Source organism: Nonomuraea roseoviolacea subsp. carminata, from assembly GCF_024172185.1.
Taxonomy (GTDB): domain Bacteria; phylum Actinomycetota; class Actinomycetes; order Streptosporangiales; family Streptosporangiaceae; genus Nonomuraea; species Nonomuraea roseoviolacea.
The window spans coordinates 8,551,620-8,607,392 of the sequence record NZ_JAMZEC010000001.1; the positions used below are offsets into that span (position 1 = coordinate 8,551,620).

General features: G+C 71.5%; 56 protein-coding genes and 1 pseudogene (2 of these 57 running past the window's edge). 30 read left to right on the forward strand and 27 right to left on the reverse strand.

What is annotated here, in order from left to right; translation table 11 throughout:
- The 4 genes in view from HD595_RS39680 to HD595_RS39695 are tightly spaced (at most 36 nt apart) and all read right to left on the reverse strand, a layout consistent with a single transcriptional unit that may run on beyond the window.
- A protein-coding gene (locus HD595_RS39680) for a histidine phosphatase family protein (protein ID WP_253778478.1) crosses the window boundary here: on the reverse strand, nt 1-465 show its 5' portion. 174 nt of this gene lie to the left of the window's left edge; the window shows 465 of its 639 coding nt (coding positions 1-465); it begins with the start codon at nt 463-465; its stop codon lies off the left edge, out of view.
- A gap of 4 nt (nt 466-469) precedes the next feature.
- Nucleotides 470-1,888: a hypothetical protein gene (locus tag HD595_RS39685; RefSeq protein ID WP_253778483.1), complete on the reverse strand. Its 1,419-nt coding sequence runs from the start codon at nt 1,886-1,888 to the stop codon at nt 470-472.
- A gap of 36 nt (nt 1,889-1,924) precedes the next feature.
- Nucleotides 1,925-2,611, reverse strand: a complete 687-nt coding sequence (locus tag HD595_RS39690) for a response regulator (protein ID WP_253778486.1) — start codon at nt 2,609-2,611, stop codon at nt 1,925-1,927.
- A 5-nt stretch (nt 2,612-2,616) separates the two neighbouring features.
- The gene (locus HD595_RS39695) at nt 2,617-3,747 is read right to left on the reverse strand and encodes a sensor histidine kinase (RefSeq protein ID WP_253778489.1); all 1,131 of its coding nucleotides are present in this window, start codon (nt 3,745-3,747) and stop codon (nt 2,617-2,619) included.
- A 98-nt stretch (nt 3,748-3,845) separates the two neighbouring features.
- Between HD595_RS39695 and HD595_RS39700 the strand changes: the two genes are divergently transcribed.
- Nucleotides 3,846-4,787 carry a hypothetical protein gene (locus HD595_RS39700; RefSeq protein WP_253778493.1) on the forward strand — a complete coding sequence of 314 codons (942 nt, stop codon included), beginning with the start codon at nt 3,846-3,848 and terminating at the stop codon, nt 4,785-4,787.
- A 13-nt stretch (nt 4,788-4,800) separates the two neighbouring features.
- Here HD595_RS39700 and HD595_RS39705 read toward each other — a convergent pair whose 3' ends face one another.
- From HD595_RS39705 to HD595_RS39715, 3 genes are all read right to left on the reverse strand, one after another.
- Nucleotides 4,801-5,229 carry a YybH family protein gene (locus HD595_RS39705; protein WP_253778496.1) on the reverse strand — a complete coding sequence of 143 codons (429 nt, stop codon included), beginning with the start codon at nt 5,227-5,229 and terminating at the stop codon, nt 4,801-4,803.
- 80 nt (nt 5,230-5,309) lie between these two features.
- Nucleotides 5,310-5,900 (reverse strand): TetR/AcrR family transcriptional regulator, encoded by a 591-nt coding sequence (locus tag HD595_RS39710; RefSeq protein WP_253778499.1) that lies wholly within the window; start codon nt 5,898-5,900, stop codon nt 5,310-5,312.
- A gap of 1 nt (nt 5,901) precedes the next feature.
- Nucleotides 5,902-6,288 carry a hypothetical protein gene (locus HD595_RS39715; protein WP_253778501.1) on the reverse strand — a complete coding sequence of 129 codons (387 nt, stop codon included), beginning with the start codon at nt 6,286-6,288 and terminating at the stop codon, nt 5,902-5,904.
- Nucleotides 6,289-6,376: 88 nt separating this feature from the next.
- Between HD595_RS39715 and HD595_RS39720 the strand changes: the two genes are divergently transcribed.
- The 3 genes from HD595_RS39720 (at nt 6,377) to HD595_RS39730 (ending at nt 8,313) form a co-directional block, all read left to right on the forward strand.
- The gene (locus HD595_RS39720) at nt 6,377-6,976 is read left to right on the forward strand and encodes a TetR/AcrR family transcriptional regulator (protein ID WP_253778503.1); all 600 of its coding nucleotides are present in this window, start codon (nt 6,377-6,379) and stop codon (nt 6,974-6,976) included.
- Nucleotides 6,977-7,057: 81 nt separating this feature from the next.
- A complete protein-coding gene (locus HD595_RS39725) occupies nt 7,058-7,579 on the forward strand; it encodes a pyridoxamine 5'-phosphate oxidase family protein (RefSeq protein ID WP_253778505.1) in 522 nt (173 codons plus the stop codon).
- Nucleotides 7,580-7,659: 80 nt separating this feature from the next.
- The gene (locus HD595_RS39730) at nt 7,660-8,313 is read left to right on the forward strand and encodes a class I SAM-dependent methyltransferase (RefSeq protein ID WP_253778507.1); all 654 of its coding nucleotides are present in this window, start codon (nt 7,660-7,662) and stop codon (nt 8,311-8,313) included.
- Here the strand turns inward: HD595_RS39730 and HD595_RS47035 are convergent.
- The 5 genes from HD595_RS47035 to HD595_RS39755 form a co-directional block, all read right to left on the reverse strand.
- A complete protein-coding gene (locus HD595_RS47035; protein ID WP_253778509.1) occupies nt 8,292-8,987 on the reverse strand; it encodes a helix-turn-helix domain-containing protein in 696 nt (231 codons plus the stop codon). The two genes, HD595_RS39730 and HD595_RS47035, sit on opposite strands and share 22 nt — an antisense overlap.
- 84 nt (nt 8,988-9,071) lie before the next feature.
- A complete protein-coding gene (locus tag HD595_RS39740; protein ID WP_253781450.1) occupies nt 9,072-9,578 on the reverse strand; it encodes a GNAT family N-acetyltransferase in 507 nt (168 codons plus the stop codon).
- 83 nt (nt 9,579-9,661) lie between these two features.
- Nucleotides 9,662-10,786 carry a ribosome small subunit-dependent GTPase A gene (gene rsgA / locus HD595_RS39745; protein WP_253778511.1) on the reverse strand — a complete coding sequence of 375 codons (1,125 nt, stop codon included), beginning with the start codon at nt 10,784-10,786 and terminating at the stop codon, nt 9,662-9,664.
- Nucleotides 10,787-11,028: 242 nt separating this feature from the next.
- Nucleotides 11,029-11,907: a mycothiol conjugate amidase Mca gene (mca, locus tag HD595_RS39750; RefSeq protein ID WP_253778512.1), complete on the reverse strand. Its 879-nt coding sequence runs from the start codon at nt 11,905-11,907 to the stop codon at nt 11,029-11,031.
- An 87-nt stretch (nt 11,908-11,994) separates the two neighbouring features.
- On the reverse strand, nt 11,995-12,984 hold the full coding sequence (locus HD595_RS39755; protein ID WP_253778515.1) for an LLM class flavin-dependent oxidoreductase: 990 nt from the start codon (nt 12,982-12,984) through the stop codon (nt 11,995-11,997).
- A gap of 227 nt (nt 12,985-13,211) precedes the next feature.
- On the opposite strand from HD595_RS39755, the gene HD595_RS39760 reads away from it, so the two are divergent.
- From HD595_RS39760 to HD595_RS39770, 3 genes are all read left to right on the forward strand, one after another.
- The gene (locus tag HD595_RS39760; RefSeq protein ID WP_253778518.1) at nt 13,212-13,373 is read left to right on the forward strand and encodes a hypothetical protein; all 162 of its coding nucleotides are present in this window, start codon (nt 13,212-13,214) and stop codon (nt 13,371-13,373) included.
- Nucleotides 13,374-13,412: 39 nt separating this feature from the next.
- Nucleotides 13,413-14,864 carry an FG-GAP-like repeat-containing protein gene (locus HD595_RS39765; protein WP_253778521.1) on the forward strand — a complete coding sequence of 484 codons (1,452 nt, stop codon included), beginning with the start codon at nt 13,413-13,415 and terminating at the stop codon, nt 14,862-14,864.
- Nucleotides 14,865-14,932: 68 nt separating this feature from the next.
- Entirely contained in the window at nt 14,933-15,820 is an 888-nt protein-coding gene (locus tag HD595_RS39770; RefSeq protein WP_253778524.1) for a GNAT family N-acetyltransferase, read from the forward strand.
- A gap of 451 nt (nt 15,821-16,271) precedes the next feature.
- On the opposite strand, the gene HD595_RS39775 is transcribed toward HD595_RS39770, so the two are convergent.
- The gene (locus tag HD595_RS39775; protein ID WP_253778527.1) at nt 16,272-17,552 is read right to left on the reverse strand and encodes an MFS transporter; all 1,281 of its coding nucleotides are present in this window, start codon (nt 17,550-17,552) and stop codon (nt 16,272-16,274) included.
- Nucleotides 17,553-17,607: 55 nt separating this feature from the next.
- Between HD595_RS39775 and HD595_RS39780 the strand changes: the two genes are divergently transcribed.
- Entirely contained in the window at nt 17,608-18,618 is a 1,011-nt protein-coding gene (locus HD595_RS39780) for an ArsR/SmtB family transcription factor (protein WP_253778530.1), read from the forward strand.
- A gap of 67 nt (nt 18,619-18,685) precedes the next feature.
- On the opposite strand, the gene HD595_RS39785 is transcribed toward HD595_RS39780, so the two are convergent.
- The gene (locus HD595_RS39785) at nt 18,686-19,246 is read right to left on the reverse strand and encodes a TetR family transcriptional regulator (protein ID WP_253778533.1); all 561 of its coding nucleotides are present in this window, start codon (nt 19,244-19,246) and stop codon (nt 18,686-18,688) included.
- Nucleotides 19,247-19,336: 90 nt separating this feature from the next.
- On the opposite strand from HD595_RS39785, the gene HD595_RS39790 reads away from it, so the two are divergent.
- The 5 genes from HD595_RS39790 (at nt 19,337) to HD595_RS39810 (ending at nt 24,176) form a co-directional block, all read left to right on the forward strand.
- The gene (locus tag HD595_RS39790) at nt 19,337-19,522 is read left to right on the forward strand and encodes a hypothetical protein (protein WP_253778535.1); all 186 of its coding nucleotides are present in this window, start codon (nt 19,337-19,339) and stop codon (nt 19,520-19,522) included.
- The gene (locus tag HD595_RS39795; RefSeq protein ID WP_253778537.1) at nt 19,519-20,124 is read left to right on the forward strand and encodes a DUF2867 domain-containing protein; all 606 of its coding nucleotides are present in this window, start codon (nt 19,519-19,521) and stop codon (nt 20,122-20,124) included. The genes HD595_RS39790 and HD595_RS39795 overlap by 4 nt, the downstream gene beginning before the upstream one ends.
- Entirely contained in the window at nt 20,121-20,540 is a 420-nt protein-coding gene (locus HD595_RS39800; protein WP_253778539.1) for a DUF6463 family protein, read from the forward strand. Before HD595_RS39795 ends, HD595_RS39800 begins: the two co-directional genes overlap by 4 nt.
- 71 nt (nt 20,541-20,611) lie before the next feature.
- Nucleotides 20,612-22,825, forward strand: coding sequence for an SF1B family DNA helicase RecD2 (gene recD2, locus HD595_RS39805; protein ID WP_253778541.1), 2,214 nt, complete (start codon nt 20,612-20,614; stop codon nt 22,823-22,825).
- Between the two features lie 163 nt (nt 22,826-22,988).
- Entirely contained in the window at nt 22,989-24,176 is a 1,188-nt protein-coding gene (locus HD595_RS39810; RefSeq protein WP_253778543.1) for a L,D-transpeptidase, read from the forward strand.
- Nucleotides 24,177-24,531: 355 nt separating this feature from the next.
- On the opposite strand, the pseudogene HD595_RS39815 reads toward HD595_RS39810, so the two are convergent.
- A pseudogene (locus tag HD595_RS39815) lies at nt 24,532-25,374 on the reverse strand (ATP-binding cassette domain-containing protein); the annotation flags it as partial.
- Between the two features lie 46 nt (nt 25,375-25,420).
- A complete protein-coding gene (locus HD595_RS39820) occupies nt 25,421-26,353 on the reverse strand; it encodes a LysR family transcriptional regulator (protein ID WP_253778545.1) in 933 nt (310 codons plus the stop codon).
- A 129-nt stretch (nt 26,354-26,482) separates the two neighbouring features.
- Between HD595_RS39820 and HD595_RS39825 the strand changes: the two genes are divergently transcribed.
- The 3 genes from HD595_RS39825 (at nt 26,483) to HD595_RS47040 (ending at nt 28,384) form a co-directional block, all read left to right on the forward strand.
- Nucleotides 26,483-27,208, forward strand: a complete 726-nt coding sequence (locus tag HD595_RS39825) for an SDR family oxidoreductase (RefSeq protein ID WP_253778547.1) — start codon at nt 26,483-26,485, stop codon at nt 27,206-27,208.
- A gap of 185 nt (nt 27,209-27,393) precedes the next feature.
- A complete protein-coding gene (locus HD595_RS39830) occupies nt 27,394-28,035 on the forward strand; it encodes an ester cyclase (RefSeq protein ID WP_253778549.1) in 642 nt (213 codons plus the stop codon).
- A 28-nt stretch (nt 28,036-28,063) separates the two neighbouring features.
- On the forward strand, nt 28,064-28,384 hold the full coding sequence (locus HD595_RS47040; protein ID WP_308211331.1) for an erythromycin esterase family protein: 321 nt from the start codon (nt 28,064-28,066) through the stop codon (nt 28,382-28,384).
- Nucleotides 28,385-28,459: 75 nt separating this feature from the next.
- Here HD595_RS47040 and HD595_RS39840 read toward each other — a convergent pair whose 3' ends face one another.
- Entirely contained in the window at nt 28,460-28,870 is a 411-nt protein-coding gene (locus tag HD595_RS39840) for a winged helix-turn-helix transcriptional regulator (protein ID WP_253778552.1), read from the reverse strand.
- A gap of 296 nt (nt 28,871-29,166) precedes the next feature.
- Here HD595_RS39840 and HD595_RS39845 point away from each other — a divergent pair, with 296 nt between their 5' ends.
- From HD595_RS39845 to HD595_RS39860, 4 genes are all read left to right on the forward strand, one after another.
- Complete coding sequence (locus tag HD595_RS39845) at nt 29,167-30,558, forward strand: DUF4158 domain-containing protein (protein WP_253778553.1); 1,392 nt, start codon at nt 29,167-29,169, stop codon at nt 30,556-30,558.
- Nucleotides 30,555-32,195, forward strand: coding sequence for a Tn3 family transposase (locus tag HD595_RS39850; protein ID WP_253778554.1), 1,641 nt, complete (start codon nt 30,555-30,557; stop codon nt 32,193-32,195). The genes HD595_RS39845 and HD595_RS39850 overlap by 4 nt, the downstream gene beginning before the upstream one ends.
- Nucleotides 32,196-32,469: 274 nt before the next feature.
- Nucleotides 32,470-32,727: a hypothetical protein gene (locus HD595_RS39855; protein ID WP_253778555.1), complete on the forward strand. Its 258-nt coding sequence runs from the start codon at nt 32,470-32,472 to the stop codon at nt 32,725-32,727.
- 280 nt (nt 32,728-33,007) lie between these two features.
- Nucleotides 33,008-33,748, forward strand: coding sequence for an ABC transporter permease (locus HD595_RS39860; protein ID WP_253778556.1), 741 nt, complete (start codon nt 33,008-33,010; stop codon nt 33,746-33,748).
- Between the two features lie 83 nt (nt 33,749-33,831).
- Here HD595_RS39860 and HD595_RS39865 read toward each other — a convergent pair whose 3' ends face one another.
- The gene (locus tag HD595_RS39865) at nt 33,832-34,830 is read right to left on the reverse strand and encodes a bile acid:sodium symporter family protein (protein ID WP_253781451.1); all 999 of its coding nucleotides are present in this window, start codon (nt 34,828-34,830) and stop codon (nt 33,832-33,834) included.
- 257 nt (nt 34,831-35,087) lie between these two features.
- Entirely contained in the window at nt 35,088-35,501 is a 414-nt protein-coding gene (locus HD595_RS39870; RefSeq protein WP_253778558.1) for a hypothetical protein, read from the reverse strand.
- A 202-nt stretch (nt 35,502-35,703) separates the two neighbouring features.
- Between HD595_RS39870 and HD595_RS39875 the strand changes: the two genes are divergently transcribed.
- Nucleotides 35,704-37,533, forward strand: a complete 1,830-nt coding sequence (locus HD595_RS39875; protein WP_253778560.1) for a glycosyltransferase — start codon at nt 35,704-35,706, stop codon at nt 37,531-37,533.
- 4 nt (nt 37,534-37,537) lie between these two features.
- Here the strand turns inward: HD595_RS39875 and HD595_RS39880 are convergent, their stop codons facing one another.
- From HD595_RS39880 to HD595_RS39895, 4 genes are read right to left on the reverse strand one after another with little or no spacing between them, the layout of a single operon-like run.
- Nucleotides 37,538-40,063 carry an FtsX-like permease family protein gene (locus HD595_RS39880; RefSeq protein ID WP_253778563.1) on the reverse strand — a complete coding sequence of 842 codons (2,526 nt, stop codon included), beginning with the start codon at nt 40,061-40,063 and terminating at the stop codon, nt 37,538-37,540.
- Entirely contained in the window at nt 40,057-40,701 is a 645-nt protein-coding gene (locus tag HD595_RS39885) for an ABC transporter ATP-binding protein (RefSeq protein WP_253778565.1), read from the reverse strand. Before HD595_RS39885 ends, HD595_RS39880 begins: the two co-directional genes overlap by 7 nt.
- Nucleotides 40,698-41,351 (reverse strand): ABC transporter ATP-binding protein, encoded by a 654-nt coding sequence (locus HD595_RS39890; RefSeq protein WP_253778567.1) that lies wholly within the window; start codon nt 41,349-41,351, stop codon nt 40,698-40,700. The genes HD595_RS39885 and HD595_RS39890 overlap by 4 nt, the downstream gene beginning before the upstream one ends.
- The gene (locus HD595_RS39895) at nt 41,348-41,956 is read right to left on the reverse strand and encodes a hypothetical protein (protein WP_253778569.1); all 609 of its coding nucleotides are present in this window, start codon (nt 41,954-41,956) and stop codon (nt 41,348-41,350) included. Before HD595_RS39895 ends, HD595_RS39890 begins: the two co-directional genes overlap by 4 nt.
- An 86-nt stretch (nt 41,957-42,042) precedes the next feature.
- On the opposite strand from HD595_RS39895, the gene HD595_RS39900 reads away from it, so the two are divergent.
- Nucleotides 42,043-43,332, forward strand: a complete 1,290-nt coding sequence (locus HD595_RS39900) for a HAMP domain-containing sensor histidine kinase (protein WP_253778571.1) — start codon at nt 42,043-42,045, stop codon at nt 43,330-43,332.
- Nucleotides 43,333-43,360: 28 nt separating this feature from the next.
- Here HD595_RS39900 and HD595_RS39905 read toward each other — a convergent pair whose 3' ends face one another.
- Nucleotides 43,361-44,038, reverse strand: coding sequence for a response regulator transcription factor (locus tag HD595_RS39905; protein WP_253778573.1), 678 nt, complete (start codon nt 44,036-44,038; stop codon nt 43,361-43,363).
- 160 nt (nt 44,039-44,198) lie between these two features.
- Between HD595_RS39905 and HD595_RS39910 the strand changes: the two genes are divergently transcribed.
- From HD595_RS39910 to HD595_RS39925, 4 genes are all read left to right on the forward strand, one after another.
- Entirely contained in the window at nt 44,199-44,522 is a 324-nt protein-coding gene (locus HD595_RS39910; RefSeq protein WP_253778576.1) for a PadR family transcriptional regulator, read from the forward strand.
- The gene (locus HD595_RS39915) at nt 44,519-45,322 is read left to right on the forward strand and encodes a hypothetical protein (protein WP_253778577.1); all 804 of its coding nucleotides are present in this window, start codon (nt 44,519-44,521) and stop codon (nt 45,320-45,322) included. The genes HD595_RS39910 and HD595_RS39915 overlap by 4 nt, the downstream gene beginning before the upstream one ends.
- Before the next feature lie 42 nt (nt 45,323-45,364).
- Complete coding sequence (locus tag HD595_RS39920; RefSeq protein WP_253778579.1) at nt 45,365-46,105, forward strand: hypothetical protein; 741 nt, start codon at nt 45,365-45,367, stop codon at nt 46,103-46,105.
- 71 nt (nt 46,106-46,176) lie between these two features.
- Complete coding sequence (locus tag HD595_RS39925) at nt 46,177-49,227, forward strand: Tn3 family transposase (RefSeq protein ID WP_253778580.1); 3,051 nt, start codon at nt 46,177-46,179, stop codon at nt 49,225-49,227.
- A 456-nt stretch (nt 49,228-49,683) separates the two neighbouring features.
- Here HD595_RS39925 and HD595_RS46415 read toward each other — a convergent pair whose 3' ends face one another.
- The 3 genes from HD595_RS46415 to HD595_RS39940 form a co-directional block, all read right to left on the reverse strand.
- On the reverse strand, nt 49,684-50,052 hold the full coding sequence (locus tag HD595_RS46415) for a DoxX family protein (RefSeq protein ID WP_301311270.1): 369 nt from the start codon (nt 50,050-50,052) through the stop codon (nt 49,684-49,686).
- A gap of 76 nt (nt 50,053-50,128) precedes the next feature.
- Nucleotides 50,129-51,010, reverse strand: coding sequence for an RNA polymerase sigma factor SigJ (gene sigJ, locus HD595_RS39935; RefSeq protein ID WP_253778583.1), 882 nt, complete (start codon nt 51,008-51,010; stop codon nt 50,129-50,131).
- A 144-nt stretch (nt 51,011-51,154) separates the two neighbouring features.
- Complete coding sequence (locus tag HD595_RS39940; RefSeq protein WP_253778584.1) at nt 51,155-51,820, reverse strand: nitroreductase; 666 nt, start codon at nt 51,818-51,820, stop codon at nt 51,155-51,157.
- 428 nt (nt 51,821-52,248) lie between these two features.
- Here HD595_RS39940 and HD595_RS39945 point away from each other — a divergent pair, with 428 nt between their 5' ends.
- From HD595_RS39945 to HD595_RS39960, 4 genes are all read left to right on the forward strand, one after another.
- Nucleotides 52,249-53,169 (forward strand): recombinase family protein, encoded by a 921-nt coding sequence (locus HD595_RS39945; RefSeq protein WP_253778585.1) that lies wholly within the window; start codon nt 52,249-52,251, stop codon nt 53,167-53,169.
- Between the two features lie 135 nt (nt 53,170-53,304).
- The gene (locus HD595_RS39950; protein WP_253778586.1) at nt 53,305-54,663 is read left to right on the forward strand and encodes an alpha/beta hydrolase family protein; all 1,359 of its coding nucleotides are present in this window, start codon (nt 53,305-53,307) and stop codon (nt 54,661-54,663) included.
- Between the two features lie 388 nt (nt 54,664-55,051).
- The gene (locus HD595_RS39955; RefSeq protein ID WP_253778589.1) at nt 55,052-55,540 is read left to right on the forward strand and encodes a hypothetical protein; all 489 of its coding nucleotides are present in this window, start codon (nt 55,052-55,054) and stop codon (nt 55,538-55,540) included.
- Between the two features lie 133 nt (nt 55,541-55,673).
- Nucleotides 55,674-55,773, forward strand: partial view of a COG4705 family protein gene (locus tag HD595_RS39960; RefSeq protein ID WP_253778591.1) — the beginning only. It continues 1,130 nt past the right edge of the window; 100 of the gene's 1,230 nt are visible here — the first part of the coding sequence; it begins with the start codon at nt 55,674-55,676; its stop codon lies off the right edge, out of view.

The following is a 55,773-nucleotide window of genomic DNA, read 5'->3' on the forward strand; positions in this document are numbered from 1 at the left end:
CACATGGCCGACCACGGCGACCGTCCCGCCCGCGTGCCCGGCGGCGATCGAGGTGAGCGCGCCGACGATCCGGGCGGTGACCGCGTGCCCGTCCTCTCCGTCGGCCACCGCCTCCCCGAGGTCGCCGTCCACGATCCACGAGCGCAGAACGGCCGCCGCACGTGCCCGGGTGGCCGGGTCGACGGCGCCTTCCGCGCGCCCGACATGCACCTCGGCCAGGTCCTCCAGCGGTACGACCTCGACCCCGAGCGCGCGCGCCATGATGTCGGCGGTCTGCCGAGCCCGGACGGCCGTGCTGGCGTAGATGCGCGTCGCCCCCTCGCCGCTCATGAGCCGCGCCGCCTCGGCGGCCTGGAGACGTCCCCTCGCCGTCAGCGTCGCGAGGGGGAGGGCGCCGGCGGCGCCGGCTGTGACGTTCTCGGACTCCCCGTGGCGCAGGCACAGCAGCCGGACACGATCACTCATGGCCTCACCCTACGAGAACGCGTGAGACCGACAGGCCCCCACGGGGCGCCGAGGGGCGACGGGTGCGGAGCCCGGCCAGCGCGACGAGCAGCACCGCGACCGAGGCCCAGGCGGCCCAGTCGCCCAGGCCGGTGTAGACGGTGGTGGCGCCCTGCCGCGGCAGCGCCGCGAGCACCGTGTTCACCCCCGGCCTGCCGCTGCGGCCTTCGGCCAGCACCCGACCCCGGGTGTCGCTCACCGTGAGGACGCCCTGGCGGGCCGCGCGGGCCACCGACAACCCGCTCTCGACCCCGCGGACCACCGCCATGCGGCTGTGCAGCCAGGCGTCGTCGTCGAAGTCCCAGGCCGGGGCGAGCAGCGCGGTGGCGCCGGCCTGCCGGTACCGCCGCACCAGCCCGGGGAAGTCGAGGTCCTTGCAGATGATCAGGCCCATCGTGGTCCGGTCGAGGAAGGTCAGCGCGTGTCCCGGCGTGAACTCGGACTCCAGCCCGGGAATCATGTGGTGCTTGTCGTAGCGGGCGCCGGACGGGCCGGCCAGCGCGGTGTTCGTCCGCGTCGCGCCGGTGCCGAGCGCGGCGCCGGCGACGACCGCCACTCCTGGCCTGGCCAGCGGCAGGCGGGCGGAGCCTGTCTCGAACGTCTTCTCCGGCAGCACCGCGACCTCCGCGCCGCGGGCGGCGGCCGCGCCGATGGCCGCGGCGTAACGGTGGAGCAGCTCGCGTCCCTGCGGGGAGTCCAGCTCCGCCGTGTCGCGCGGGTCGTCGGTGGAGATCAGCGCGACCTCGCGGTACGGCCCGCCGTCCTGGCCGGTGCCCAGCCGGGCGAAGCCGTACCCCAGAGCCAGGGCCACCAGCGCGCCGGCGGTCACCGCGACGGGGAGCCGGCGCGTCGCGCCCGGGGCGAGCAGCGCGGACACGGCGGCGGGCACGAGCAGGAGCAGGAACGTGATCCCCCAGACCCCGGTGACGGAGGCCGTCTGCAGGACGGGCAGCACGTCGGCCTGGGTGTAGGCCAGGCTCCACCAGGCGCCGTGCGGACCGGCCAGCGCCATCAGGTGTTCGACGCCGACCCACAGGGCCGGCACGGCGAGCACGGCGAGCAGCGGCCGCCGCCGCGCCAGCAGCGAGCGGTGGAGCAGCACGCCGCCGCCGAACAGCAGCGCCGGCACGGCGAGCAGCCCGGCCGCCACCGGGGCGGGCATCTCCAGACTTCCGGTGAAGTACGGCCACATCGGCAGTTGGCCGCCGAGCCAGGCGAGAGCGCCGGCGGCGAAGGCCGGGCCGCCTCCCACGCGGGGAGCGGCGAGCAGGACGGGCAGGGGGGCGAGCCAGGTCAGCCAGGCCACGGGGTGCAGGCCGGTGCCGAAGCCCAGCAGGACAGCCGAGGCGAGGGCCGCGGCGAGCGGAATCAGGACACGTCGCATGACGACGATGCTGCTCGCGTTCGGCCACGTGGCGCGTCAGTCGTGAGTGTGATCCCCGATGTCACTCTCACCGGCGACCACCAGGCCGCACTCGTAGGCGAACACCGCCGCCTGCACCCGATCGCGCAGGTCCAGCTTGGTCAGGATGCGGCTGACGTGCGTCTTGACCGTGTGCTCGGTGACGACGAGCGCGGCGGCGATCTCGGCGTTGGACAGCCCGCGGGCGACCAGCCTGAGCGTCTCGCGCTCCCGCTCGGTGAGCGCCGCCAGCCGGCCCGCCAGCCGCGGCATCGGGTCGTGGGCCGGCCGTCTGACCAGGTTCTCCAGCAGCCTGCGGGTGGCGGCGGGCGCCAGCAACGCCTCGCCGGCGGCGATGGTGCGCACCGCGTGCGCCAGCTCGTCGCGGCGGATGTCCTTGAGCAGGAAGCCGCTGGCCCCCGCGCGGACGGCGTCGTAGACGTACTCGTCCAGGTCGAACATGGTCAGGACGAGCACCTTGGCGGAGGTGGTCGCGCAGATCTCCCGGGTGGCCTCGATGCCGTTCGTGCCCGGCATCCGCACGTCCATCAGGACCACGTCCGGACGCAGCCGCCTGGCCAGCGCGATCGCCTCGTCGCCGCCCGCCGCCTCGCCCACCACCAGCATGTCCGGCTGGGCGCCGAGGATCAGGCCGAACCCGGCCCGGAAGAGGTCCTGGTCGTCGGCGATGAGCACGCGCAGCATGGGCGCTATTCAAGCGGAAAGACGGCTCTGACCATGAACCCGTGCTCCTGCCCCGGTCCCGCGCTGAGCGTCCCGCCGCAGGCCGCCGCCCGTTCCCGCATGCCGATCAGCCCGTGGCCGCCGCTGCCGGGACGCGGCCCGCGGCCCTCGTCGGCGACCTCGACGAGCAGCTCCGCCGAGGTCCACCGCAGTCGCAGCCGTACGGCGCGCACCCCGGCGTGTTTGCGGACGTTGGTGAGGGCTTCCTGGACGATCCGGTAGACGGCGGCCTCGATGCTGCCGGGTGTCGGCCGCGGCTCGCCCTCCACGGTCATGACCACGTCCAGGCCGCTCCGTCCGGCCAGCGCGGCGAGTCCGTCCAGGCGCGGCTGGACCGGCCCGAGGTCCTCGGTGACGGGGGCGGCCGACGCGCGCAGCGCCGTGAGCAGGCCGCGCAGCTCGGTGAGCGCGCCCCTGCCGGTGTCGGCGATCGCGTCGAAGACGGCCTCGGCCCTGGGCGCGTCGCTGCGCACCACCACGGGTCCGGCCTCGGCCTGCACGACCATCAGCCCGATGGAGTGGGTGATGATGTCGTGCATGTCGCGGGCGATCCGCGCCCGCTCCTCCGCCACCGCGGCGATGTGCTCCTGTTCGCGGCGGCGTGCCCGCTCGGCCAGCTCGGCGGCGCGTGACCGGTTCGCCCGGGCGCTGGTGCCCAGCGCGTAGGCGGCCACGAAGGCGGTGCCGATGAGGCGGAAGGTCTCGCCGTCCTCGCCGGGCAGCGCCAGGGACACGCCGACGGTGGCGGCGATCGCCGGGATCGCGGCCAGCCGCTTCCAGGTGGGGCTGAGGTCCGCGACGGTGTAGACGGCGACCAGCGGTCCGAAGGGGAGGAACGGCTTCTCCCAGAAGACCATGACCGTCATCGCGACACCGACGAACAGCGCCACGGCCATGGGGGCGCGCCTGCGCCAGTGGACGGGCGCGGAGGCGAGCACCCCCAGGGCGATGATCCACCACGCCTTCGGGCCGGACGCCAGCAGCGGGCCGAGGGTGGCCGCGGTGGTGGCCGCCGCGATCGCGCCGTCCGCCCGCCGACCGGAGAACCTGGCGGCCCACGTCATGGGCACCGCGCTCGCGTGACCCGCGTTGGTCATCCGCCCATTATCGGCCGCGGCCGCGCGGACCGGAGCGGGATCTCACGCATCGGGACGGTGGACACCCGTGCCCGCCGTCCCGTGAGAAGATCCACATCATGACCGGTGCCCCCGACCCCGACCCCCGCGGACGCCCGGAGCCCTCGGCCGGCTCCACGGCGGGGGTGACGAGCGTCGGGCGCATCGCCGGTCTGCGTCCGCGCCGGCGGCCCGGCGACGGCGGGGAGGTGGACGGGGCCGACGTCGACCTGGTCGACGCGCTCGACCCGGTCAGCCGCGGCACGGTGGCCGACTGGCTGCGCGAGTCGTCCTCGCTGAGCGCCCGCCGCTTCCGCCTGCGGACGTTCGCCTCGTTCCTGCGCTGGCTGCGCCTCGACCGGCCGGACCTCGCCCCGCTGCGCGCCACGGGCGCGCACGTCCGCGAGTACTGCGACGCGACGCTGGCCGGGCTGCTGCCCGACGCGCCGGGCAGGCCGCTGGCCAAGGCGACGGTGAGCAGGCGGCGCGCGGCCCTGACGTCGCTCTACCACTTCGCCTGGGAGAACGGGCCCGGTCCGGTCGGCCACGACGGCGCGGCGGAGGCGGAGGTGGGCCCGGCGGGCAACCGGGCGGCCCTGACCCGCGACGAGCGGCGCGCGCTGCGGCGCGGCATCGCGCGGCTGGCCGACGAGGGTCATGTGGCGGAGGCGGCCGCGGTCGCCCTGCTGGACGCGACCGGCGCTCCGGCCGAAGCGGTGGCCGGCGCGTCGGCGCAGGACTTCCGCACCGTCGCCGACGGCCACGGGGGTGAGCACGTGGTCATGGTCGTGCACACCGGGTGCCGCGTGGCCGCCTTCGTCCTGCCGCCGCTGGCCCGCCGGCTGCTGCGGGAGCTGGGCGGCGGCCGGCGGAGCGCCCCCGAGCCGGTCTTCGGCCGGTACGGCGAGCCCGCCGGGGCCGCGTGGGTCGGCGCCGCGCTCACCCGGGCCGCTCTGGCCGGCGGCATCGCCGAGCGGCGGGCCGCCCTGTTGCGGCCGGAGATGCTGCGTCCCGGGCCGTGAGGCTCACCCGGGCTCACATGTCCGGCGGGAACCAGGCCTGGAGGTTCTCCGGGTTGATCGGCACCGAGATGTGCTCGTGCGTGATCAGCCACGTGCCGTTCGACCGGCGGCAGCTGACGGTCGAGCGCACCCAGATCGCGCTCCGGAGCCCGTTCTTGCGTGTCCCCGAGTCCAGGTGGAGCATGTGCGCGATCGCGACGTCCCCGCCCGTCACGACGGACAGGTCGCGCGTCTCCAGGCTGATGGGGCCGTCGTACTCGTCGAACCACCGCACGAAGTTGCGGCGCACGTCGTCGGCGCCCACGAACTGGAGCGGGGGCACGACGTCGTAATAGACGACGTCGGGAGCGTAGAACGACATGAGCCGGTCGACGTCCTTCTTCTGGCAGGCGTCGACCCGGCTTTCCAGCAGCGCCATGATCTCGGACTCGCTCGACGTCATCGCGTCCTCCTTCGGAGAGTTCGGTGCTTTCACTCCTCCGACGACGCGGCCGCCGGGAATGTGAGGCGCCGCGAACGGCGTCAGCCGGCCCCGGCGCGGGTCGCCCGGTCGAAGAGCTCGACGAGCTCGTCGGCGCAGTGGTCCGGGTCGAGGCCGTCGACCAGGCGGCCGGCCAGGTCGTCGATGGCGGCCCGCAGCGCCCTGCTCATCAGCACCGCGTCGAACGCCCGGAACGCCCCCGTGCGCCGCCCGTCCTCGAACAGCGCCACCAGCCTGCCGATCGCGGCCTCCTGCTCCTGCCCGCCCACGGGCACCTGGTTGGCCGCGATCTGCTGGACCGCTCGCACATGGTCGGGGTGGGCCGCGATGAAGGCCACGTTCGCCCTGATGAACGCCTCCAGCAGGGCCCGGGCCCCGGTGGCTGCGTCGAGGGCGGGGCGCATGAAGGCCGCCGCGTCCTGGACGACCTGGTGGACGACGGCCTCGAACAGCTTCTCCTTGGTGGAGAAGTGATAGGTGATCAGCCTCTTGCTGCTCAGCCCGGCGTGCTCGCAGATGGCCTCGAACGTGGTCTCGGTGTAGCCGCGCCGCGCCAGCAGGGTGATCGTGGCGGAGGCGATCTGCGCCCTGCGGGCCTCGGTGGCCGCCCGGCGGGTTCCGGTGATCTCCATATCACCCCAGCTTGCCAGCCTTCGGGAAGGCCCGTCGTACGGCGGAGCGGTTGACGAGCAGCGCCACGGCGGCGGCCAGCACGCCGACGACGGCCTGCTCGGCCTTCATCCAGCCGGGATAGCCGCTGTCGGGGGCGAGGATGATGAGCACGATGCCGATGGGGGCGGCGATGGTGACGAACCGGATCCGCACGTACGCCGCCCGCCTGCCCCGGCCGGCCTGCCCGGCCAGGGCGATGAGCCAGGCGGCGGCCGCGGCCACGGCGGCGCCGCGCACCCACACCACCCAGGTGCCGCCGAGGACGGCGGCCACGCCGAGGGTGGCGAGCGACAGGACGAGCATGGCGACGAAGAGGGCGCGCACCAGCGCCCACACTTTGTTATCCATGCGAGTAACTTTATCCGCACGGATAACCAACGGCAAGGGCGGATCCTGTCTTTCGCATCGGCATAAGTTTGTGATTAGCCTAAGAAGCGTGAACCTGAGAGAGCTCAAGAAGCAGGAGACGCGGCAGGCGATCTCCGACCACGCCACCCGGCTGTTCATCGAGCAGGGCTTCGACAAGACCACGATCGCCGACATCGCGGTGGCGGCCAGGGTGGCGAAGATGACCGTCACCAACTACTTCCCCCGCAAGGAAGACCTGGCCCTGGACCACGCCGAGCGGTTCGCGGCCGGCCTGGCGGCCGTGGTGGCGGGCCGCCCGCCCGGGCAGAGCGTGTTCGCCGCGCTGAAGGAGGCGTTCCTGCGTGCCGTGGACGCCCACGACCCGGTGGCCGGCTTCGCCGGGCGCCCGTTCTTCCGCATGATCGCCGACAGCCCCACCCTGGTGGCGCGGCTGCGTGACCTGCACGAACAGCGCGAGGCGGCGCTGGCCGCCGAACTGGCCAAGGAGCACGACGAGCTGACCGCCCGCGCGGTGGCCGCCCAGCTCGCCGGCGCGCACCGGGTGCTGTTCGCCGAGGTGCAGCGTCGCGTCCTGGCCGGGCAGAGCGAGAGTGAGATCGCCGACGCGGTCCGGCCGGCCGCCCACCGCGTCTTCGACCTGCTGGAACCCTCGGTCGGCCGGTTCTGAGAAAACATGACAGGAGGTGTCGGGTTTCCGGGCGAGCATGGTGGCGAAACCTGGATGGACTCCGACCAGACAAGGATCCCGATGCGCGAAACGCCGGAAGAGCTCGAACGGCTCCAGGCCCTGCTCGACGCCTCCCTCTCCCGCTCGACCTCGCACCTGCGCTCCATCATCAGCAGCGAGCGCACGCTGACCGCCGAGCAGCTCACCCGGGTCCTCACCGGCATGCGCACCCTCGCCCTGTCCACCGTGACGGCCAAGGGCGAGCCGCGGGTCAGCGGCGTGGACGGGCACTTCCTGCACGGCAGATGGCACTTCGGCACGGCGCGCGACGCGGCCAAGGCCCGCCATCTCGCCGCCCGGCCCGCCGCCAGCGTCGCGCACCTGCGCGGTGAGGATCTGGGTGTGTTCACGCACGGCGAGGTCGAGATCCTCAATCCCCGGGACGGCGAGCCGGCGGCGGACTGGCCGTACCTGCTCGGGTACCTCAAGGACTTCTACGGCGACGACCTCTTCGACTGGGACAACGAGGTGGTCTACTACCGCCTGCACCCGCGCTGGATGACCGTCTACGCCCCGGACCTCGCGAAGCTCCTGACGGAGTAGGCCGCCGCGGGCGAGCGGTTCGTACAAGCGCGAGCGGTTCGTACAAGACCGGGCCGGGGCGCGCGGACGAGACTGCGGGGATGAGCGAGAACACCTTCACCCCCGCCCTGGGCCGCTTCGCCCCCACGCGCTTCTACGACCACGTGATCGCGTTGACGCGCGAGCGTCTGTGGCGGGCCCTGGCCGCCATGCACGTGGCGCCGCGGCCCGACGACGTGATCGTCGATGTGGGCTGCGGCACCGGCTCGCTGGCGTTGCTGCTGGCCCGCGTGGAGCCGCGGGCCCGGATCGTCGGCGTGGACCCCGACCCCGAGGTGCTGGCGGCGGCGCGGCGCAAGGCCGACGCCGCCGGCGTGGCGGTGCGCTGGCAGGCCGGCATGGGGGACGAGCTGGTGGAGTCGCTGGGCGCGGAATCGGCCGACACCGTCGTGTCGAGCCTCGTGCTCCACCAGTGCCCGGTCCCGGTGAAGCGGGCGGTGCTCGCGTCGATGGCCGCGGTGCTGCGACCGGGCGGCAAGCTGGTGATCGCCGACTACGGATGGCAGCGGACGCCGCTGATGCGCCTGGCGTTCGGGCTGGTGCAGCTCGCGGACGGCAAGGAGGACACCCAGCCCAACGCCGACGGCGCGCTTCCGGGGCTGATCTCCGACGCCGGGTTCCGCGACGTGCGCGAGGCCGAGGTGGTGCCCACGGCCACCGGCTCGATCTCGGTCTACGTGGCGCGCCGGGACTGACCGCGCAGATGCTGCAGCACGGCCGCGGGGGTCAGGCCCATCATCTCCCGCATCTGCCGGGTGAGGTGCGCCTGGTCGGTGAAGCCCGCCTCGATGGCCGCGTCGGCCGGCGACCGGCCCGCCCGCATCGCCTCGGCCGCCAGGCGCAGCCGCGCCCACACCCGCCAGCGCGCCAGCGGCATGCCCACCTGGTGCCGCGCCAGGGCGCGCAGCCGCTGGGGTGAGAGCCCGACGGCCGCGGCCAGGCTCGGCATCGGGACGCTGCGTTCCTTCAGCGTGTTCAGCGCCGCCACCAGGCGGGGATCGAGCTCGGCGGACGGGCGCACGCCCGCCCGGCCGATGTCCTCCTCGCGCAGGTCGCGCAGTTCGGGGACGGCGGTGATGCCGTCGCCGCAGCGCTCGCGCAGCCGGTCGGCGAACACGCAGTGCGGCTCGATGTAGAAGATGAGCAGATCCGCCGCCGTGAGCATGCGGTGCCGCGCCATCGGCGGCACGACCAGTGCCACGCCCCGATGACGGGTCTCCCGCTCGTCCACCACGGTGACCTCGCCCTCGGCCGCGACGGCGATCTGGAAGGCGGCGTGACGGTGGAACGCGCCGCCCGCCGCCGGGCCCCGATACACCGCGTAGCCCTCGCCGACGGCGAAGCGAGGCGGCTGCGTCCCGGCGTTCACACTCCGCGATGGTGCCAAACGGACCGGACGGCGGCAACGGCGGCCCGCCGGTGACGGGACCTCGTCACCGGCGGGCCTTCCGGGTCACACTCCGAACGCGGCCGGGTAGCGGATGGTGCCCGACGGCACGGGCCTGGCGGGGTCGAGGACGAGCGCCATCATGTACTTGTCCTCGACGTCGAACGGCGGCCGGATGCCGTGTCCGGAGGCCGGGGTGAAGCCGAAGCGCGGGTAGTACTCGGCGTGGCCGAGCACGAGCACGAGGCTCTCGCCCTGCTCGCGTGCGGCGTCGAGGGCGGCCCGGACGGCGGCCGAGCCGGCACCGCGACGCTGGTGCTCGGGCCGTACGGCGCACGGGCCCAGGGTGAGCGCCGGGGCGCCGTCGACGTGGCAGCGGGTGAGCAGCGCGTACCCGGCGACGGCGCCGCCGGGCTCCTGGGCGACCCACGACAGGCCGGGGATCCACGCCTCCCGGTCGGCGCGCAGGGCCTCGACCAGGTCGGCCTCGTGGGAGGTGGGGAAGGCGGCGAGGTTGACCTCGCGGATCCGGTCGAGGTCGGCGGCGGTCTCGGGGTGGGTGATCCAGTTCATGGTGGTGTGCGGGTCCGTTTCTGTGGATGCGTGCGGGTGCGGGACGTGGCCGGTCGTGACGGCCGGGCGCTGGACTCCGTCGCTCATGACTGCCGGTCCCGGAACTTGTAGGTCGCCCGCAGATGGCTGGTGATGGCCTTCTGCCGGTTGGCGCGCTCGCCGCGCAGCCGGGCATCGGTGCGCGAGGCCGCGTACGCGTTCTCGCGTTGCAGCTTGCGGTAGTTGTCCAGGCGGCGCCGGGTCAGCTCGCCCGCCTGGATCGCGGCCTGGACCGCGCAGCCGGGCTCGCTGCCGTGGGAGCAGTCGCCGAAGCGGCAGTCCAGGGCGAGGCGTTCGATCTCGGCGAAGACCTGTTCCAGGCTGTCGGCGGCGTCGTACAGGCTGATCCCGCGCAGGCCCGGCGTGTCGATGAGGACGCCGCCGCCGGGAAGAGGGACCAGCTCGCGGCGGACGGTGGTGTGCCGGCCCTTGCCGTCCTGCGCCCGGACCGCGCCGGTGGCCAGCAGTTCGTCGCCGAGCAGCGCGTTGCCGAGGCTGGACTTGCCCGCGCCCGAGGAGCCGAGCAGGACCGTGGTGCCGCTGAGCAGCGCGGTCAGCACGTCGATGTTCCGGCCGGTGGTCACGCTGGTGACCAGGATGTCCACGCCCGGCGCCAGCGCGGCCGCCTCGGCCTGGACGGCGGCCGGGTCGGCGGCCAGGTCCGCCTTGGTCAGCACGATCAGCGGCCGGGCGCCGCTGTCCCAGGCCAGGGCCAGCAGCCGTTCGAGCTTGGCCGCGTCCAGCGGGGCGGCCAGGGAGACGGCGAGGACGACGGTGTCGACGTTGGCGGCCAGCACCTGCCCGTGGGAGGAGCGGGAGGCGGAGGAGCGCACGATCGCGCTGCGACGCGGCAGCAGGGCCGCCAGGCGCGGCTCGCGGCCCGGCTCATGGCCCGGTTCGCGGCCCGGGAGCAGCGCGGCCCAGTCGCCGGTGCAGGGCGCCAGGAGCGGGTCGGGGGAGTGGATCGCCGTGAGCGCGGCCCGTACCGGGCCGGACTCGGTGACCGCGTCGCACAGGCCGCGGTCCACCCGCGCGATGCGGGCCGGGACGAGGCCGGCCGCGCGGTGTTCGGCGAAGGCGTGGTCGAGGGCTCGCGTCCAGCCGTACCGGGACAGGCCGGCGCCGGACGGATCCGTGAACGGGGATGAATCAGTGAAAGGGTGGGGCAACGTGAGACACCTTGCGGGAAGGGGCCCCGACGAGACGCAGCCGCCACCTCGCGTACGCAACCGGACGACGGCTACGGCGAGGGGAAGAAGTGGGTCAGACCGGGGCCCGGGACGTGAGGAATGTCCGGGCGCTGCGCGGGGCAGCGGTCTTCACCGCGGTCATCGAGCCTCACCTCCCTCTCATCCGGTCCTGCACCACTGAACGCGCAGCAGCCTAGCAGCACCGGCGGCACGTGGGATCGTCATTTTCCGCGCAGCCCGGCGAACAGGTCGTCCTCGGGAAGCGTGACCGGCACGTGCGAGCGGGCCAGGTAGTAGTCCTCGGTGGGCCACGCCTCGCGCTCGGCGGCGCGGTCGTGCAGCATGAACCCGGCGTCGGGGTCGACCTGGGTGGCGTGCGCGAGCAGCGCCCGGTCCCTGACCGGGAAGTACTCCGCGCAGGCGACGCGCGTGGAGAACTCCGGCGCGGGGACGTCGGCCGGGAACTCGGCCAGCACCTCCCGCATGGGTGATGCGAGGCCGCGTTCGGTCATGGCGTCGTGCATGGCCTGGAACCACGCCTTGGACAGGGCGCCGTGGTAGTAGAGCTTGGCCGGCTGCCAGGGCGCGCCCGCCTCGGGGTGACGGGCCGCGTCGCCGGCCGCGTCGAAGGCGGCCACGGTGACCAGGTGGGTCTGAATGTGGTCGGGGTGCGGGTAGCCGCCGGTCTCGTCGTAGGTGACGACCACGTGCGGCCGGAAGGCGCGCATCGACGCCACCAGCCGGCCGGCCGCCTCCTCCACCGGCTGCCGGGCGAAGCAGCCGTCGGGCAGCGGTTCGCCGTCCGCGGGCAGCCCCGAGTCGACGAATCCCAGGAACTCCTGCCGTACGCCCAGGATCCGGCGGGCGGCGTCCATCTCGGCCCGGCGGATCTCGGCGAGGTTCTCCCGCACGCCGGGCCGGTCCATGGCCGGGTTGAGCACGTCGCCGCGTTCGCCGCCGGTGCACGTGACGACCAGGACGTCCACACCCTCGGCGGCGTACCTGGCCAGCGTGGCGGCGCCCTTGTTCGACTCGTCGTCGGGGTGGGCGTGCACGCTCATCAGGCGAAGGGGTTCGCCTCGGGTGACGCGCATGTTCATGCGCACTCCTCTCGTTCGGTACGCCACAAATCTATGACCGACCTAAAAATATGTCAATCATGGTTTTGTGCTCGCACCAGGAGAGGGTCAGGCGGGGAGCAGGCCGTGGACCTCCGCCAGGAGTTCGAGGGAGCGCAGCCACGCCTTCCGTTCGGGGGCCATGGACACGACGATCAGCTCGTCCGCCTGGGCGTGCCGGGCGAAGCGGTCGAGGTAGTCCTCCACCTCCCGCGGGTCGCCGACCGCGGAGTACTGGGCCATCTGCGCGATCTGCCGCCCGGCGGGGGAGTCGAGGACGGCGTCGGCCTCCTCCGTCGAGAGCGTGCGGCCGGGCGTGAGGAACCGGGCGGCCCTGAGGCGCTTGGCGGCCAGGAACTGCTCCTGCGCCTCCTCCGTGGTGCCGGCCGCGACGACGTTGACGCCGGCGATCACGTAGGGCCGCTCCAACTGCGCGGACGGCTTGAACTCGCTGCGGTACACGGCGACGGCCTCCTCCAGCGCGGTGGGCGCGAAGTGGGAGGCGAAGGCGTACGGCAGCCCGAGCGCGGCGGCCAGCGTGGCCCCGAACAACGAGGAGCCGAGGATGTACAGCGGCACGTCGGTGCCCTTGCCCGGCGTCGCGTCGACGCCCGGGATGCGGGACTCGCCCGCCAGGTAGCCCTGCAGCTCCAGGACGTCCTCCGGGAAGGCGTCGGCGGAGGCCGGGGTGCGGCGCAGGGCCCGCAGGGTCTTCTGGTCGCTGCCGGGGGCCCGGCCGAGGCCGAGGTCGATGCGGCCGGGGTGCAGGGTCTCGAGGGTTCCGTACTGCTCGGCGATGGTCAGTGGGGAGTGGTTGGGCAGCATGACGCCGCCCGCTCCGAGGCGGATCGTGCGGGTGTGCGCGGCGACGTGGGCGATGAGGACGCTGGTGGCCGAGGACGCGATGGACGGCATGTTGTGGTGCTCGGCGTACCAGATGCGCCGGTAGCCCCACTCCTCGGCGCGCTGGGCCAGGTCCACGCTGGCGCTCAGGCTGTCGGCCGCCGTCTCCCCTTCACCGATGTGGGCGAGGTCGAGGATGGAGAGGGGAAGAGCCATGGGGGACAAGCCTTTCGTCGGTCCGGTTCGTGGCAGGCTGTGCAACCAACGCTGTGCAACCACAGACGGCCGACGGATATTTCGGGCGGGCGCCGCCCGCCCAGGTCGGCGTCAGCCCAGGTCGACGAGCAGCCGCCCGCTGCGCCCGGCCCAGTGGTCCAGCCCGTGGCGCAGGTGCGTCTCGTGCGCCCGCTCGGCGTGGGCGTGCGCCCGCTCCGCCTCGGGCGATGGTCCCGCACACCAGCGGCCGCAAGCCGTACACGCTGCTCGGTCACGGGGAGAAGGCGTCGGCGGCGTTCCCCGGCGACGTGCTGGCGCGGCTGCGCGACGTCAAGCGCCGCCGCGACCCGCACGGGGTCTTCCGCGCCAACTTCCCGGTTCTGGGCTGACCGGCTTCCTCCGGTGCCGCGGGTCTTATCCTGCGAGTCATGCGGATGATCGTGCGCGGGTTCGCGGCCGTGCTCCTCGTGGCGTCCCTGGCGGCGTGCACCGCGGAGGCTCCGGGCCGCCGGACGCCGGTCACGTCCGCGCCCGGGCCTTCACGGACCTCCGCGACCCCCGCGGCACCGGCGACGCGGGGGATGTGCCGCGCGGGCTGCGACACGACGAAGGCCCGCGACTACGACGGCGACGGCTACGCCGACCTGGCCATCGGCGCTCCCGGGGAGCGGCCGGACGAGGGGGGCTCCTCCACTGTCCCCGGATACGTCGTCGTCTCGTACGGCGGAGCCCGGGGCCTCGACCCGAGCCGCCGGACGGTGCTCCGGCCCGGCCGGGACGGCCTGCCGCGGGGCTTCACCGGCGGGGAGAACTTCGGCGCGTCGTCCGCCAGTGGCGACTTCGACGGCGACGGCTACGCCGACCTGGCCATCGGCGCCAGTTCCGAACGCTCCGACGGCCCCACGGCCGTGACGATCGTCTTCGGCGGCCGGGGCGGGCTGTCCGCCCGGTCGGCGGTCCTGATCAGGCACGAGGACCCGATGTTCGGGTACATGCTGGCGGCGGGCGACTTCAACGGGGACGGCCGCCAGGACCTGGGGGTGGCGACGGTGGAGGCGGCCTGGGTCGTCTACGGGAGCGACGGGATACGGCGCCGGCCGCCGCGGCCCCGGCTGGTCCGCCGGTCCAGCGCCGTCAACGCGCTGGCCGCGGGCGACGTCACCGGGGACGGGGTGGACGACCTCGTGGTCGCCTTCTCCGACGACGACCCGGCCGACGAGGGCACCGGAGCCGTCCACCGGGGCTCGCCCGGCGGGCTGAAGGGCGTGGCCGGTCCCACGTTCGACGCGTGGGGGGTGGGGGTGCTGGCGGTCGGGGACGTCGACGGTGACGGCTTCGGTGACGTGATCGCGGGCAACGCCTACGCCGACGCGGACGATCCCGGGGGACAGATCTTCCTCCACCGCGGCTCGGCCTCGGGCCCGGCGGCCGAGGGGGTGCTGATCTCCCAGAACTCGCCCGGCGTGCCGGAGGACTCGGGGGACGGCGACGGGTTCGGGGCGGATCTCGCCGTGGGCGACGTGGACGGGGACGGGTACGCGGACGTGGCGGTCGGCGCGTCGGGCAAGTTCCAGCAACAGGGTGCTGTCTTCCTGCTCAACGGGGGGCGGGGCCGGCTGCCGGCCGCCGCGGCGCGGGTGCTCAAGCCGGGTGACGCGGGCTTCGCGCGGGGCGTGCAGGCGTTCGGGGCCTCGTTGCGGTTGTCCGACTTCGACAAGGACGGGAGAGCCGACCTCGCGGTCACGACCCGGACCGAACCGCTGGTCGCCGTGCTGGCGGCCGCGCCCGAGGGCGTGCGCACGACGCGTCCGCTGCTCATCGGCCCGGAACGGGTCGGCACGCCCGGCGAGGACTCCGGTTTCGGCCGCTCGCTGACCTGACCGCAGGGGGCTCGCCGGGGCCGAAAATCCGGTGCGGACCGCCGGCGCGGTGGTGTGTGATCGGGACCATGGCGATCGTGCCGGGTGTGCCGGGAGTCGACGGGTTGAGCCGGGTCGTGGACGTGCTGCGGGAGTGGCAGCACGACGGCGCGCCCGTGCAGCTGCATCCGGGGGACCTGGGCTGGTTCTGGCGGTTCGGCGCGGAGGCGACGGCCGCGGCGGTCCGGACGTGGAGCCGGGACGGCCGGATCCTGGCCGCCGGGCTGCTGGACGGCCCCGGGCTGCTGCGGCTGGCGATCGCGCCGGACGCCCGGCGGGATGAGGAGCTGGCGCGGCGGCTGGTCGAGGACGTGACCCATCCGGGGCGCGGCGTGCTGCCCGCGGGCGAGGCGAACGTCGAAGCGCCCATGGGCGCGCTGGTCCAGGACCTGCTGGCCGGCGACGGCTGGGGCGCCGACGAGCCGTGGACGCCGCTGCGCCGCGACCTCACCGAGCCGGTGCCCCACCCGGGCGTGCGGATCCAGGTGGCCGGGCCGGAGCAGGCGCACGTGCGCTCGGCCGTGCAGCGGGCGTCGTTCGACGGCTCGACGTTCACGGACGAGCGCTGGCACGCGATGGTGGCCGGATCGCCGTACGCCGAGGCCCGGTGCCTGGTCGCCTACGACGAGCGGGGCGAGGCGGTGGCGGCGGTGACGGTGTGGTCGGCCGGTCCGGGCCGGCCCGGGTTGCTGGAGCCGATGGGCGTGCACCGGGAGCACCGCGGTCGCGGCCATGGCAGGGCGATCACCCTTGCCGCGGCGGCCGCGCTCCGGCAGCTGGGCTCGTCGAGCGCGATCGTCTGCACCCCGAGCTCCAACGCCGCCGCCGTCGCCACCTACGCGTCGGCCGGCTTCCGGCGGCTCCCCGAGACCCGGGACAGACACCGGGACACCGATGATCGGTTGAGCACGCCCTGACCGTCGAGGGTGTCCGCCTGCCGCGCCAAGGGCCGCCGAGGGAACCCCACGCGATCAGGTCCTGGGCGCGGTGGCCCAGAACCGGCAGTGATGGGTGGTGCTCGCGTCCACGGGGGAGATGCCCCGGGGCGCGGAGTCGAGGGTCGGCGTCCGTGCCGACGGCGGCCCAGGCGAGCGCGGCCGCGGAGCCGGCTCCGTCGGGGCCGGTGGAGCCGCGGGCGTAGGCGCGCGGCGGGTATTCGGCGTACACCCGCGCCGTCACCCGCACCGGGAGCCCGGCCGGCAGCCGCCTCATGAGGCGATCCAGTCCTTCAGCAGCCGGGTCCGGCCGCGGTTGTCGGTGGTCTCCAGGAAGCGCCGGTGGTTCATGGCACCAGACTCGCGGGACCGGTGTGCGGGCCGCAGCGAGCCGAAGTCGTGACCGGCTCCGACTTTGGTCGATGGCAGAGGCTCAGCGCGCCCTCGTGCTCGCACCCGCCGGGACGGGAGCGTCCGGGACGGACGGCGCTCCACGGTGATGCCTTCGGGCGACCGCCGCGGCGCCGGTGCCGCCGGCGACGAACAGCGCGGCCAGCGCGAGCCAGCCCACGGTTCCGTGCTCGATGGCGGTGGCCGTGACGAGCACCGGTGAGACCATGGCGGCGATCGCGTAGCCGCTCTGGCTGAGGCCCTGGTAGGCGCCGGCGTTGCGCTGGTCGGCCAGTTCGAAGGCCATGCCCCAGCCGCCCGCCTCGCCCAGGATCTCGCCGAAGGCGTGGGCCAGGCCCGCCAGGACGAGCAGGACGCAGGCGGTGATCACGTTCCCGTACCCGGCCAGTGCGTACAGTGCGCAGGCGAGCGCGAGCAGCCATGACGCGCGCCGGACGGCGATCCCGGCGCGGCGCACGCCGTGGACGCCACGCGAGACGCGCACCTGGAGCGCGGCCACGACCACGGTGTTGAGGACGAGCAGCACGGACACGACGGCGGTGGGGGCTCCGGTGGAGGCGACCCAGAGCGGGACGCCGACGGTCAGCAGCCCGAACTGCACGGCCACGACGGCGTTGCACGCCACGCTCGCCAGGTACGTGCGGTCCCTGAGCGGTGACGGTCCCTTCGCGGGGCCGTCGGCCGCCTGGTCCGCCGCCGGGGCGACCATCCGGGCCGGCAGTTCCGGCACCAACGAGCCGAGCCGCGCCAGCGGCACCGTGGCCGCCAGCAGCAGCACGCCGGAGGCGGTCATCGCGGCCTGGTACGCCACGGCGGTGCCCGTCAGGAGCGCCGCGGCGGCGGCCAGGGTGCCCAGGCCGATGAAGACGTTCGTGACCACGCGCATCCGCGCCCGGACCACCACCCGTTCCGGACCGGTGTACCACCGCGCCAGCATCGTCTGCTTCGACGTGCCGCTCGCCGAGCGCATCAGCGCGGCCGCGCAGGCGACCAGGGTGAACGCGACGGCGTTCGGGGCGATCGTGTAGGCGAGCATCGCCACCCCGTTGAGCGCCGTGGCCCACGTCTGGACGCGGTGCGCGCCGATCCGGTCGGCGAGCCGGCCCGACGCGTACGAGGCGAGCACGCCGGCGCCACCCGCGATGCCCAGCCCCAAGCCCACCGTCGTCGCGCCGAGTCCGATGACGAGCGTGAAGTACAGCGTGCTGACGGTGTAGAAGACGCCGCTGGACAGCGCGAACGCCATCGTGCTGAGGGTCAGGGAGCGGCCGACACGGTCCTCGGGGAAGAAGGTTCGGATCACGCCCCGTTTCTCCCGCACCGGGGACAGGGAGACCAATGATGTAGCGTATGGCTACATGGTCGCTGTGCGGAGCGGTGGGCTCATCGCGTACGAGCTCGCGGGGATGGACGTCGCCGACGTGCGCTTCGCCGCCTCGCCGATCAACGAGCTCACGCTGTCACTGCGCACCTTCCGCGACCCCGGACGCTATCCCGTGCACCTGCCCTGGCTGCGCCGCACGGAGCACGTTCGATCCGCGCTCGACCTGCCCGTGCTGCGCGCCCTCACGAACGACGCGCTGTGGTCGCCCGACTATCTGACGCCCCGGCCGCACGCTCCCCTCACCCGCATCGACGACGAGCTCGACGCCGCCGCGCGCGTGCCCCTGGAGCGCATGCTCGACGACCTGCGCGCCCTCCATCCCGGGCGGCTGCCCGGACCGTTGCGGGGTGACCCGGCGGCCGTTCGCGCGCGCATCACCGAGGCGCTGCGGACGTACTGGCGCACCTGCTTCGCGCCGTGGTGGCCGCGGATGCGGACGGTCCTGCAGGCCGACATCATCTACCGCGGACAGGTCATCTCCGCGCACGGTCTGGCGGCGATGTTCGCCGGCCTCAACGAGCGGGTCCACCTCGCCGAGGGCGTCGTCCACGTTCGCCTGGTCAGCAACGTCGGCTACCGACGGTCCACCGGCGGAGAAGGGCTCACCCTGGTGCCGACGCTCTTCAGCAGGGGCGTGACCGCCCCCATCTCACCGGACGAGCCACCCTTGATCATGTACGGCACGCGCGGCGCCGGAACGCTCTGGCAGGCGGAGCCGCGCCGTTCCCCCGCGGCGCTCACCGAACTCCTCGGCGCGACGCGCGCGGGCCTGCTGACGGCGCTGGAGACGCCGGCGTCGTCCACGGAGCTGGCCGGCCGCCTCGGCGTCACCACCTCGGCCGTCAACCAGCACCTGCGAGCGTTGCGCGACGCCGGCCTGCTGACCAGCGCGCGTCACGGCCGCTCGGTCCTCTATCTGCGTTCGGAGCTCGGCGACGCGCTCATCGCCGGTGGCGCCGCGGGGGACTCCGAAGGCCCGCGGTGACGAGCCGCCGCACCGGCTCTCGTCTCCTGGCGTCGCGGCTCACCAGGCCGCGCGGGCGCGGTCGCCCTCATGCCCGGCCGAGGCCCGCCGGCAGCAGGGCGCGCATCACGTCCTGGACGGCGTCCAGGTCCACCGCCTCGGGCGCGACCCGCCACTGGGCGTGCACGCCGATGACGGCTCCCACCAGCAGCACCGTGAACGCCTCAGCGGTGGTCCCCGCGGGCAGCTCCTCGGCCGTTATCCGGGCCCGCACCGCCTGACGCAGGGCCGCGTGCAGCCGCGCGTAGTGCTCGCGGATCGGCGAGTCCGCCTCCACCGCCTCGGCCAGCAGCGTGATGAACAGGCGCGTGACCGGCAGGCGGATGAAGCCCATGGCCTGCGCGAGCGGGTCGCCGGGGGGCGCGGCGGTGCCGGTCAGCATCCCTTGGACCTGCTCGTCGAGCACCGCCTCCAGCAGGCCGAGCTTGTTGCCGAAGTGCCAGGGGATGGAGCCGCGGCTGATCCCGGCCCGCTCGGCGATGTCGACGAAGCTCGTCTGCCGGTATCCCTTCTCGGCGAACAGCTCGGCGGCGGCCGTCACCAGCAGCCGGCGGCTCTCCTCAGTCCTCTGGATCCGTCGCGTGGCCATGCCGACCATCAAACCAGGTATGCCGTATGACAGAGCAAATGCCGACAGCTATAGCCTGTGTTGGCCAACACAGAATTTCGAGGAGGTTGCATGCGGTGGGTGACCTACGCGTCCGACACCGGCGTGATGGGCGGGGACCGGTGCCACCCCGTCCCGCCGGGCGTCGGCCTGATCGAGCTCGTCGGCCGGGGCGCTGAGGAGCTGCGGGCGGCGGGCCGGCGCGACCCGGGACAGCTCGCTCTGATGGCCATGATGGCGGAAGGGGCGCTCTCGTGAGACTGCCGATCAGCTCGTACACCTCCCAGCCGTGGCGCATCCACGAGTTCACCGGCGACTTCGCGGTCGAGGACGCGTGGTCGTTCCGCACGCCCGGGGCCGGTCCCGGCGACTTCCCGCGGATGCTCGCGGCCCTGCGCGAGCACGGCGGGCTCGCGGACCAGTCCCCGCCGGTGAAGTTCCTGTTCGACCTGCGGTGGAAGCTCGGCGAGCTGTTCGGCTGGGACGACCCGAAGGCGGGCGTCGGACGGCGGGTCGCCTCGCTGCGCGAGCGCCTGCCCGGCGACCTCCGCGACGCCCCGCGCGGCCCGGACGACGACGCCATGCCGCTCAAAGCGGTCTACGAGCTCGACACGGAGGCCGCGCGCGAGCTGGCGAACAAGACCGTGCACACCGTGATGCACCTCGGCTGGGTCCAGGGCGCCGGCGGCGAGTACGAGCTGCGGATGACCGTGCTGGTCAAGTCCAACGGATGGTTCGGGCGGCTCTACATGGCCTCCATCGCGCCCTTCCGCCACCTGATCGTCTACCCGGACCTGACCCGGCGCTGGGAGCGGGCCTGGCGCCTGCGCCGCCACCACGACGAGGGGACGTCACGATGAACGCCACGAAGCCGCTCCTGCGCTGGGCGAGCGGCATCATGGTCGCGCTGGGCGTCGGGCACCTGGTCATCCTGACGGTGACCGGCTGGGAGCACGTCGGCGGCTGGGCGGATCGGGGGCTCTGGGCGGCCGTCCCGCTCGACCTGTCCGGCTCCGCCGTCAAGACGGCGGCGTCCCTGCAGAACGCGGTCACCTTCTGGGCCGGCCTGGGAAGCTTCGCTGTTCCCCTGGCCCTCCTGGGGGCCCTGATCTGGCGCCTGGCCGGACGCGGTGTGCCCGTACCCGCCTGGCTGGGCTGGGGCCTGGCGGTGTGGTGCGTGTTCGGCGGAGTCCTGCTGGTGCCCTCCCCGTACTTCGCCGGGACCGTCGCGGGGCTGCTCGTCGTCCTGGCGGCCCGGAAGCAGGACAGGGCGTGACGCCGGAGTCGCGACAGGCCCGGCCTGCTCTACGCTGACTGCGACAAGGGCGACGGGAAAGGGGATGTCGCGTGCGGGCCGGTGCCGACGCTTCACGCGCTGCTTCGCTGGACGCCGTCCTTGAACGCATCACCTACGCCAACGAGGAGACCGGCTACACTATCGCCCGTGTGGCCACCGAGCGCAGCGGCTCGGAACTGCTGACCGTGGTCGGCCCGCTGCTGGGCGCCCAGGTGGGGGAGTCGCTGCGGCTGAGCGGACGCTGGACCTCCCACCCTCGCTACGGCCGCCAGTTCGAGGTGTGGTCGTACACCACCGTGCTGCCCGCCACCGTGCAGGGGATCCGCCGCTACCTCGGCTCGGGCCTGATCAAGGGGATCGGCCCGAAGATGGCCGAGCGGATCGTCGACCACTTCGGCACCGACACGCTGGAGGTCATCGAGACCACGCCCGAACGCCTCGTGGAGGTGCCGGGCCTCGGCCCCAAACGGACGAAGATGATCGCCGCCGCCTGGGAGGAACAGAAGATCATCAAAGAGGTGATGATCTTCCTGCAGGGCGTCGGCGTGTCCACCTCGATCGCCGTGCGCATCTTCAAGGAGTACGGCGAACAGTCCATCACGGTCGTGCGCACCCACCCGTACCAGCTCGCCGACGACGTGTGGGGCATCGGCTTCAAGACCGCCGACACCATCGCCCAGGCCGTCGGCATCCCGCACGACAGCCCCGAGCGCGTCATGGCCGGCCTGCGCTACACCCTGTCGCAGGCCGCCGACGACGGCCACTGCTACCTGCCCGCCCCCAATCTCGTCGCCGACGCCGTCAAGATCCTGGACGTGCCCGCGGCGCTGGTCGCCACCTGCCTGGAGGAGCTGGTCGCGGCCGAGGGCGTGGTGCGCGAGGAGATCCCGGCCGGCGACAACGTCGTGCCCGCCGTCTACCTGCCGCCCTTCCACCGGGCCGAGCTGTCGCTGGCCGGCGGCCTGCTGAGCCTGCTGCGCGGCGGCCACGACCGGCTCAAGGCGTTCGCCGAGGTCGACTGGGAACGCGCCGAGACTTGGCTGGCCGAGCAGACCGGCGCCGAGCTGGCCCCCGAGCAGCGCCAGGCCGTCCGGCTGGCCCTGACCCACAAGGTCGCCGTGCTGACCGGCGGGCCGGGCTGCGGCAAGAGCTTCACCGTCCGCTCCATCGTCACCCTGGCCCGCGCCAAGCGGGCCCGCGTCATCCTGGCCGCCCCCACCGGCCGCGCCGCCAAGCGCCTGGCCGAGCTGACCGGCCACGAGGCCACCACCGTCCACCGGCTGCTGCAACTGCGCCCCGGCGGCGAGGCCACCTTCGACCGCGACAACCCGCTCGACGCCGACCTGGTCGTGGTGGACGAGGCGTCCATGCTCGACCTGCTGCTGGCCAACAAGCTGGTCAAGGCCGTCGCGCCGGGCGCGCACCTGCTGTTCGTGGGCGACGTCGACCAGCTCCCCTCGGTCGGCGCGGGCGAGGTGCTCAAGGACCTGCTCGCCGCCGACGACATCCCCCGCGTACGGCTGACCCAGATCTTCCGCCAGGCGCAGGAGTCGGGCGTGGTCGTCAACGCCCACCGCGTCAACACCGGCCGCCACCCCGTGCTGGAGGGCATGAAGGACTTCTTCCTGTTCCCCTGCGAGGAGCCCGAGGAGATCGCCCAGCTCACCGTGGACGTCGTCGCCCGGCGCATCCCCCGCAGGTTCGGCCTCGACCCGCGCCGCGACGTGCAGGTGCTGGCCCCCATGCACCGCGGCGCCGCCGGCGCGGGCGCCCTCAACCTCGCCCTGCAGGAGGCGCTCACCCCCGCCCGCGAGGGCATGCCCGAACGCCGCTACGGCGGGCGCGTCTTCCGCGTCGGCGACAAGGTCACCCAGCTGCGCAACAACTACGACAAGGGCGCCGCCGGCGTCTTCAACGGCACCGTCGGCGTCGTCACCGACCTGCGCCCCGACGAGCACAAGCTGACCGTCCTGACCGACGAGGACGAGGAGGTCGAGTACGCCTTCGACGAGCTCGACGAGCTCGCCCACGCCTACGCCGTCTCCATCCACCGCTCGCAGGGCAGCGAGTATCCCGCCGTGGTGATCCCGCTGGCCACCAGCGCCTGGATGATGCTGCAGCGCAACCTGCTCTACACCGCCATCACCCGGGCCAAGCGGCTGGTCGTCATCGTCGGCTCGCGCCGCGCGCTGGCCCAGGCGGTGCGCACCAAGGGCGCCGGGCGGCGGCACACCAGCCTGACGCACCGCATCTCGCGCGGCTGACGCCTCCTTACCCCGTCTTGACCCGGCGCTGACCTGCGCTTTGACTCCAACAAGTGACCGAAATGTGACCGAACTCTCCCAAATGAAACCGCGTCATACATGCATCAGCATTAAGGTTTTTTGGGGGCAGTTTTGACTGACTGCCATGGGGGAGAGGACAGACTTGAACATCGCGTCTGGTTGGAAGAAGCCCACCGTGGGCATGGCGCTGCTCGCCGTAGCCGCCCTGACGGCTTCGTGCTCGAGCGGCAACGCCGCCACGGGCAACGCCGGCGCGCCCGACGCCATCACGTCCGCCACGCCGCAGGCGCCGACGATCACCATATCGCCCGCCGAGGGCAGCGCGAAGGTCAGCCCCGACAAGAAGATCGTCGTCACCGCGTCCGGCGGCGCGCTCGACGAGATCAGCGTCCAGGGCAAGGACGGCGACGACGAGATCGAGGGCAGCTTCAACGCCGACAAGACCCGCTGGGTCTCCAAGGGCACGCTCAAGCCCTCCACCGGCTACACGGTCACCGCCAAGTCCGGCGTCACCACCGCGACCAGCGCCTTCACCACGGTCAAGCCCGAGCGGCCGCTGCAGGTCGCCGACGTCACCCCCAACGCCAAGGGCGAGACGCTCGGCGTCGGCGCGCCCATCATCGTCACCTTCAACCAGCCGGTCACGCAGAAGGCCAACGTCGAGCGCGCGCTGAAGGTCGAGGCGGAGAAGCCGGTCAAGGGTGCGTGGCGCTGGATCAACGACACCGTCGTCGTCTACCGCACCGCCACCTACTGGCCGGCCCACCAGAAGATCACCTTCACCGCCGACATCGAGGGCGTCAAGGCCGGCAAGGGCACCTACGGCGTCAAGGACTACACCACCGACCTCAAGATCGGCGCGAAGGTCATCAGCAAGGTCAACACCCGCACCCACATGATGTACGTCTACAAGGACGGCAAGCGGGTGCAGACCATGCGCATCAGCGCCGGCAAGGGCGACACCCGCGAGTACACCACCACCTCCGGCGTCCACCTCACCATGGAGCGCGGCAACCCTGTCCGGATGATCTCGCCGGGCCGCAAGAAGGGCGACCCGGGCTACTACGACGTCATGATCAACCACGCGGTCCGCATCTCCAACTCCGGCGAGTACGTCCACGCCAAGGACAACGTCTGGGCCCAGGGCCGCAGCAACGTCAGCCACGGCTGCGTCAACGCCCGCCCCGACCAGGCCAAGTGGTTCCACGACACCATGCAGCGCGGCGACGTCGTCGACATCACCGGCACCAACCGCGAGCTGGAGTGGAACAACGGCTGGGGCTTCTGGCAGATGCCGTTCTCCGAGTGGAAGAAGGGCAGCGCCCTCTAGCCACCGCACGCCGGCGACGCCCGCCCCGCGTACGACCTGATGGGTGGTACTGGCGGGCTCAGCCATGCCCTTGGGGACCGCCTGGCTCAAGAGCAGACTGGGGGCATGGGCGGCAACGACCTGGGCGACTTCCTGCGGGCCGGCCGCGCCGCACTCACGCCGGACGAGATCGGTCTGCCGGTCGAGTCCGGCCCCGGCCGCACTGGAAGGCCACGAATCCGCACGCGCCCGCGGCAAGAGCATCGGTGGCGCCGGCGTCATCGATCATCAGTCATAACGATCTCCCACTCGCCAGGGGCGACCATGCCCGGCACCAGTTCCGGCAGCCACGGCCGCGACGTCTTGTCCTCATCGTTCAGCGGGCACGCTCGACGCGGGCTTCGTCCCAGACCGGTTCGTCGCTCTCGTAGACGGCTCCGTCGGCGCCGAAGATGAGGAAGCGGTCGAAGTCTGCGGCGAACCAGCGGTCATGGGTCACCGCCAGCACGGTGCCGGCGAAGGACGTGAGGCCCTGTTGCAGGGCCTCGGCGCTGGCCAGGTCGAGGTTGTCGGTGGGTTCGTCGAGCAGCAGCAGCGTCGCGCCCGACAGTTCCAGCAGCAGGATCTGCAGCCGGGCCTGCTGCCCGCCGGACAGGGTCTCGAACCGCTGATTGGCGGCTGGTGCGAGTTCGTAACGGGCAAGCGCGGCCATGGCTTCGTTCAGCGTGAGAGCATGCCCGGTCATCACCAGCTCAGCGGGAGTGCGGCCGTGCAGGTCGGGCCGGGCGTGGGTCTGCACGAAGTGGCCGGGCACCACCCGGGCACCCAGCCGTACAGAACCGCTGTGGCGTACCGAGGGGACCGCGCCGTCCGCCGCTTCGGCCAGCAGCCGGAGGAAATGGGATTTGCCCGAACCGTTGGAGCCGAGGACGCCCACGCGTTCGCCGTACCAGATCTCGGCGTCGAAGGGCCGCATCAGACCGGTGAGTTCCAGGGCTTCGCACATGATGGCGCGTTTGCCGGTCCGACCGCCGCGCAGCCGCATCCGGACGTTCTGCCGTTTGGGCGGGCGCTCGGGCGGGCCCGCCTCCTCGAACCGTGCCAACCGCGTGCGGGCGGCCCGGTAGGCGGAGGCAACGGCATCGTTGTTGGCCGCTGTCTGCCGGAGGGTCTGCACCAGGCGCCTGAGCTTGGCGTGTTCCTCGTCCCAGCGGCGGCGCCCTCGTCACCGGATCCGGCGCGAGGCCAAGCCGCCTGCCCCCGCGCTACGCCTGGTCGCCGCCGGACACCCGGCACGTCCGGGCGGCCCCCGGGTCGACCCGGGCCTGCCGCGCGAGGAGATCGGCGAAGGCCACGGTGACCGGGTCGGGACGGGTGCGGGTGTAGGCGGCGAGGGTGCGGCGGATCGGCGGGTCGGGGCGGAGCAGGACGCCGTCGAAGTGCGGCGGGACGATGTTGGCCGGGACCAGCGCCGGACCGAGCCCGGCGGCGGCGAGGAGGGGAACGGCGGAGGTCTGCTCGGCGCGGATCGCCGCCGGCGGATGGAAGCCCGCTTGGGTGCAGAACTGGTCGAGCAGGTCGGCCAGGCCGTTGCCGGGGGCGTAGTGCACCCAGGCGCGGTCGGCGAGCTCGGTGAGGGCGACCGTGCCGGTGGAGCGGCCGGCCAGCGGGTCGTCGGCGGGCAGGACGACCGCGAACTCCTCGACGCCGAGTTCGCGGATCGGCCCCTCCCAGCCGGCGGGCACGGGGCCGACGGCGAGGTCGGCGCGGCCGGCCGCCATGGCGGCCTGCAGCAGGTCGGCGTGCGGGTACTCGCGCAGCCGGATCCGCACGCCGGGATGCCGGCGGCGCCAGCTCCGCAGAACCGGCGGCAGAATGCCCAGACTGACCGAGTAGATGGCGGCGACCTCCAGCTCGCCCTCCTCCAGACCCGCCGCGCGCCGCGCCACCCTGTGCAGGCGCTCGGCCTCGGCCAGCGCGGCGCGGGCGTGCGGCAGCACCGCCCGGCCCATCGGGGTCAGCCGCACCGCGCGCGGCAGCCGTTCGAGCAGCGGACCCCCGACCGCGCTCTCCAGCGCCCGCATCTGGTGCGACAGCGCGGGCTGGGTCACGTGCAACTGCTCGGCCGCGCGGGTGAACGAGCCGGTGTCCACCACGGTGACCAGGTATTCGAGCTGCCGGAGCGTCGGAACCGCCATGAGCAAATGTTATCGCTGCGGTAGAAAACAAGCCTTGGACTCATCGTAGGAGGTCGCGAGAGGGTCGGGACATGGCCGCCGGAGACACCAGCGGGCGGCCGATCCCCGACGACTCGAAGGAGTTCTCCCATGTCCGACGACACCCCTCTCCAGGGACAGCGGCTTGTCGTGGTGGGCGCCGGTTCGCACACCGGGCGCGCCATCGCCAAGGCCGCCTCGGCGGCCGGCGCCACCGTCGTGCTGGCCGGCCCGGATCCGCGCAAGCTGGAGTGGACGGCCGGTGAGCTGTCCGGGCCGTCCGAGGTGCACGCGCTCGACCTGTCCGACGAGCGGTCGATCGCCGGCCTCGCCGGACCCCTCGGCCGCTTCGACCACCTCGTCTCCACCGCCGCGATGCCGGCCAACGGCCCGCTGAGAGACCTCGACGCGGCCGACGTGCGACGGGCGTTCTCGGCCAAGGTGATCGGTCCGCTGCTGCTGGCCAAGCACCTGGCCGGCCAGGTGTCCGAGCACGGCTCGTTCACCTTCTTCTCCGGTGTGGCCGCCTGGCGCCCGGCGCCCGCGCGCACGGTGATGGCCACCACCAACGGCGCGCTGGCCTTCCTGGTGCAGGCGCTGGCGGTGGAGATCGCCCCCATCCGGGTGAACGCCGTCTCTCCCGGCATCGTCGACACCGGCGCCTGGGACGGCCTGGGCGCCGACAAGGAGGCGTTCCTGCGCGGCGTGGCCGAGCGCAACCCGGCCCGGCGGGTGGGCAGCCAGGAGGACCTGGTCAAGGCGGTGTTCTACGCCATCGACAACCCCTACGTCACCGGCACCGTGCTGCATGTCGACGGCGGCGGCCGCCTCGCCTGACCCGTCGCATCACCAGGAGCACGTGATGGATCTTCCGTTTGGACGGCACGGTCTTCCTGGTCACCGGAGCCTCCGCCGGCACCGGGGCGGCCACCGTACGCACCCGTTCTTCCGTCCGGTCGAAGGGACCGGACGGCCCTCCCGGCACGCCGCGCGCGTGACCGGCTGATGCGAGGAGACCACTCATGCGTTCGCGCACCCTTGTCCGTACCGCTGCTGTCCGCACCGCCGTCGTCGCCGTGGCGGCGAGCCTCGCGGGCGGCGTCGCCACGGCCGCCCACGCCCACGACGGCAACCGGCCCCAGCTCTCGCACGCCTGGCCGCAGCGCCTCATCGACCGCTCACCCGATCTGGTCCAGCCCGGGCAGATCACCGTGGACCGCTCGATCGGCGCCGCGCGCGCGGCCCAGGAGGTCCACCTGGCCCAGCAGCTGTACACGTTCTGGAACACGGGGCAGCGCAAGTACCTCGACGCCGCGATCAGCCCGCGCTTCAAGGACAACACCCTTCCGGCGGGCCGCCCGCAGGGCCCCGCGGGCCCGCTCTTCGCCTCGACGAACTTCCGTGCCGCCGTGCCGGACCTGACCTGCGAGCTGTCCGACCTGCTGGTCACGGGCGACAAGATCACCGCCCGGTTGGTCTTCCGCGGCCACTTCACCGGCACCTTCAACGGCATCCAGGGCAAGGGCCAACGCGTCGGCTTCGACGCCATCGACATCCAGCACGTCGGCCGCGACAAGATCGTCGAGGACTGGCACATCGAGGACAACGAGACGCTGCTGAACCAGCTCGGAGCGGGCGGCGTCACCGCGCCCTCAGGGCGGTGACGCCGCCCTGCCCGGGCCGGCAGTCCGCGTGACCACACCGTCGTCGACGCCTGCGCTCCCGTATCGGTGCCCTTCCCCCTGCATCGCGCCATCCGAGAGACGAGCGACTCATCATGCCTTCGAACACCACCGGCCGAAACGCGACCGCCGACTGGTTCGCCCGACACGCGGCGCCCCTCACCACGCTGGACCCCGACGTCTGCCCGCCGACCTGTCGGTGCGCGACCGGTACATGGCCGAAACGGTGCGGTGGCACCTGGCCCGCTCCGCCCCCGGCACCCGCATGGTGCTGGCGGCGCACAACAACCACATCCAGAAACACCCGGTTGGTTTCGTCGGTGACGAGTAGCAGCGTTTGTAGGGCAGTTCTGACAGCGCTAGATTCCGATACCCGCCAGTAATGTCGGTGAGAAATGACAGCGCATCAGAGATGTGAATCGGCTGAACCGTCGTAGGCTCGGCGAGCTGCGGTGATGGCAGGGGCCGCGAGACGGGCCCAGTCCGTGAGCGCTTCGAGGGGCTCGCGTATGTCTTCGATCAATGGAGTAGTGGCGTACTCGACTCGCGGTGGGGAATCCGGGTGCACGGTTCGCGTGATGAGCCCATTGCGTTCGAGATCGCGCAAGCTGACGGTCAGCATGCGACGGCTGATGCCCGTGATCGCGCGCTCCAGCTGGGTGAAGCGGCGTGGACCGTTGCCCAGTTCGACCAGTACCTGAGCGCTCCACTTGCCGCCGATCAAGTTCAGGACCTCGGGCAGCGGGCAATCGTCAGGGGCGGGTGCCGTCGTCGCGGGCGTGAGCTGGTTTGTTACTGCGGTGTTCCGTTGCGACAAGAAAGTGCCTTCTTCCGAAGCTCTCTAAGCTTGCGTCACGATTGATCCCGTTATCAATCGTAACGGTCCTGCGTGCAGGCAGGATCATCGTGAACAGATGAGGAACAACACGTGCCCATCGCACGCAGCAATGGTTTCAAGGGGTCCCGGTAGCAATGAAGAAATTTCCAACGAAGTAGCCTCTGATCTGCTGTAACAGAGGAGTTGACCTCCTGTGGCGGATTGATGATCATTGCCGCTACGGTCGTTCCGGTTTTGTCCGGTACGGCACGTGGAGTGGTGCATTGTCAGAGAAGATGTTCTCCGAGGAGCAGTTGGAGCAGCTGCGCTCGTTCCCGGAGGTCAGCGCGGATGAGTTGATCCGGTATTTCACGCCGACGTCGGCCGACGTGGCGTTCGTCGATCCTGGCAAGGGGCGGGGCCCGGTCGACCAGCTGGGCATGCTGGTCCAGCTATGCACGCTGCCGTGGCTCGGGTTCGTGCCCGACGATGTGGCCTCGGCGCCGCCGGCGGCCGTGGCCCGGGTCGCGGAGCGGCTGGGCGTGGCGCCGGCGGCGCTGCGGCTGTATGGCAGGCGCGATCAGACCCGCTCGGACCATCTGGGCCTGATCGCCAAGTATCTGGAGTGGCAGACCGCCCCGGCGGGCAGCCAGGCGATGAAGGAGCTGGAGCAGTTCCTGCTGGACCGGGCGATGGAGCACGACTCGCCTACGCTGCTGTTCAACCTGGCGCGCGAGTACCTGATGGCGGCCAAGGTGATCCGGCCTGGCGCGCTCATCTTGGCCAAGATGGTCGGCACCGCGCGCAAGGCGGCCTCCGATCTGACCTCGCAGCTGGTGGGGCACCTGCTGACAGCAGAGCTCCGCGCCGACCTGGAGCGGATGCTGGCCGTGGATGCGGGGCTGGGGATGACCCGGCTGGAGTGGCTGGTCTCCCTGGCCCGGGACGCGTCGGCGACTTCCGTGAAGACCGCGATCGACAAGCTGACCTGGCTGCGCGCGATCGACGCCCACCAGATGGATGTGTCGGTGCTGCCGAACGAGCGCCGCCGGTTCCTGGCTCAGGTCGCACGCCGCTCGACCAATCAGGGGCTGGAGCGGCGCAAGGAGCGTAAGTTCCCGATTCTGCTGGCGTTCGTGGCCCAGGCTGCGGTCGACCAGCTCGATGAGGTGGTGTCCCTGTTCGATCAGGCGGTGTCGGCTCGCGAGTCGCGGGCGAAGTCCAAGACGGATGAGGCGCTGGTCGAGCGGGCCAAGAAGGGCGAGGTCCGGCAGCTGGTGATGGAGATGATTCTGCCGGTGCTGGCCGACCCGTCGATCCCGGACGATGAGGTGGGCGGGATGCTGCGCGAGCGGATCGGTATGCAGCGCCTACGGGAGATGACCTCGGATGCGTGGAAGCCGCTGCCCCGCGACCACGGCCGGTTGTCGGAGCTGGAGTCCTCCTACACCTATCTGCGCCAGTTCACCCCGAACGTGCTGGCCGCGATCGATTTCCAGGGCGGGCCGGGCACGGGCGAGCTGATGGAGGCGGTGGCCGTCTTGAAGGAGATGAACCGGCTCGGCGGCCGCAAGGTGCCCGCGGGAGCGCCGAGCGGCTTCGTGCCGACCAAGTACGCCGACTATCTGGCCAAGGCCCGCAAGTCCGGGAGGACACCGCCTACCGCCATTTCTGGGAACTGTGCGTGATCTTGTGCTTGCGGGACGGGCTGCGCAGCGGGGACGTGTTCGTGCCGGGCTCGCGGCGCTACGCCGACCCGGCCACCTACCTCTACACGCCCGAGCAGTGGGCACCCAAGCGCGCCGAGTACTGCCGCCTGGTGGGCAAACCGCCGAACGCGGCTGAGGCGCTGGAGCAGGGCAAGGAGGAACTGCACGAGGCTCTGGAGGAGCTGGAGAAGACCCTGGCCGGCGCCGCACCGGATGACACCGGCATGGTCCGGCTGGATGAGGACGAGCATCTGGTGGTGCCACCGCTGTCGGCCGAGGACGTGCCCACCGAGGCCAAGGCGCTGAAGGACGAGCTGGCCGGGATGCTGCCGTTTGCGCCGATCGCCTCGCTGCTGATCGAGCTGGACGCGCGCACGCACTTCCTGGACTGCTTCACCCACGCCGGCGGCCGCAAGCTCTCCACGTCCGTGGAGACCAAGCGCAACATCCTGGCCGTGCTCATCGCGATGTCCACCAACCTGGGCCTGGCTCGCATGTCGGAGGCCTGCGGGGTGTCCTATGACGTGCTGGCCTGGACGATGGAGTGGTATGTGCGGGAGGAGACGTTGCGCGAGGCCAACACGGTCATCGTCGACCACCACTACGGCCTGGAGCTGGCCAAGGTGTTCGGTGGCGGCACCATGAGCTCCTCCGATGGCCAGCGGTTCCCCGTCCGCGGCAAGACCGTGACCGGCCGGAACATGGTCATTCACGGTGGTCAGGTGCTGTCCACCTACACCCATGTCTCCGATCAGTGGTCGACGTACGGCACGAAGATCATCGTGCCGACGGCGCGGGAGGCGCACTTCGTCCTGGACGACTTCCTTGGTAACGCGACCGACCTTCCGATCGCCGAGCACGCGACAGATACTCACGGAGCCACGCTCATCAACTTTGCGTTGTTCGACCTGGTCGGCAAGGCGCTGACTCCGCGGTTGCGGGATCTGACCCGGGTCACCCTGGTGCGGGATGAGACCCCGACCGAGATCGCCAAGCGCTACCCGCACGCCGGGCCGCTGCTGGGCGCGCGCTGGAATGAGGACCTGGTGGCCGGCTGCTGGCCGGACCTGCTGCGGATGGCGGGGTCGCTGAAGTACGGCCAGGCCACCGCCTCGCTGATCGTCGGCAAGTGGTCGGCCGCCTCGCGGCAGAACACCCTGGCGGCCGCGTTGAAAGAGTGGGGCATGCTCAGAAGGACCGTCCACCTCGCGAAATACCTGTCGGACCCGGTCTTCAGGAGGAAGATCTCGCGGCAGCTGAACAAGGGGGAGAGCCTGCACGCGCTGCGCCGCGACCTGCACTATGCGCAGCAGGGCACGATCACCCGGCCGCATCTGGAGCAGCAGACCGAGCAGGCGTGGTGCCTGACCGTCTTGACCAACTCGGTGGTCGCCTGGACGACCGAATATTATTCTCGGGCGGTGCTGGAGCTGCGTTCGCAGGGCCGGGAGGTGAGCGACGAGATCCTGTCGCACATCTCGCCCGGCCACAGCGACAACATCAACTTCTTTGGCGTCATCAACGTGGACGTCGAGGCGGAACTGGCCAAGCTTGACACCGGTGGCTGGCGGCCGCTGCGGCCCGCACAACTGCGTGAGCTGGGGCTGGCGCCCTGACAGGCCCGCGCCGCGCTCATGCAGGAAGACGGCGTAGGCGGTTGATCTAAAGGGGGTGACCCGCGTGCGTGGGTCACCCCCTTCGTGTTTACGGTCCGATCCGGTAAGCGCGATGATGAGGTGGAGCTGCCGTCGGCGGCCGTCATGGTCTCGGCGTCGAGCACGACGGTGCGCCAGCTCCTGGTGACGCCGGGCATGAGAACGGCCAGGTCCGCCGCGCGCAGATCATGCAGGTCGGGGCTAGCACGTTGTCCAGTCGGCGGAAGGCGCGGGCATGCGATGGGCTAAGCGGATCAGTCTGATCGCGTGGTTACTGAGCTGGTTCTTCCTGTACCGCGAAATATTCGTCTGGCACCACGTGACGCCCTCCCTGCGTTTCAACCCGCCGCCGCTGCCCTCGTGGATGCCACCCGGGGCCAAGGCACACGCTGGAGGCTTCCTCATCACGGTGATGGCGACCTCCGCGCTCGCCCCGCTGACCTTCATCGCAGCCGCGATCCTCGACAAGATCCGCCACAGGAAGGCGCGGTAGGCGGTGGCTCACGACGTCCCGGCGAAATGCGATGAGGCGAAGCTGAGCCGGCCCTGCATCTGCGGGGCGCCACCCCTAGGCGAAGGGGCGGCGCATAACTGTTCGCCAGGGCGTCTGCAGACTGGTGGAGACTGAGCTGGGCGGCCTATTGGGGCCCCGCCCGAGGAGCCCTGCGCGCTGAGGCCGGCGGCGGTCACGGCCCCACCGCTACTGCGGATCACGGTGCTGTGGAAGCGCCCCGGCGATCGTCGAGGTGGTAGACGGCGGCACACTACATGCTGTGCGTTCCTCTTCGTTGATCTCCCTGACCGCGCTCCTGCCGGTGGCCTTGATCGCCCTCGTCGTGCTGGGCGCGTTGGTGGCCTGGCTCGGCCGGCTCGGACATGGACGAGCGGTCCTCACCGCCTGCCTGCGGGCGGCCGCCCAACTCGGCGCGGTCTCCGTGCTGATCGCCTGGGTGATCGCCTCCTTCGCGGCCACGGCGGGATTCATCCTGCTCATGTACGGGGTGGCCGCCTTCACCGCGGGCCGGCGCATCACGCGTGGCCGGAAGGCATGGTGGGCGGCGGTGCCGATCGCGGCGGGCACAACGCCGGTGCTGGCGATGCTGGCCGTGAGCGGGACGATTTCCCTGGAGCCGATCGTGGTGATCCCTATCGCGGGGATCTTGCTGGGTGGCTGCCTGACCGCTACCTCCCTGGCCGGACGGCGGGCTGCGGAGGAGTTGGTCCAGCGAAGGGGAGAGGTGGAGGCGGCCTTGGCGTTGGGCTTCCTGCCCAGGCAGGCGGCGCTGGAGATCTGCCGCCCGGCCGCGGCCCAGGCGCTGGTGCCCGCGCTGGATCAGACCCGGACGGTAGGGCTGGTCACCCTTCCTGGCGCCTTCGTCGGGATGCTGCTCGGTGGGGCGAGCCCGGCCGAGGCCGGAGTGGTGCAGCTCGTTGTCCTGGTGGCTCTGCTGGCCGCCGAGGCGGTCGCGATCCTGGTGACGACCGAGATGGTCGCGCGTGGTTGCTTCACGTGAGCCGCCTGGCCTGGCGCCTCCCAGTTCGGCGGTTCGGCGGGGTGAGGTCGGCGATGCGCGTCATTGAGACGGCGCGGGAGGGCTCATGACTGGGCCGCAGGTGGGGCTGGCGGCCGGGTTCCGAACAGGCTGGCGGCGAGCTTTTGCAGCAGGCTGTAGGCCAGGATCGGCAGGAGGACCTGCGGACGGTGCGCGAACCAGCTTGCGGCCAGGACCGCGGCCGCGCTGGTGTTGTTCATGCCGGTGGCGAAGGTGAGTGAGATGCCGTCGGGGGTGTCGCATCGGGTCCATCGGGATATCCATCTGCCGGTGAGGAAGGACAGGCAGCAGACCGCGCCGGCCACGCAGGCGGCCAGGATCAGGAAGTCGGGGTCGGGGTGTGACAGCGCCTGCCCGAGCGCGCCGGAGGCGTTGATGTAGCACAGCAGCAGGATGTTCACGATGTTGATCAGCTTGATGACCGGAGCGGTGCGTGCTGCTCGCCGCTCGCCGAGCATGGCCCGCGCGATGATCCCGGCCAGGCACGGCAGCACGATCAGGGCCAGGACGAACGCGCCCCCGCCCGCCGGGCCGACCAGGGCGGCGGACACGGTCAGCCCCCACGGAACCGTGACAGGACTGAGCAGTGTCGAACCCACGATCATGGCGACCACCAAGGGAACGTTGCCTCCCGCGTTCTGCCCCCAGGACGCTGCTCCGCCGGCGATCGGCATCGCGAGCACCAGCAGCAATCCGACCGCGAGGCACTCCACCTCGGCGGCGTCGGGCCAGGCCCGCAGGCACAGCGCGGCGACCGGCAACAGCGCCACCGGCAGGAGCGCGTTCACCGCCACGCCCGACGCCAGCCGCAGGGGCCTGCCCGCCACCGCGCGCAGATCTTGCATGCGCACCCCAAGACCCGCGGTCGACAACATCACGGCCAGCAAAACCATGGGCATCGTGACCGAACCACCCGATCCGAGCATGCGCAGCGCCAACGTCCGCAAAACCTCGCCTGGCCCGGGCACCACCGCGGCCAGCAGATAACAGACGATCATCAACGCGAGCAGCCATCGCTGCACCGTGCCCACCATCCGGATCATCACTTAAGCAACCTATCGATTACTTTCAGTGAAGGCGCTTGAGTGGGGAGGAATTTGACACGACCGTTTGCGAAGGCCGCCCCGGTCGGCCAGGAGCCCGCTGGTGCATCGCTACCCGAAGGTCTGCAGTGCCCGTGACTGCCGCGACCGCGGGCGCAGCGCCGACCGCTCAGGAGTGAGCCGGGCACCCCAGCACAGCGAATTTCAGGGTGCCCGGCGCTTGGCTCAGCCGTCCTCGATCTCAGTCGGCGTCGTGCTCAGCCATCCTCGGGCTCGGAGGCGTCGCCCTTGCCCTCTTGCTCGTGCTGGTCACCCGTCTGCTGGTCACCCGCCTGGCCCTGCTTTCCCTCCTGGGTCTCGGAGCCGGCCTCCTGCCCCTTGTCGTCGTCGCCGTCCTCAGCCTCGGCCTTCTCGCCACCCTGGTCGTCGTTGCCGTCCTCGGCCTCGGCCTTCTGGCCCTGCTCGTCCTCCGTAGTGCCCTCGTTGGGCTCCGCGCTCGGCTCGGGCGTGGCGGCCTCGTTGTCGGGGGCCTGCTCGGAGGAGACAGCGGAGGACTGGGAGGAGGAGGGGGCGGGGCTCTGGTCGAGGGAGGAGGCGTACGCGGCGGCTCCGCCGCCCGCCACGAGGACGGCCACGGTGGCGAGTCCGGGGATGAGCAAAGACCTGCGCATTGAAGTATCTCCGATGCATTGACGTCGTATTGACGTCCTCAGTCTGCGGAGACGCGGGATAGCGGCAGGTTCGGCCAACCATAACGTGCGGTTAATCCTTGCCCGAAACCCGATCCGCACCTGCCCTCGCGTGCGCGAAGGTAAGCGCCGCGCTAACCGGATGCTGAGCGGGCGCTGTCACGCCTTTCTCTACCGTGCGTTCATGAGGTCAGGCAGCACAACGACCGTCCCGGTGCCGGTCTCCGCCGCGTCCCTGGGCCTGGGGGTGGTCGTCGGCTTGGCCGCGCGCACGCTGGCGTGGACTGCGGCGGACATGAGGGTGAGCCAGTCGGTGCAGTCGCTGCGCGGCCCGTGGCTGACCACGGTGGCGCAGGTCTTGAATGTGGGATTCGGCACCGTTGTGGGCACGGTCCTGGCCTCGCTCCTCATCGTGGGTGTCGCCGTGTCGGGACGGAGGCGTGCCGCCGCAGGCGTGCTGCTGGTGATCGCCGCGGGGTGGGGTGTGGGTGCGCTGGTCAAGGTGGTCGTCGCCCGTCCCCGGCCCCCGGCGGTCCACGCTCTGGTGCGGGAGCTCGGCCACGAAAGCTTTCCCAGCGGTCACGTATGCCTGACTCTGTCGATCGTGATCGCCGTGGCGCTGCTGGCCAGAAAGACCCGCCTCTTGTGGCCCGTCGTGACAGCCGGCGGCGTGCTCGTGGCGGCTCAGATGGCCGCGAGGGTCTATCTCGGGGCGCACTATCCCACGGACACCCTGGGCTCGGTCATCCTCACCCCGGCCGCCGTCCACCTGGCCGCCAACGCGCGACGCCTCGCTCGACGGTTCGGAGTGTTCCTGCTGCGCGCAGACAACCGCCGCAGGGCGCGCACGGCCGGCCCGCCCAGCACCCGGCAGGTGAAGATCCTCCTGCTGCACGCCTACGGCATGGGCGGCACCATCAGGACGGCCTTCACCCTCGCCGGCACGCTGGCGGCCCATCACGACGTGGAGATCGTCAGTGTCACCAAGACCGCAGGCAGGCCCTTCTTCCAGGTGCCGCCGGGCGTTCGTGTCGCCTTCCTGGACGACCGCACAGGCCGCCGACCCAGTGGCGCTCTGCTCGCGCGGCTGCTCCGCAGCAGGCTCATCCCTCGGCAGGAGGCCGCCTACGACCGGTTCGATCTGCGTAGCGACCTGGCCCTGCTGCGTTTCCTGCGCGGGCTGCGTACCGGCGTCCTGATCACCACGCGACCCGGCCTCAACCTGGCCGCCGCCTTGCTGGCCGCGCCCGGCGTGATCACGATCGGCCAGGAGCACACCGGCTTGGCTTCCCACAAGCTGGCCGTCCGGGATCTGATCGCCCGCAGGTACGGCAGGCTCGACGCGCTCGTCACCCTGACTGAGGCCGACCTGGCCGCCTACCGCGCGGCTCTGGGCCCGCGCGCGCCCCGGCACCTGCTGCGCATCCCCAACGCCACCCCGCCCCTCACCGGCGGCCGCTCTCCCCTCGGCTCCCAGACCGTCATCACGATCGGCCGCCTGGCCAAGGTCAAGGGCTTCGACCTGCTGCTGCGCGCCTGGCAACGGGTCAGCGCCACCCGCCCCGGGTGGAGGCTGCGCATCGTCGGCTCAGGGGCCGAGCATGCCCGTCTGCTCAAGTTGGCCGGCGAGCTCGGCCTGGCCTGCTCGGTCGAGCTTCCCGGCGCCTGCCGCGACGTCGGCGCCGAGCTCGACGACGCCTCGATCTTCGTGCTCAGCTCCCGCCGCGAAGGGTTCCCGATGACCATCTTGGAGGCGCTGAGCAAGGGGATGCCCGTGGTCGCCTTCGACTGCCCGCACGGGCCCGGCGAGATCATCACTCACGGCCACGACGGGCTTCTCGTTCCCCAGGGGGACGTCGCCGCCCTGGCCGCGGCGATCGGTCTCCTCATCGACGACGAGATGAAGCGCCGCATGATGGGGACGGCCGCGCTGACCACCTCCAAGCGGTACGACCCGGAGGCCATCGGAGAACGCTGGACCGCGCTGCTGTCCGAGCTGGAGGCGAGCCGCTGACCGGTCACAGGTCGCGCAGCACCGTCAACGGCGGGCGGCGGGCGGCCCGTACCGTCGCCGCCCCGGCCGCCAGCAGCGCCGCGACGCCGAGAACCGCCAGCACCGCCAGGTAGGCCCACGGCACGGCCAGCGCGTCGGGAGGCGGGTCGAACACCCCGCTGAGCACGGCGACCAGCATCCGCGACAGCGCCCACCCGCACAGCGCCCCCAGCACGGCCGCGGCCACCCCGACCAGCCCCACCTCCGCCCAAACGAACGAGCCCAGCTGCCGCGGGGTCGCCCCCAGCACCCTGGCCAGCGCGTACGTGCGGCGCCGCTCGGCGAAGCCGAGCACCAGCAGCAGACCGGTGGCCAGAGCCGCCAGCGCCAGCGCGTAGCCGAGTTCGATGGCGGTCAGGCCGGCCAGGTCCACGGCGGTGAGGCTGCTGCCGACGACCTGGCGGCTGGTCTCCACGTCGGTGATCTTCGCCGTCGGGCCGAGCCTGCCGCGCAGGTCGGCGGCGACCCGGTGGGGCGGGGTCCCGTCGGTGGTGATCAGGTACGTGGTGTCGGTGGGCAGCCGGTGGGCCAGGTAGGCGGCGTTGGCGACGAGGAAGCTGTCGCGGGGCGCGGTCGGGAACTCGGTGATGACGCCCGCGTAGTGGAAGGGGACCGTCGTGCCGTCCTCGGTGCGCAGCCGCACCTGGTCACCGAGGTGGAGCTGGAAGTCGTTGACGGTCTCCTGGCTGACCAGCAGCGCGTCCGGCTGGTGGGTGAGCCGGTCGAGGATCTCACGGGCGGTGCCGCCGGAGACGTAGGTGTCGTGCAGGCGGGTGGCGGCGGGGCGGATGCCGTACAGGTCCTGCAGGTCGGAGCCGACGTAGGCGAAGCGGTGCTGCAGTGGCTCCACGCGCGCCACGCCGGGCAGGGCCGCGAGCTGCCGCGCCGTCGCGCTGGTCTGGGAGACGGTGACGTCGGCGCCGTTGGTCAGCTCGGCGTCCACCTGCGCCTGCTGGCGGTAGGTGGTGTCGAAAACCGAGGTCGAGACGGCGAACGCGACGGCCAGCGCCGCCAGGGTGGCGGCGCGGGCCAGCGGGGCGCGCTGGCGGGTCAGCATGGCGGACACGGTGCTCGCCAAGCCTCCGGCCAGTGGCCGCACTGCCCAGGTGACCGGCAAGGTCCTGGTCAGGCGCCAGATGAGCAGGCCCGCGCCCGCCCACAGCAGCGCCGGCCCGGCGAAGGCCCAGTAGTCGACCGACAGCTGGGGCAGGCCCTCGGGGACCAGGACGAGCTGGTATCCGTTCCTGCTGGTGATCCAGAAGATCACCGCGGATCCGGCCAGCAGCCACAGGTCCAGCCCGTATCGCAGCCAGGCGGGCGAGCGGCGCGCCGCGCCAACCGGGCGGCGGGCGGCCGCCACGGTGGTGGCGTGCAGTGTGGGCGGCAGGACGGTGACGGCTGCGACCAGCAGTCCCAGGGCGGCGGCCCACCACGACACGTTCGCCGATCCGAACAGCGCCCGCCCGGCCAGCGCGGCCAGCCCCAGGCCCGACAGCGCTCCCGCCACGCCCACCAGCGCGGTCTCGGCCAGCGCGAGCCGCACCAGCGTGCCCCTGGAGGCGCCCCTGGTACGCAGCAGCGCCTGCTCGGCCGTCCGCCGTGGCGCCCCGGCGCGGGTCACGAGGCCGGCGAGCAGGGCCGCGAGCACCACCGCGGGCGCGCCCAGGAACAGGAACAGCACCTGGGAGTACAGGGCGTCCTCGCGGGCGGCGTCAAGGGCCGCGCCGAGATTGTCGCCGACCAGGGCGGTGCCGGCCATGCGCTCTTCCAGGTTGCGTGCCTGCCCCGTAACCGCGGTGTAGGCGGCAGCCGGGTCGGGCGGCAGCTGGTGGCCGATGCGGATGTGGTATTCGGTGCGTACCCGGTCGCGCGGGATGCTGTCGAACATCCTGTGCCAGTCGGTCTCCGGCAGGAGCAGCACGTTGTCGGGGGGCGCCTGCGGCTGCGCGCCGGGCGGTGCGCCGACGCGTTGGAACAGCGAGTCGGCGGCGGGCAGCTCCACCACTCCGGTGACCGTCACCGCCGCGTCCGGCAGCCCAGGGCGGCGCACGGTGACACGGGCGCCAGGCTGGGCGTGCAGGTTGGCGGCGGTCTGCTGGGCCAGCAGCGGCCCGTTCGCGTTCCCAGCGAGCAGGCGCAGCTCGCCGGGGAAGATGGCGGCGTAGTCGGCGGGCAGGCCGAGCACCTGGCCCGCGCCCGTCGTCAGCGTATGCCCGGCCTGGCGGGACTCGAACCCGTCGATCCTGGCGAAGCTCACTTGCCTGGACGTGCCGGGCATCGGGCCGGATACGGTCTGGCCGGGTTGCTGCTCCACCTGCCAGTCGACCGCGACCCGCTGGATCGAGCGGGCGGTCATGGTGGCCTTGGCGGAGGCGAGGAACGCGCCCAGCATGGCGGGAAGGGCCACGGCGAGCGCGATGCCCGCCGCGGCGGCAGCCAGCCGGGCCGTTCGCCGGATCAGCAGACCGCGCATCCAGATGAGGATCAGCATGCGAGTGCTCCGTCGCTCATGGTCCAGGTCTTCGGCAGCCGCGCCGCGACCCGCAGGTCGTGGGTGGCGACCACGAGGGCCGCGTCTAGCCGGTACGCCACCTCGGTGAGCAGGTCCACCACCTGGCGGGCGAGGTCGGAGTCGAGCTGGGCGGTGGGCTCGTCGGCGACGATCAGCCGAGGCCCGGCGGCCAGCACGCGGGCCACCGCGACGCGCTGCGCCTGCCCGCCCGACAGTTCTTCGGGCAACGATCCGGCCAGGTCGGCCAGGCCGATGGCATCGAGTGCGGCCAGCGCCCGCTCCTTGGCCTCGATGTCTGTCAATCCCGCGATGAGCAGCGGCAGCGCCACGTTCTCGACGACGTTCAGCGGGGGGAGCAGGCTCGGTCCCTGGAAGACCACGCCGACGCGGCCACGTGGGCGGTCGTCGAACGCGGGCCAGCCGATCCGCCCTGCCGTGGGGCGGTCGAGCCCGGCCAGCAGGTGCAGCAACGTCGTCTTGCCCGACCCCGATGGTCCAGTGATCGCCACCTGGTCGCCCGGACAGAGCTCGCAGGTGACCTCGTGCACGGCGACCAGGGCGTTCGCCCCGTGGCCGTAGACCCGAGCCAGTTCTTGGCAGGCGACCAGTGCGGTCATGTCGCTCGCCCGTCCTTCAGCTCGACCACGCGGTCGGCCAGCCGCCGCACGGCCGGGCTGTGCGAGGCGATCACCACGGCGGTGCGCTCTCCGGCCTGTTCGCGGATCAGCCGCAGGACGGGCCCTTCGGTGTGCTGGTCGAGCTCGCCCGTGGGCTCGTCGGCCAGCAGCAGCGCGGGGCGGTTCGCCAGCGCCACAGCCAGCCCCGCGCGGGCCGACTCTCCTCCGGACAACTCGCTCGGCCACGCCCGTGCCCTGGTCGAGAGGCCCAGGCGGGTCAGCAGGTCATCGCGCAGGCGCCGGTCCTGCCGCCCCGCCAGCCGCTGGGCCAGGTCGACGTTGGCCGCGACCGTCAGGTGCTCGATCAGGTTGCCGTTCTGGAACAGCACGCCCATCAGCCGGACCCGCAGTGCGGCGCGTTCCGTCTCCGGCCGGTGGCTGATGCGGTGGCCGTCCACCCTGACAATGCCGCCGTCCGGGTCGTCCAGCCCGCCCAGACACGCCAGCAGCGTGGACTTGCCCGAGCCCGAGGGACCGCTGACCAGAACGACCTCGCCCGCGGCGGCATCCAGGCTGACCCCGCGCAGCGCCCTGGTCTCCTCATCGCCTGACCGGTAGAACCGGTAAAGCTCCTCGGCCTGCAGAATCACGACGCCTTCCAGTGGAAGGAGTCGGAGACCGTGCGCCACGGGTCCACGTTGTCGGCGCCGACGGGCCCGGACAGGGTCAGAGTCGCCTGGCGCCCGCCCTGGTAAAAGGTGTAGCGCTCGACCTCGTCCTTGACGACCTTGCCGGTGACCGGGTCGGGGCTGCTGTCGGCGCGGTAGACGATCCGCACCGCCTTGCCGCCCTTCCTGGTCACCGTGTCGACCTTGCGGATGTCGCCGCTGTGCACCTGGCGCCTGACCGACGCCTCGGTCGCCGGCGAGGCGGCGGGCACGGTCTCGATGCGGATGCTGTTCAGCTTGTCAGTGAAGCTCGCCCCAGTGGGCAAGTCCGTGCGCGCCCACCCCTCGGGCACCTTCACCTCATACGGTTGCCCCGGGTGCCGGTAGGTCACGAACACCGTGTCGTCCGGGATGTCCCCCGGCGGATTCGACTCCGTGGGCTGCGGAGCCGGGGTGTCATTGCTCGCTAGGGCCTGTGTCTGCGTCTGCACCTGAGTCTGTGCCTGGGTTTGGACGGGCGTCGCTGCCGCGCAGCCTGCCGCCAGCCCGGCCATGGCCAGGGCGATGACGCTCTGCCGTACCTTCATGTTTGTCACGCTACGAGCGCGCCGGAAAGCGCCCGCTGAGCAACGGGTTAGCGGGGCGTTTACCTTGGTTCTGCCAACCTGGAGGGGTGACAGCACAGGGCGTGCCGCTGCGGCGGCGGGTGCTGGTGGTGATCGTGAGCGTGACCGCCCTGGCCGTCACGCTGTTCCTGGTGCCCCTCGCAATCGCGGTGAACATCCTCTACCACGACCAGACGGTGGCCGCGCTGCAACGCGACGCCGCCTGGGTCGCCGCCGCCGTCCCCGACGAACCACGAGGGCCGTTGAAGCTACCGACGGGCCTGCCGGGTGACCTGGCCATCGGTGGCTACACCCTGGCCGGCACCCGCCTGTTCGGCGACGGCCCCACCCACTCCCGTCTGGCCGCCTTCAGCAAGGACGGCCGTGTCCACGACACGGTGGAGGACGGCTTCCTGGCCGTGTCCGCCCCCGTCCCCTCAGACGAGGGTCCGGCGCTGATCATCCGAGTGGCGACGCCGAACTGGCAGGTCGAGCAGCGCATCCATCAGGCGTGGGTGCTGATGGCTTGGCTGGCGCTGATTGTGATCGCGCTGGCCGCAGGTGCGGCCGTGCGCCAGTCGGCCCGGCTCGCCGCACCTCTGGAGCGGCTGACCGCCGCGGCGCAGGCACTCGGCGGCGGCGACTTCAGCGTCCACGCCTCCCCCTCCGGGCTACGCGAGGCCGACCAGGCCGCCCAAGCTCTGGAGGCGACGGCGCGCCGCCTCGGCGACGTGCTCGCCCGCGAGCGGGCCTTCAGCGCCGACGTCTCCCACCAACTGCGCACCGGGCTGACCGGCCTGCTGCTCGGCCTGGAATCGGCGCTGTCCCGGCCCGGCACGGACCTGGCCCCGGCGGTCCGCGCCGCGCTGGCCAGAGGCGAGCGGCTGCAGGAAGTCCTCGACGATCTCGTACGGCTCAGCCGCGACAGCCGCGCGCCCGCCGAGCAACTCGACGTGGACGCGCTGATGGAGGAGATCCGGCAAGAATGGCACGGCCCGCTGGCCCGGCAGGGCCGCCGCCTGACCATCACCGTGGAACCCGCACTGCCACCGGTTACCGCCCAGCCCGCCGCCGTCCGGCAGATCCTGCGCGTCCTGCTCGACAACGCCCTGCGCCACGGCCAGGGAGAGGTCGCCGTCACCGTCTCCGACGTGGGACCTGGCACGGCGGTCGAGGTGAGCGATCACGGCCCCGGCGTGGCCCCGGACAGCGACCCGTTCATCAGGTCCAGCGGCCACAGCCACGGCATCGGTCTCGCCCTGGCCCGGTCATTGGCCGAAGCGGAAGGAGGCCGGCTGGTACTCAGCCGCACCAGGCCCCCGCTGTTCAGCCTGCTACTCCCCGGCCACGATGCCTGACGGCCGGACGTGGGCGGCCGGGGGCGGGTCATGGCTCGTAGCGGTAACCACGCCCCCGCACCGTGACGATCCGCTCCATCGGCTCGCCGTGCTCGGCCAGCTTGCGGCGCAGCGCGAACACGTGCACATCCAGGGTCTTGGTGGGGCCGAACCAGTTCTCGTCCCACACCTCATCCATCAACTGCTCACGAGTCACCACCTCGCCCGCCCGGCTGACCAGCGCCGCCAGCAGATCGAACTCCTTGGGCCGCAACACCACCTCGGCCTGCCCCACATAGGCGCGCCGCGCGGGCAGGTCGAGGCGCAGCCGCCCGGCGGCCAGCGTGCGCTCTCCCTGTGCCGGGCCGCGCCGACGCAGGTGCGCTCGGATCCTGGCCATCAGCTCGGTCAGCCGGAACGGCTTGGTCAGATAGTCATCAGCCCCCGCATCCAGCGCCACCACGACCTCGAACTCCTGCGTACGAGCCGTCAGCACGACGATCACCGTGTCCGGCACCCTTGAGCGCAACCGCCGGCACAGAGCCACCCCGTCCACATCGGGCAGGCCCAGATCCAGCAGGACGAGATCCGGCTGGTGCCGCTCGGCCGCCCGCAGCGCCTCGGCCCCGTCCGCGGCCGCCTCCACCTCGTAGCCCTGGGCGGCCAGCGCTTCGACCAGCTCGGACCTGATGATCAGATCGTCCTCTACGACCAGCACACATGCCATGCGGCCGATGGTATGAGTTGCGCTGCCAAGGCGGGTCGAACCGTCAGTGGCCGGCGACGGTGACGCCGCACTCAAGGGCCCCTTCCCATGCCCGGGCGGTGGGGCCGCCAGGGCGGTAGCATCGCCTGGCGACCTATCGTTTGACGTACTAGGGGGCGTGATGGCTCGACGCACAGATCCGCTCGGGTGGGGCAGTCCGCCGCTGCTGATTCTGGGGAGCCTGGCGGAGGAGCCGAAACACGGCTACGCGATCGTCAAGGACGTCCGGGAGCAGACCGGCATCACACTCGGCCCGGGGACGCTGTACGCCGCGTTGTCCAGGCTGGAGGAGCAGGGCTTGGTGGAGGCGCTGCCCGGGGAGGAGCGACGCCGGCCGTACCGGATCACCGCGGCGGGAGCGTCGGCGCTGGGTGAACGGCTGGCCGAGATGTCGCGTTTCGCCACCACCGGCCTGCGCCGCCTGTCAGCGGGCGTGGCGCGATGAGCGGCCTGGCGGCGCGCGTCGCGCTGGCCTGCTATCCACCGTGGTTTCGAGAGCGCTACGGGCAGGAGCTCGCGGCGCTGGTCGAGGATGTCGGCGGTGGCCCGCGGGTGCTGCTCGACCTCGCGGGCGGCGCCACCCGCGCCTGGCTGCGGCCGGCTCTGGCGGGCGCCCCTGAGGCGCGTCTGCGGCGGCGACTCCAGGCGACGCTGGCGACCACCTGGGTCGCCTGGTGCGCGGGGATCTCGTCGGTTCCGCTGCTGGATCGGCTCCTGTTGGATCCGCCGCCGCCCGGGACGCCGCACGCGGTTCGCGTGCTGGTCTCGGCGGCCTGGTGGCTGGCGCTGGCGGGATGCGCCGTGGCTGGAGCGGGAGCGCTGCAGCTGACGCTGCGGGTCCTGGTTCCGGCCCGCGATCGCCGCCTGGTCCGGCCGCTGCTGCCTGCGGCGCTCCTGGTGGGCGTCGAGGTCGCGGGCGCCTTGCTGCTCGGGCAGGCGCATCGGCCCTTGGCGGGCTTCCTTGCCGGTCTGCTGGCGTGGGTGATCGGGCTGGGTGCGATGGTGCTCGCGGTCGCCATCGGGCCGGTGGTCACGTTGCGACGGGCCCGGCCGGCCGCGGCGGTGATGCGACCTTCGATACTGCCGGCCGTAGCCGTGACCGTCCTGCTCGGCGCGGTCGCCATGGTGGACGGCGTCGCGGCCGCCCTGGCCGGCCGTACCCCGCTGACGCTGGCGGGCGTGGCGATCGGCGTAGGGGCCGCATCGTGCTCAGCGATCAGCGTCACGCGGACTCTCCGCCACTAGTACGTTTGACGGTATATCGTTTGGCGTACTAGCGTCTGGCTTGTGACCTTCACCCGAGCCTTGCGGTGCTGCATGGTGTCCGCAGCGGCCTTCACCGTGCTGATCCTGCTGAGCACCCAGTCCCGCGCCGTGCGGGCCTACAGCCCGTGGCAGGACGATCCGTATGATGTCGTGATTTCCGCCACCGAACTGCTTATCCCCGCCCTGGCGTTGGCGCTCGCCATCCGCGCCTGGGCGCGGCCCGGATGCGCCGAGTTGCTGCGAGGCGCCCGGGTGGTGCTCATCAGCGTGGCGGTGTCGGTGGTGACCTGCTGGGCGTCGGTCGCCCTGGGCGCGCACGCCGAAATGCGAGGCTGGCAGCAACTGCTGCTGATCGCCGGGCTGGCGGTGGTCACCCTCTCAGCCGTGCCCCTGGCCGTGGCCCTACGCCACGCGGGCCCCGCTGCCAGGGGCGACACCGACTGGGTCGAGGACCTTCTGGCCGCCGCGCAACGCCTGCGGATCCCCGTCGCCTGGGCACGCCGGGTCGCCGACGCCCTGCGCCGGCACCGAATCGTCGCCGCCGTTCTGCTGGCGACCGCCGTTTCGGGTTGGCTGGCGCTGGCCGAGGCGATCGGTGATGGACTCGGCCGCCAGCCTCTTCAGGCGGCCGCCTTCCGCGTGGTCGTCGGCGCGACGTTGCTGGTCGCCCTGCTGGTCCCGCTCAATGCCTGTCTCGGGCTGCTGCGCCGGGACGGGCGATCAACGGGGCATGACGAGCATCCGAACGAAAAGTCCCGTTAGCGGGTGCCCTCGGCTAACTATTTGATCTTCCGCTCGTCCTGCTTGCCTTGCCTGCCCTACCTTCGGCGTCTATGCCGGTTGAGTTCTTGAGTGATGGTGAGGCGGCCGCGTACGGCCGCTTCTCGGGCGCTCCGTCGCAGGCGGAGCTGGAGCGGTTCTTCTACCTGGACGACGCGGATCGGGCGCTGATCGCCGAACGGCGTGGGACACACGCCCGCCTCGGTTTCGCCCTCCAGCTGACGACAGCCCGCTACGTCGGGCGCTTTCTGACCGACCCGCTGGACGTGCCCGACGAAGTGCTGGTGTACCTCGGCGAGCAACTTGGGATCGAGGATGTCTCGCAGATCAGCCAGTACACCGAGCGGCGCAGCACGCCGTTCGAGCACCAGGACGCGATCCGCAAGGCATACGCGCTGAAGGAGTTCTCCCAGGCGGAGGCGGATTTCATCGTGTGGGCGAGCGCGCGGGCATGGAACACCGGCGACGGCAAGAAGACGATCTTCTATGACGGGGTGACGTGGCTGCGCACCAACAAGGTGCTGCTCCCGGGTGTGACCACGCTGGCCCGGCTGGTCGCACGGGTGCGGGATGAGGCCACCGACCGGCTCTATGACACGCTGCGCAAGGTGCTGTCGCCGCGGCAGCGGGTGATCCTGGAGATGCTGCTGGAGGTGCCCGAAGGCCGGCGCTCCTCGGACCTGGAACGCTGGCGCAAGGGCCCGGCGGCGCCCTCGGGCAGGAATCTGGAGAAGGCGTTGGAACTCGCCGCGGAAATCCTCGGAGTGGGGCTGGGGGCGATGCCGCTGCCGCCGGAGGTGCCGCACCGGCGGATGGTCGATCTGGCGCGATACGGCATGCAGGCCACGGCGACCGCTTTGCGCCGCCATGGCCCCTCCCGCCAGCTCGCCACGTTGCTGGCCACGGTGATTTACCTAGAGGGCAAGGCGGTCGACGACTGTCTGGAGATGCTGGACCTGCTCGTCACCACCGAGCTGGTCGGCAAGGCCGAGACCGCGACCGACAAGGAGCGGATACGCCAGCATCCGAAGTTGGCCAAGCATTCGGCCACGCTCGCTGCGGCGGTGGAGACCCTGCTGGAGGTCACCGAGTACGGCGAGGAACTCCGGTTGGATCAGCTGTGGGAGGCGATCGACGCGATCGTGCCCCGGCGGGAGCTGCGGGAGGCCGTCGCGGCGGTGACGGAGATGGTACTGCCGCCCGACGTCGATGCCGACGGAGAGATGCGGGCGCTGCTGGCCTCGCGGATCGCCACCGTGTCGGGGTTCCTTAAGACGCTGACCACGGTGATCGAATTCGGTGCCAACGCCGAAGGCGCGCGGGCGCTCGCGGCGATGAAGCAACTGCCCCGGCTGCTGGACGGATGCAAGAAGAAGGTGACCGAGGCCGACATCGACCCCGACCTGGTGACCGGGTCCTGGAAGCGGCTGGTGTTCAAGAGCCTGCCGAACGGCAGCACCGTGGACAAGAACGCCTACACCATGTGCATGCTCACCCAGTTTCACCGGCACCTCAAGCGCCGCGACGTCTATGCCGAGGCCTCGGCGCGCTGGCGGGATCCACGCGGGCAACTGCTGGACGGTGCGAAGTGGGAGGCGGCCAAGGGGCCGGCGCTGGTGGACTTGCAGCTACCTGAGGACCCCGGGCAGTTGCTCGCCGAGCACGCGCTGGTGCTGCATCTGGCGCTCAACGATGTCGCGGGCCGGGTCGGACAGGACGGCGTGGATGTGAGCGTGGACGGGGAGGGACGGCTGCACGTGGCCAAGCTGGCCGCCCTCCCGGAGCCACCGTCCCTGATCGACCTGCGCAAGCGGGTCCTCGCGATGCTGCCACGGGTGGACCTGCCCGAGCTACTGCTGGAGGTGATGGGCCGCGTTCCGGAGTTCGAGGCCGCGTTCACCTCGGTGGCTGGCGGGGTGAGCAAGCTCTCCGACTTCCACGTCTCGGTCGCGGCCTGCCTGACGGCCCAAGCGCTGAACATCGGGTACGCGCCGGTGGTGAAGGCGGGCACGCCGGCGTTGGAGCGCGGACGGTTGTCGCACGTGGTGCAGAACTACCTGTCGGCGGAGACCTACACCCTGGCCAACGGTCCGCTCATTGATGAGCAGGGCAAGATCGGTTTCGCCGAGGCACTCGGCGGTGGGCTGGTCGCGGCAATCGACGGGATGCGGTTCGTGGTCCCGGTGCCCTCGATCTACACCCGCCCGAACAAGAAGTACTTCGGCCGCTCGCGCGGAGTCACGTGGCTCAACATGATCAACGACCGTGGGGTGGGGCTCGGGGCGAAGGTCGTCACCGGGACCGTGCGCGACTCGCTCCACATGATCGATGTGGCGTTCCGGAGAGATGGCGGACCGCGCCCCGAAGTTCTGGTGACCGACACCGGATCTTACAGCGACGTCGTGTTCGGCCTGGTCCACCTGCTGGGCATGCAGTACCGGCCCGCGCTGGCCGATATCCCCGATCAGAAGGGCTGGCGCATCCAAGACGCCGACTACGGCAGCCTGTCCCGGTTCGCGCGCGGGAAGATCGACCTGGAAAAGATCAAGCGGCATTGGAGCGACATCCTGCGCGTCGTGGTGTCGATCTACACCGGCGAGATCCGCGCCTTCGACGTGATGCGCATGATCCAGCGGGACGGCAACCCGACCCCGCTCGGGGAGGCGATCGCCCACTACGGGCGGATCTTCAAGACCCTCCATATCCTCACCTACGCCGTCGAGGAGCCCTACCGGCGCGACATCAAGGGCGTACGCAACCTGCAAGAATCCCGCCACGCACTGGCGGGAAAGATCTTCCACGGCAGAAAGGGCGAGATCTACCAGCGCTACTACAAGGGCATGGAAGACCAGCTCGGCGCGCTCGGCCTGGTGCTCAACTGCGTCACGCTGTGGAACACCTTCTACATGGACCGGGCTCTCGATCAGCTCAAAGCCGAGGGCTACCCCATGGCCGAAGAAGACGTCGCACGCCTGTCACCCTTCGTCCGTCAGCACATCAACGTGATCGGCAGCTACTCCTTCGCCCAGCCCGACCTCGGCCCCGCCGGCGTCCGGCAGCTCCGCAACCCCGACGAGCCGGACTGGGAGGAGGAGATTCTCTAGCCCCAGAGCCCCAAGTAGCTACTTTCGTGGGCTGGAAAACGGTGGTTTCTCGCGAGATTGACTGGACTGATTTAGACCCGTTCAGGCGGCTGAACCATGTTCTGGTACGGCGTAGCAGAACGATACGGTGGATTCGCTCGACGATGTAAGAGCGCTCCCGAAGCTACGGCGAGGGGCAAAGTAACTGGCGGGTAATCTGGCGGTCCCGGCGGTCGTCCTCGAGTCGGCCTTCGAGGGGGCAGAACTGGCGAGAGAAAGGGCAGTGAGCCGCTGAACCATCGGCCGAGAGGTTGATCGTCGACCGCTGCGACCCTCCGAGCCCGACGGCGCTCTCCCGCGGGGGACGATCCTGAGAGAGACCGTCTCAATGCCCGGCAGCGCCGCCGTCTTCCGCTGAACGTCGATCGCCCGGCGATCTACGCCGACGCCGTCGAGGCATGCCTCCGCTCGGCAGACTCAGCGGCACGTCAGGTTGACGGCCAACGCGGCCACTGCCGCGCAGAAGAAGAGGGTCCAGGGGGCGAAGTGGTGGTCCCTGGCCCGCAGGTGTGCTGCGAACGCGCCGAGGAAGTACAGCACGAGCCCGCTGGCCGTGAGCGTGCCCAGGAGCGGTACGGCGATGCCGGCCAGCAACCCCAGCGCCCCGGCGGCCAGCAGCACCCCCAACGGGCGCATCCAGGACCGGGGCAACGCCCAACTTGTCCGCCTGGCTCTTGGGGTAGTCGTGGCCGATGAGGTTGGCGATGGCCGCCATGCCGTTGAGCGTCGCGACGAGGAGCGTGATCGTGAGATAGACGGCGAACATCGAGATTTTCTCTTTTCCATGAGAACGATCGAGTAGTTGATCGCCTCACGGACGAGACGGCTGCCCAAGGAGTGACGGATCACCGTGTGATCTGTGTTACAGCGCGACGCCGGTCAGCTTCTCCGGATTGCTGACCACATGGATCGCCTCGATCGTTCCCTTCACCAGGTGGAAGGTGACCGCCAGCACCGGTGTGCGCCCGGCGTGGATGATGATTCCCGGGCCGCCGTTGACCTGGAAAACCTGCGCCCGCGAGCCGTGCGGCCGTTGTGCCGACAGGACGACGGCGCGGGCTACACGCTCGCGGCCGTGGATGGCGGTGCGAGGGGCGCCGGTGAATCCGCCACCGTCGCTCACCATGGTCACATCCGGCGCCAATACCTCCATCAGGGCCTTCAGGTCGCCGCCGAGACAGGCCGCCAGAAACCGCTCGGTGGCCTGCCGCCTGGTCGCCTGATCGGTGTCATAGCGGCGGTGCCGCGTCTCCACCGCCTTCCTGGCGCGGAGCGCTATCTGGCGCACTGTCGCATGTTTGCGCCCGACGAAGTGCGCTATCTCGTGGTGGCCGTACCCGAAGGCCTCGCTGAGCACGAATACCGCGCGTTCCACGGGGGAGAGCGTCTCCAGCACCAGCAGCATCGCCGTCGACACTGACTCTTTGAGCAGGGCGTTCTGCGCAGCATCCGCATCGGTCAGAATCGGCTCGGGCAGCCGCGATCCCACATAGGACTCCCGCCGCACACGCGCGCTGCGCAGCCGGTCGATCGCCAGCCGGGTGGCTACCCGGACCAGATAGCCTTCGGCGTCCGCAACGGTCGCCACATCGACGCGGCTCCAGCGCAACCACGCGTCCTGCACCACGTCTTCGGCTTCGGTGACGCTGCCGAGCACCCGGTAGGCCACAGCGTGCAGCAGGCTGCGGTGCTCGGTGAACGCCCGCTCGATTGCCGACTGGTGCGCCTCTGGGCGGCCGTGCATCGCAGTCCTTCCTGTGCCGCGCCCTCATCTGGGCATCTTGGAGCCGGCCATCAGCAGCGCGAGATGAGCTTCATGTCATGAGCGTCGGTCAGTCGGCGAGCCTGGCCAGGAAATCCGGTCCTGTGGATCTTGACCGCCTGGCGCTCACACTCCGATGAAGCTCACTGTCTCCATCATGTCCGCTCGCCCTGTACGCAGCCGTGGCACGCCTTCCTTCTCGAACCCCACCGAGACACCGCAGAACAGTACGAGCCCGTCATCGGCTCCAACCATCTGGCTGACAGTCTTGCGATACATCGTCCACATCACCTGGGGGCAACTGTGCAACCCTTCCGCTCTCAGCAACAGCATGACCGTCTGCAAGTACATCCCTGCGTCCCCCCACTGTCCGGGCCCCATCGTCCGGTCCAGGTAGCAGAACAGTACGACTGGCGCCCCGAACGCCTCCGAGTTCAAGGCGGCGATCTTCTTGGGCCTGTCGGGGGCGTCACGCTCGATTCCCAGCGCTTCGTACCGCTGTGCGGCTGCGGCGGAAAAGCGGTCCAGATACGGCGAGGTCAGTTCGGCCGGGTACATCGGATACTCCCGCTCATCACCCGGGTCTCCCGCCCGAGCCCTGGCCGTCGCACGCCTCTTGAGTTCGGCCAAGGGCTCGCCGGTCACGACGTACACATGCCACGGCTGGAGATTCCCGCTCGACGGAGCCCGCGTCGCTGTCGCCAACACTCGTTCGAGTGTCTCCTTGGGCACCGGCTTATCGCTGAACGCCCGCACAGCCCGGCGACTGTCCACGGCCTCATACACATCCACGTCTTCGCACCCCTCACTCATTGACGATCAACCCTCCACCGTAGTCAGCGGTCAGCTCCGAGCATCGGCGGGCATTGGACAATGTCCTGACGACCAGTTGAGGGAGCGGAGGGTCCGCGCCGACTCGGCTGGTATCCGTCGCACGATCCAGCACGAGCCAATCCGCCCGTGGGGGCGAATCCGGTCGATTGCGCCCCCACGGGCGGATCCAATCAAGCCGCCGTCCACCACCTGCGGAAACGGCCGGTCGATCCAATGGAATCCGATACAGACTTCCGCCTCCCCTTTCCGCCCCCTTAAAGTGGTCGCAGATACCCACCGGCTACTCCAAGGCCGACCTTCGGGAAGGGAAGTGGCCCTGGTCAAGCAGGCCAACTACAACGGCACGGAGATCCCCTTCACCAGCAACCACTCCGCGGATGCCGGGCGTGGCTGACCGGGTCTATCTGCGGCACTCCACCGACAAGCAGACCGACGCCCGCCAGCGGCACGCCCTCACCGCTCTGCTGGCCGCCGGCGCCCCAGTCTACGAAGACCCCGCCACCTCCAGCCGGCAACTCTCCCTCGACCGCGCGGGCTTCACCACACTGCTGCACGAGGCCGCCGTCGGCGACACCATCCGCATCGCCGACGCCGCCCGCCTGTTCCGCTCCGTCGCCGACATCCTCGCTCTGCGCCCCGTGCTCATCCGCCGCGGCCTCCACCTGCGCGTCGAATCCGGACTGTTGTCCGGCATCGACCTGGCCAGCGACGACCCCGGCACCAAAATGATGGTCTCCGTCCTGGCCGCCGTCCTGGAGTTCCAGCGCGACATGATCAGCGAGAACACCCGGGAAGGCGTCGCCGCCGCCCAGGCCGCCAGCAAGACCCTCGGCCGCCCTGCCGCCCTCGACCACGACAAGGCCATCACTATCGTCGAGGAGTACCGGCAGGGCGTCGCCATCAAGGCCCTGGCCCGGAAGCACCGAGTCGCCCCCAAGACCATCCGCCGCGTCCTGGACGCCGCCGGCGCCCGCAACCTGCCCGACGCACCGCCGACCAACACCGGCGAGCAGCATCGCATGCCCGCATCGGACCTGGACGCGACCCTCGATCTGCCGGGACTGCTCGCCGATCACCTGCGTACCACTGGCGATGAAACCGTCCGCCAGGCCCTCGCCTCCGGGCAGACCATCCGCCGCGGCCGCGGCTACTCGGTCCGCATCACGGCCCCGCTCGCACTGCACCGCGCCGCGCTGGAGCAGAGCGCCGCCCTTGCCGAGGCCGGGCCGACCGAGCGCAAGGCGCACCGCGTGTACGCCGCCCGTGTTACAGCAGCCGTTCAGGCCACCCGACTGCATCCGTCATGACCTGCGAAAACCCTTCGGCGAGACGCATTTGAACGGAAAGTCACGGCAAGCCGCTCAACGCTGCTCTGCTAGCGGGACTTTTCGTTCGGATGCTCGTCGTGCCCCTCAACAGAGCCGCGCCGTCGCCCACCGGTGGTGTGGGCGGCGCTGTACGGCGCGGCCGCGAGCGTTCCCGTCACCATCGCCTTCCGCGACAGGATCGGCTACCTGCTCGACTACCCGCCCGACACCCTTGGCCGGATCAGCCGGCTCATCGCGGGATCGGCGGCCATCGTCGCCCTGGTCATGCTGCTGGTTCAGGCCTTCAGGACCCGCAGGCGGCGCCTCTCCCGGATCCTGGCCGGGATGCCGCTCGTGCTCGTCGCGCTGGTCGTCGGGTATCTGGGCGTGGTGATCATACGAAGGGTACTGCCGCAGGACCTGCCCGCCCCGACCGGCGCGTACGGGGTCGGGCGCCTGATCCGGGAATGGACCGACAGCAGCCGGACGGACCCGCTCGCGCCGCGGCCCGGCCTGCCACGTGAGCTGTCGATATGGATCTGGTACCCCACCCTTCGGGACGCCGGCGGGCCGCGTGCGCCCTACACGCCTGGCGAGTGGGCGCGGCAGCACATCCCGACGCCGCTGCCCGGCCTCGGCGAGGGCAGCTTCGCGGCCGTGCGTACCCGGGCCGTTGACGCCGCCGCCGTGGCGCCGGGACGGTTCCCCTTGGTGGTGCTCGCGCCCGGGATGGGGTTGAACGCGCCGGTGTTCAGCTCCCTCGCTCAGGAACTGGCCAGCCACGGCTACGTCGTGGCGAGCCTCACCCCGACCTACAGCGCCAACGTCACCGTCCTGCACGGCCACGCGGTCACCAGCACGCCGGCTGGCAAGCCCGACGACATCGACGAGGACAAAACCGCGGACAAGCTGATCGGCGTGTGGACGGCGGACGCCCGCTTCGTCGCCGCCCGCGCCGTCGCACTCGACCGGGACACAACCCTGGCCGGGCACGTCGACGCGAGCCACCCGCTGTACATCGGCCACTCCTTCGGCGGCGCGACCGCATTCCAGGCCTGCCACGACGACCCGTCCTGCGCGGGCGCGGTCGACCTGGACGGAGCTCTGCACGGCGGCGTCACGCGTACCGGCCTGCGCGCCCCAGCGCTGATCCTCGGCGGCGAGAACTCATGCGTCACCGGAACCTGCCGCGCCGACGACGCGGAGAACCGCGGCATGCGCGACAGAACCCGGCAATGGCTTGCCGCGAGCACCGGCCCCGTCTGGCGCTACGAGATCGCCGGAACCGGCCACTTCAACTTCACCGACTACGCCGTGATCTACCTGGCGGCGCCGATCCGCGCCCTGTTCCCGCTGGAATCCATCGACGGAGCGCGCGGCCTGCGCATCCAGAACGCCTACATCACTCAGTTCGCCGACCGGGCAGTCCGTCATCAGGCATCCTCGCTCCTGGCCGGCGCCCGGCTCTATCCCGAGGTCCACGCGCTGCGGTGAAACAGGAGACCGCCGGCCGTTTGGCGGACGGACTTCGCTCGTCGGCCGTTGCGTCGGGCTGGTCCGTGCCACATGTTGGAAGCGTGAGCCACGGCCCGACACGCAGAGTGCGCTTGATGGTGAAGTCCGGGGAACTGACTCTCGGCCTGCTGCAAGCGGCCGAGGCACGAGGCGGACCTTCTGGCGCATCCGTACGTGGCGTCGAGCACATGGAGCTGGCGGTCTTCTGGCTCGCCGGTACCACCGACCGGTCTCGAGAACTGCAGTCCCGCGTAAGCCCCGCATAGAGCGTGGCGGCTCTGCGGCCGCCGATCCGCTCTCCGTCCAGAAGGCAAGGCAGCGGCCCAGCAGGAAGCCGCCCGCCGCCGCCGGGCAGTGGAACTGCGTGATGACGGCTAATTCCGGGCGGGGCCAGCGTGCCGATCTGTTCGGCGAGCTCACCCGCGTTCCAGCCGAGCAGCGAAGCGGCCTGGGCAATGATCACTTCGTCTCGACCACGCTGTCAACGGTGTGGCACATCGTGACCACCACCTATCCCCGGCTGGCCAGTTCCTCGGCCACGATGGTGTTGACCAAGCGGGGTGCGTCGCTGCCGGGTGAATACAGCACGGGTGCCACACTCTGGCAACCTCAGCACGACGGGCCGCCGTCCGTGACGACGGTCGGCGGGCGCGCTCCGGTGTGCGTGGGTGCCGGGCAACCGGACCATGTCAGGTCGCAGCCCCTGCTCGCGCAGGAACTCGGCTCCTGCCTTCGGCTCGATCCAGGGCGCCGCGAGCTTCGCAAGGCCGTCGTCTGCTCGCCGTCGGCGTCCCGCGAGTCGGGTCCGGTGGACGAGTCCGGAGGTTTGCCCACTTGCTACTATTGGCGCGAGTAGTATCTGGCTGGCCGGCGTCATCGGGTGTTGTACCCGTGGACCTTGCCGGCGACGACATCCCCTTCCCGTCTGGAGCGTGCGCATGGTGTCAACCTCTGCCCCAACCCGGTCGCGGCAGCGAATGGCGAACAAGGTGCCCCTGGTCACCGCCACCTTCTGGGTTATCAAGATCCTTTCGACGACGGTCGGGGAGACGTTCGCCGACTACCTGTCGGTCAACGTCGGGCTGGGTC

Bases quoted from the DNA above. Each gene is read 5' to 3' on its own strand.
- HD595_RS39710 (WP_253778499.1), bottom strand. From the start codon at position 5,900: ATGGAGATCACCGGAACCCGCCGGGCGGCCACCGAGGCCCGCAGGGCG.
- HD595_RS39870 (WP_253778558.1), bottom strand. From the start codon at position 35,501: ATGCGCAGGTCTTTGCTCATCCCCGGACTCGCCACCGTGGCCGTCCTC.
- HD595_RS39700 (WP_253778493.1), top strand. From the start codon at position 3,846: ATGACCGGTGCCCCCGACCCCGACCCCCGCGGACGCCCGGAGCCCTCG.
- HD595_RS39885 (WP_253778565.1), bottom strand. From the start codon at position 40,701: ATGACCGCACTGGTCGCCTGCCAAGAACTGGCTCGGGTCTACGGCCAC.
- HD595_RS39855 (WP_253778555.1), top strand. From the start codon at position 32,470: ATGCGATGGGCTAAGCGGATCAGTCTGATCGCGTGGTTACTGAGCTGG.
- HD595_RS39825 (WP_253778547.1), top strand. From the start codon at position 26,483: ATGTCCGACGACACCCCTCTCCAGGGACAGCGGCTTGTCGTGGTGGGC.
- HD595_RS39770 (WP_253778524.1), top strand. From the start codon at position 14,933: ATGGCGATCGTGCCGGGTGTGCCGGGAGTCGACGGGTTGAGCCGGGTC.
- HD595_RS39830 (WP_253778549.1), top strand. From the start codon at position 27,394: ATGCGTTCGCGCACCCTTGTCCGTACCGCTGCTGTCCGCACCGCCGTC.
- HD595_RS39875 (WP_253778560.1), top strand. From the start codon at position 35,704: ATGAGGTCAGGCAGCACAACGACCGTCCCGGTGCCGGTCTCCGCCGCG.
- HD595_RS39695 (WP_253778489.1), bottom strand. From the start codon at position 3,747: ATGACCAACGCGGGTCACGCGAGCGCGGTGCCCATGACGTGGGCCGCC.
- HD595_RS39925 (WP_253778580.1), top strand. From the start codon at position 46,177: ATGCCGGTTGAGTTCTTGAGTGATGGTGAGGCGGCCGCGTACGGCCGC.
- HD595_RS39740 (WP_253781450.1), bottom strand. From the start codon at position 9,578: ATGAACTGGATCACCCACCCCGAGACCGCCGCCGACCTCGACCGGATC.
- HD595_RS39730 (WP_253778507.1), top strand. From the start codon at position 7,660: ATGAGCGAGAACACCTTCACCCCCGCCCTGGGCCGCTTCGCCCCCACG.
- HD595_RS39690 (WP_253778486.1), bottom strand. From the start codon at position 2,611: ATGCTGCGCGTGCTCATCGCCGACGACCAGGACCTCTTCCGGGCCGGG.
- HD595_RS46415 (WP_301311270.1), bottom strand. From the start codon at position 50,052: ATGGAAAAGAGAAAATCTCGATGTTCGCCGTCTATCTCACGATCACGC.
- HD595_RS39785 (WP_253778533.1), bottom strand. From the start codon at position 19,246: ATGGCCACGCGACGGATCCAGAGGACTGAGGAGAGCCGCCGGCTGCTG.
- HD595_RS39820 (WP_253778545.1), bottom strand. From the start codon at position 26,353: ATGGCGGTTCCGACGCTCCGGCAGCTCGAATACCTGGTCACCGTGGTG.
- HD595_RS39880 (WP_253778563.1), bottom strand. From the start codon at position 40,063: ATGCTGATCCTCATCTGGATGCGCGGTCTGCTGATCCGGCGAACGGCC.
- HD595_RS39685 (WP_253778483.1), bottom strand. From the start codon at position 1,888: ATGCGACGTGTCCTGATTCCGCTCGCCGCGGCCCTCGCCTCGGCTGTC.
- HD595_RS39895 (WP_253778569.1), bottom strand. From the start codon at position 41,956: ATGAAGGTACGGCAGAGCGTCATCGCCCTGGCCATGGCCGGGCTGGCG.
- HD595_RS39910 (WP_253778576.1), top strand. From the start codon at position 44,199: ATGGCTCGACGCACAGATCCGCTCGGGTGGGGCAGTCCGCCGCTGCTG.
- HD595_RS39845 (WP_253778553.1), top strand. From the start codon at position 29,167: ATGTTCTCCGAGGAGCAGTTGGAGCAGCTGCGCTCGTTCCCGGAGGTC.
- mca (WP_253778512.1), bottom strand. From the start codon at position 11,907: ATGAACATGCGCGTCACCCGAGGCGAACCCCTTCGCCTGATGAGCGTG.
- HD595_RS39725 (WP_253778505.1), top strand. From the start codon at position 7,058: ATGCGCGAAACGCCGGAAGAGCTCGAACGGCTCCAGGCCCTGCTCGAC.
- HD595_RS39780 (WP_253778530.1), top strand. From the start codon at position 17,608: ATGGTCGCTGTGCGGAGCGGTGGGCTCATCGCGTACGAGCTCGCGGGG.
- HD595_RS39955 (WP_253778589.1), top strand. From the start codon at position 55,052: ATGACGGCTAATTCCGGGCGGGGCCAGCGTGCCGATCTGTTCGGCGAG.
- HD595_RS39765 (WP_253778521.1), top strand. From the start codon at position 13,413: ATGCGGATGATCGTGCGCGGGTTCGCGGCCGTGCTCCTCGTGGCGTCC.
- sigJ (WP_253778583.1), bottom strand. From the start codon at position 51,010: ATGCACGGCCGCCCAGAGGCGCACCAGTCGGCAATCGAGCGGGCGTTC.
- HD595_RS39800 (WP_253778539.1), top strand. From the start codon at position 20,121: ATGAACGCCACGAAGCCGCTCCTGCGCTGGGCGAGCGGCATCATGGTC.
- HD595_RS39705 (WP_253778496.1), bottom strand. From the start codon at position 5,229: ATGACGTCGAGCGAGTCCGAGATCATGGCGCTGCTGGAAAGCCGGGTC.
- HD595_RS39905 (WP_253778573.1), bottom strand. From the start codon at position 44,038: ATGGCATGTGTGCTGGTCGTAGAGGACGATCTGATCATCAGGTCCGAG.
- HD595_RS39915 (WP_253778577.1), top strand. From the start codon at position 44,519: ATGAGCGGCCTGGCGGCGCGCGTCGCGCTGGCCTGCTATCCACCGTGG.
- HD595_RS39760 (WP_253778518.1), top strand. From the start codon at position 13,212: ATGGTCCCGCACACCAGCGGCCGCAAGCCGTACACGCTGCTCGGTCAC.
- HD595_RS39715 (WP_253778501.1), bottom strand. From the start codon at position 6,288: ATGGATAACAAAGTGTGGGCGCTGGTGCGCGCCCTCTTCGTCGCCATG.
- HD595_RS39865 (WP_253781451.1), bottom strand. From the start codon at position 34,830: ATGATCCGGATGGTGGGCACGGTGCAGCGATGGCTGCTCGCGTTGATG.
- HD595_RS39755 (WP_253778515.1), bottom strand. From the start codon at position 12,984: ATGGCTCTTCCCCTCTCCATCCTCGACCTCGCCCACATCGGTGAAGGG.
- HD595_RS39790 (WP_253778535.1), top strand. From the start codon at position 19,337: ATGCGGTGGGTGACCTACGCGTCCGACACCGGCGTGATGGGCGGGGAC.